45 protein-coding genes, 14 tRNA genes and 1 pseudogene (1 of these 60 cut by a window edge) are annotated in these 55,215 nt (G+C 72.1%); 16 read left to right on the top strand and 44 right to left on the bottom strand.

All coding sequences use genetic code 11. The features are described 5' to 3' along the window. Positions 1-863: 863 nt before the first annotated feature. Both ADL15_RS29630 and ADL15_RS29625 read right to left on the bottom strand, forming a co-directional pair. Entirely contained in the window at positions 864-2,435 is a 1,572-nt protein-coding gene (locus ADL15_RS29630; protein WP_067698017.1) for a DHA2 family efflux MFS transporter permease subunit, read from the bottom strand. 198 nt (positions 2,436-2,633) lie between these two features. Beyond that, positions 2,634-3,233, bottom strand: coding sequence for a CPBP family intramembrane glutamic endopeptidase (locus ADL15_RS29625; protein WP_067698015.1), 600 nt, complete (start codon positions 3,231-3,233; stop codon positions 2,634-2,636). Between the two features lie 209 nt (positions 3,234-3,442). On the opposite strand from ADL15_RS29625, the gene fusA reads away from it, so the two are divergent. After that, on the top strand, positions 3,443-5,413 hold the full coding sequence (fusA, locus tag ADL15_RS29620; protein ID WP_269748392.1) for an elongation factor G: 1,971 nt from the start codon (positions 3,443-3,445) through the stop codon (positions 5,411-5,413). Positions 5,414-5,450: 37 nt separating this feature from the next. Here fusA and ADL15_RS29615 read toward each other — a convergent pair whose 3' ends face one another. The 15 genes from ADL15_RS29615 to ADL15_RS29550 all read right to left on the bottom strand — a co-directional run bounded on the left by ADL15_RS29615 (position 5,451) and on the right by ADL15_RS29550 (position 7,374). Next, positions 5,451-5,873 carry a hypothetical protein gene (locus tag ADL15_RS29615; protein WP_067698011.1) on the bottom strand — a complete coding sequence of 141 codons (423 nt, stop codon included), beginning with the start codon at positions 5,871-5,873 and terminating at the stop codon, positions 5,451-5,453. Between the two features lie 151 nt (positions 5,874-6,024). Beyond that, positions 6,025-6,097, bottom strand: a tRNA-Arg gene (locus ADL15_RS29610). A gap of 22 nt (positions 6,098-6,119) precedes the next feature. Next, positions 6,120-6,204, bottom strand: a tRNA-OTHER gene (locus ADL15_RS53330). 18 nt (positions 6,205-6,222) lie between these two features. Beyond that, a tRNA-Glu gene (locus tag ADL15_RS29605) sits at positions 6,223-6,297 on the bottom strand. 11 nt (positions 6,298-6,308) lie between these two features. Continuing rightward, positions 6,309-6,381, bottom strand: a tRNA-Lys gene (locus tag ADL15_RS29600). 23 nt (positions 6,382-6,404) lie between these two features. Next, positions 6,405-6,479: transfer RNA gene (locus tag ADL15_RS29595), tRNA-Pro, on the bottom strand. Between the two features lie 5 nt (positions 6,480-6,484). Beyond that, positions 6,485-6,575: transfer RNA gene (locus ADL15_RS29590), tRNA-Ser, on the bottom strand. Between the two features lie 4 nt (positions 6,576-6,579). Then, positions 6,580-6,651: transfer RNA gene (locus ADL15_RS29585), tRNA-Asp, on the bottom strand. 15 nt (positions 6,652-6,666) lie between these two features. Next, positions 6,667-6,739: transfer RNA gene (locus tag ADL15_RS29580), tRNA-Ala, on the bottom strand. Between the two features lie 5 nt (positions 6,740-6,744). After that, positions 6,745-6,818, bottom strand: a tRNA-Leu gene (locus ADL15_RS29575). 11 nt (positions 6,819-6,829) lie between these two features. Next, positions 6,830-6,901: transfer RNA gene (locus ADL15_RS29570), tRNA-Gly, on the bottom strand. Positions 6,902-6,914: 13 nt separating this feature from the next. Next, positions 6,915-6,989, bottom strand: a tRNA-Glu gene (locus ADL15_RS29565). Positions 6,990-7,015: 26 nt separating this feature from the next. Further along, positions 7,016-7,088, bottom strand: a tRNA-Arg gene (locus ADL15_RS29560). A 23-nt stretch (positions 7,089-7,111) separates the two neighbouring features. Then, positions 7,112-7,185, bottom strand: a tRNA-Ala gene (locus tag ADL15_RS29555). A gap of 117 nt (positions 7,186-7,302) precedes the next feature. Then, a tRNA-Trp gene (locus ADL15_RS29550) sits at positions 7,303-7,374 on the bottom strand. A gap of 634 nt (positions 7,375-8,008) precedes the next feature. On the opposite strand from ADL15_RS29550, the gene ADL15_RS29545 reads away from it, so the two are divergent. Together ADL15_RS29545 and ADL15_RS29540 are read left to right on the top strand one after the other, a co-directional pair. Then, positions 8,009-8,797 (top strand): siderophore-interacting protein, encoded by a 789-nt coding sequence (locus tag ADL15_RS29545; protein WP_067698009.1) that lies wholly within the window; start codon positions 8,009-8,011, stop codon positions 8,795-8,797. Positions 8,798-8,916: 119 nt separating this feature from the next. Then, positions 8,917-9,153 carry a hypothetical protein gene (locus ADL15_RS29540; RefSeq protein ID WP_067698007.1) on the top strand — a complete coding sequence of 79 codons (237 nt, stop codon included), beginning with the start codon at positions 8,917-8,919 and terminating at the stop codon, positions 9,151-9,153. 205 nt (positions 9,154-9,358) lie between these two features. On the opposite strand, the gene ADL15_RS29535 is transcribed toward ADL15_RS29540, so the two are convergent. Beyond that, positions 9,359-10,792 (bottom strand): MFS transporter, encoded by a 1,434-nt coding sequence (locus tag ADL15_RS29535; RefSeq protein WP_067698005.1) that lies wholly within the window; start codon positions 10,790-10,792, stop codon positions 9,359-9,361. Between the two features lie 76 nt (positions 10,793-10,868). Between ADL15_RS29535 and ADL15_RS29530 the strand changes: the two genes are divergently transcribed. Continuing rightward, positions 10,869-11,432: a TetR/AcrR family transcriptional regulator gene (locus ADL15_RS29530; RefSeq protein WP_067698003.1), complete on the top strand. Its 564-nt coding sequence runs from the start codon at positions 10,869-10,871 to the stop codon at positions 11,430-11,432. A gap of 33 nt (positions 11,433-11,465) precedes the next feature. On the opposite strand, the gene ADL15_RS29525 is transcribed toward ADL15_RS29530, so the two are convergent. The 4 genes from ADL15_RS29525 to ADL15_RS29510 form a co-directional block, all read right to left on the bottom strand. Continuing rightward, entirely contained in the window at positions 11,466-12,989 is a 1,524-nt protein-coding gene (locus ADL15_RS29525; protein ID WP_067698001.1) for a catalase, read from the bottom strand. A gap of 200 nt (positions 12,990-13,189) precedes the next feature. Further along, positions 13,190-13,816 carry a lysoplasmalogenase gene (locus ADL15_RS29520; RefSeq protein WP_067697999.1) on the bottom strand — a complete coding sequence of 209 codons (627 nt, stop codon included), beginning with the start codon at positions 13,814-13,816 and terminating at the stop codon, positions 13,190-13,192. Then, positions 13,813-14,640, bottom strand: a complete 828-nt coding sequence (locus ADL15_RS29515; protein ID WP_067697997.1) for a sterol desaturase family protein — start codon at positions 14,638-14,640, stop codon at positions 13,813-13,815. Before ADL15_RS29515 ends, ADL15_RS29520 begins: the two co-directional genes overlap by 4 nt. Beyond that, complete coding sequence (locus tag ADL15_RS29510; RefSeq protein WP_067697996.1) at positions 14,637-15,359, bottom strand: FadR/GntR family transcriptional regulator; 723 nt, start codon at positions 15,357-15,359, stop codon at positions 14,637-14,639. Before ADL15_RS29510 ends, ADL15_RS29515 begins: the two co-directional genes overlap by 4 nt. 86 nt (positions 15,360-15,445) lie before the next feature. On the opposite strand from ADL15_RS29510, the gene ADL15_RS29505 reads away from it, so the two are divergent. Then, positions 15,446-16,450 carry an alpha/beta fold hydrolase gene (locus ADL15_RS29505; RefSeq protein WP_067697994.1) on the top strand — a complete coding sequence of 335 codons (1,005 nt, stop codon included), beginning with the start codon at positions 15,446-15,448 and terminating at the stop codon, positions 16,448-16,450. Between the two features lie 49 nt (positions 16,451-16,499). Further along, positions 16,500-17,150, top strand: coding sequence for a class I SAM-dependent methyltransferase (locus ADL15_RS29500; RefSeq protein WP_067697992.1), 651 nt, complete (start codon positions 16,500-16,502; stop codon positions 17,148-17,150). Here ADL15_RS29500 and ADL15_RS29495 read toward each other — a convergent pair. From ADL15_RS29495 to ADL15_RS29485, 3 genes are all read right to left on the bottom strand, one after another. After that, entirely contained in the window at positions 17,141-19,372 is a 2,232-nt protein-coding gene (locus tag ADL15_RS29495) for a putative bifunctional diguanylate cyclase/phosphodiesterase (RefSeq protein WP_067697990.1), read from the bottom strand. The genes ADL15_RS29500 and ADL15_RS29495 overlap by 10 nt on opposite strands. A gap of 63 nt (positions 19,373-19,435) precedes the next feature. Further along, positions 19,436-20,104, bottom strand: a complete 669-nt coding sequence (locus tag ADL15_RS29490) for a response regulator (RefSeq protein ID WP_067697988.1) — start codon at positions 20,102-20,104, stop codon at positions 19,436-19,438. Continuing rightward, positions 20,101-21,654 (bottom strand): sensor histidine kinase, encoded by a 1,554-nt coding sequence (locus tag ADL15_RS29485; protein ID WP_067697986.1) that lies wholly within the window; start codon positions 21,652-21,654, stop codon positions 20,101-20,103. The genes ADL15_RS29490 and ADL15_RS29485 overlap by 4 nt, the downstream gene beginning before the upstream one ends. A gap of 83 nt (positions 21,655-21,737) precedes the next feature. Between ADL15_RS29485 and ADL15_RS29480 the strand changes: the two genes are divergently transcribed. The 3 genes from ADL15_RS29480 (at position 21,738) to ADL15_RS29470 (ending at position 25,371) form a co-directional block, all read left to right on the top strand. Then, entirely contained in the window at positions 21,738-23,192 is a 1,455-nt protein-coding gene (locus ADL15_RS29480) for a cation:dicarboxylate symporter family transporter (RefSeq protein ID WP_083971889.1), read from the top strand. A gap of 368 nt (positions 23,193-23,560) precedes the next feature. Continuing rightward, positions 23,561-24,553, top strand: coding sequence for an ATP-binding cassette domain-containing protein (locus ADL15_RS29475; protein ID WP_067697984.1), 993 nt, complete (start codon positions 23,561-23,563; stop codon positions 24,551-24,553). After that, a complete protein-coding gene (locus tag ADL15_RS29470) occupies positions 24,550-25,371 on the top strand; it encodes an ABC transporter permease (protein WP_067697982.1) in 822 nt (273 codons plus the stop codon). Before ADL15_RS29475 ends, ADL15_RS29470 begins: the two co-directional genes overlap by 4 nt. A 5-nt stretch (positions 25,372-25,376) precedes the next feature. Here the strand turns inward: ADL15_RS29470 and ADL15_RS29465 are convergent, their stop codons facing one another. The 10 genes from ADL15_RS29465 to ADL15_RS29420 all read right to left on the bottom strand — a co-directional run bounded on the left by ADL15_RS29465 (position 25,377) and on the right by ADL15_RS29420 (position 39,316). Then, entirely contained in the window at positions 25,377-28,796 is a 3,420-nt protein-coding gene (locus ADL15_RS29465; protein WP_067697980.1) for an AfsR/SARP family transcriptional regulator, read from the bottom strand. Between the two features lie 225 nt (positions 28,797-29,021). Continuing rightward, the gene (locus ADL15_RS29460) at positions 29,022-29,678 is read right to left on the bottom strand and encodes a response regulator (RefSeq protein ID WP_067697978.1); all 657 of its coding nucleotides are present in this window, start codon (positions 29,676-29,678) and stop codon (positions 29,022-29,024) included. Next, entirely contained in the window at positions 29,675-30,796 is a 1,122-nt protein-coding gene (locus tag ADL15_RS29455) for a sensor histidine kinase (protein ID WP_067697976.1), read from the bottom strand. The genes ADL15_RS29460 and ADL15_RS29455 overlap by 4 nt, the downstream gene beginning before the upstream one ends. Positions 30,797-30,948: 152 nt before the next feature. Next, positions 30,949-32,451, bottom strand: coding sequence for a hypothetical protein (locus tag ADL15_RS29450; protein ID WP_157441680.1), 1,503 nt, complete (start codon positions 32,449-32,451; stop codon positions 30,949-30,951). A 373-nt stretch (positions 32,452-32,824) separates the two neighbouring features. Next, positions 32,825-34,549, bottom strand: coding sequence for an ABC transporter ATP-binding protein (locus ADL15_RS29445; protein WP_067697972.1), 1,725 nt, complete (start codon positions 34,547-34,549; stop codon positions 32,825-32,827). Continuing rightward, complete coding sequence (locus ADL15_RS29440; protein WP_198171069.1) at positions 34,546-36,144, bottom strand: ABC transporter transmembrane domain-containing protein; 1,599 nt, start codon at positions 36,142-36,144, stop codon at positions 34,546-34,548. Before ADL15_RS29440 ends, ADL15_RS29445 begins: the two co-directional genes overlap by 4 nt. A gap of 112 nt (positions 36,145-36,256) precedes the next feature. After that, on the bottom strand, positions 36,257-36,784 hold the full coding sequence (locus tag ADL15_RS29435; RefSeq protein ID WP_083971886.1) for a GNAT family N-acetyltransferase: 528 nt from the start codon (positions 36,782-36,784) through the stop codon (positions 36,257-36,259). A gap of 15 nt (positions 36,785-36,799) precedes the next feature. Continuing rightward, complete coding sequence (locus ADL15_RS29430; protein ID WP_067697966.1) at positions 36,800-37,447, bottom strand: DUF6882 domain-containing protein; 648 nt, start codon at positions 37,445-37,447, stop codon at positions 36,800-36,802. Positions 37,448-37,456: 9 nt separating this feature from the next. Continuing rightward, positions 37,457-38,818 (bottom strand): pyridoxal phosphate-dependent decarboxylase family protein, encoded by a 1,362-nt coding sequence (locus ADL15_RS29425; RefSeq protein ID WP_067698061.1) that lies wholly within the window; start codon positions 38,816-38,818, stop codon positions 37,457-37,459. A gap of 63 nt (positions 38,819-38,881) precedes the next feature. Continuing rightward, the gene (locus tag ADL15_RS29420; RefSeq protein WP_232344466.1) at positions 38,882-39,316 is read right to left on the bottom strand and encodes a hypothetical protein; all 435 of its coding nucleotides are present in this window, start codon (positions 39,314-39,316) and stop codon (positions 38,882-38,884) included. A gap of 101 nt (positions 39,317-39,417) precedes the next feature. Here ADL15_RS29420 and ADL15_RS29415 point away from each other — a divergent pair, with 101 nt between their 5' ends. Together ADL15_RS29415 and ADL15_RS29410 are read left to right on the top strand one after the other, a co-directional pair. After that, positions 39,418-40,101 carry a response regulator transcription factor gene (locus ADL15_RS29415; RefSeq protein ID WP_067697964.1) on the top strand — a complete coding sequence of 228 codons (684 nt, stop codon included), beginning with the start codon at positions 39,418-39,420 and terminating at the stop codon, positions 40,099-40,101. After that, the gene (locus tag ADL15_RS29410) at positions 40,098-41,348 is read left to right on the top strand and encodes a HAMP domain-containing sensor histidine kinase (RefSeq protein ID WP_067697962.1); all 1,251 of its coding nucleotides are present in this window, start codon (positions 40,098-40,100) and stop codon (positions 41,346-41,348) included. The genes ADL15_RS29415 and ADL15_RS29410 overlap by 4 nt, the downstream gene beginning before the upstream one ends. A 1,075-nt stretch (positions 41,349-42,423) precedes the next feature. On the opposite strand, the gene ADL15_RS56880 is transcribed toward ADL15_RS29410, so the two are convergent. Beyond that, positions 42,424-42,915, bottom strand: coding sequence for a sensor histidine kinase (locus ADL15_RS56880; RefSeq protein ID WP_198171065.1), 492 nt, complete (start codon positions 42,913-42,915; stop codon positions 42,424-42,426). 226 nt (positions 42,916-43,141) lie between these two features. Continuing rightward, positions 43,142-44,044 (bottom strand): hypothetical protein, encoded by a 903-nt coding sequence (locus tag ADL15_RS29405; protein WP_067697960.1) that lies wholly within the window; start codon positions 44,042-44,044, stop codon positions 43,142-43,144. A gap of 132 nt (positions 44,045-44,176) precedes the next feature. Between ADL15_RS29405 and ADL15_RS29400 the strand changes: the two genes are divergently transcribed. Together ADL15_RS29400 and ADL15_RS29395 are read left to right on the top strand one after the other, a co-directional pair. Then, positions 44,177-45,097: an esterase/lipase family protein gene (locus tag ADL15_RS29400; protein ID WP_067697958.1), complete on the top strand. Its 921-nt coding sequence runs from the start codon at positions 44,177-44,179 to the stop codon at positions 45,095-45,097. 44 nt (positions 45,098-45,141) lie between these two features. Next, entirely contained in the window at positions 45,142-47,019 is a 1,878-nt protein-coding gene (locus ADL15_RS29395; protein WP_067697955.1) for an ABC transporter ATP-binding protein, read from the top strand. Here ADL15_RS29395 and ADL15_RS29390 read toward each other — a convergent pair. The 4 genes and pseudogenes from ADL15_RS29390 to ADL15_RS29375 all read right to left on the bottom strand — a co-directional run bounded on the left by ADL15_RS29390 (position 46,995) and on the right by ADL15_RS29375 (position 48,908). Continuing rightward, positions 46,995-47,495 (bottom strand): FAD-dependent monooxygenase, encoded by a 501-nt coding sequence (locus ADL15_RS29390; RefSeq protein ID WP_232344470.1) that lies wholly within the window; start codon positions 47,493-47,495, stop codon positions 46,995-46,997. The two genes, ADL15_RS29395 and ADL15_RS29390, sit on opposite strands and share 25 nt — an antisense overlap. A 23-nt stretch (positions 47,496-47,518) precedes the next feature. After that, positions 47,519-47,671 (bottom strand): annotated as a pseudogene (locus ADL15_RS54500) (FAD-dependent monooxygenase); the annotation flags it as partial. Next, positions 47,668-48,315 (bottom strand): VC0807 family protein, encoded by a 648-nt coding sequence (locus ADL15_RS29380; protein ID WP_083971883.1) that lies wholly within the window; start codon positions 48,313-48,315, stop codon positions 47,668-47,670. The gene ADL15_RS29380 and the pseudogene ADL15_RS54500, both read right to left, overlap by 4 nt. Continuing rightward, positions 48,312-48,908: a TetR/AcrR family transcriptional regulator gene (locus ADL15_RS29375; RefSeq protein WP_067697949.1), complete on the bottom strand. Its 597-nt coding sequence runs from the start codon at positions 48,906-48,908 to the stop codon at positions 48,312-48,314. The genes ADL15_RS29380 and ADL15_RS29375 overlap by 4 nt, the downstream gene beginning before the upstream one ends. A 134-nt stretch (positions 48,909-49,042) precedes the next feature. Between ADL15_RS29375 and ADL15_RS29370 the strand changes: the two genes are divergently transcribed. Next, positions 49,043-49,480 (top strand): nitroreductase family deazaflavin-dependent oxidoreductase, encoded by a 438-nt coding sequence (locus tag ADL15_RS29370; RefSeq protein WP_067697947.1) that lies wholly within the window; start codon positions 49,043-49,045, stop codon positions 49,478-49,480. A 7-nt stretch (positions 49,481-49,487) separates the two neighbouring features. Here the strand turns inward: ADL15_RS29370 and ADL15_RS29365 are convergent, their stop codons facing one another. Then, entirely contained in the window at positions 49,488-49,943 is a 456-nt protein-coding gene (locus ADL15_RS29365; RefSeq protein WP_198171064.1) for an LGFP repeat-containing protein, read from the bottom strand. A 288-nt stretch (positions 49,944-50,231) separates the two neighbouring features. Between ADL15_RS29365 and ADL15_RS29360 the strand changes: the two genes are divergently transcribed. Both ADL15_RS29360 and ADL15_RS29355 read left to right on the top strand, forming a co-directional pair. Further along, positions 50,232-51,950, top strand: coding sequence for a serine/threonine-protein kinase (locus tag ADL15_RS29360; RefSeq protein ID WP_232344464.1), 1,719 nt, complete (start codon positions 50,232-50,234; stop codon positions 51,948-51,950). Between the two features lie 55 nt (positions 51,951-52,005). Beyond that, a complete protein-coding gene (locus ADL15_RS29355; protein ID WP_067697941.1) occupies positions 52,006-52,779 on the top strand; it encodes a GGDEF domain-containing protein in 774 nt (257 codons plus the stop codon). A gap of 166 nt (positions 52,780-52,945) precedes the next feature. Here the strand turns inward: ADL15_RS29355 and ADL15_RS29350 are convergent, their stop codons facing one another. Together ADL15_RS29350 and ADL15_RS29345 are read right to left on the bottom strand one after the other, a co-directional pair. Beyond that, entirely contained in the window at positions 52,946-54,973 is a 2,028-nt protein-coding gene (locus ADL15_RS29350) for a S9 family peptidase (protein ID WP_067697939.1), read from the bottom strand. 44 nt (positions 54,974-55,017) lie between these two features. Continuing rightward, positions 55,018-55,215: the final stretch of a hypothetical protein gene (locus ADL15_RS29345; RefSeq protein WP_157441678.1), read on the bottom strand. It continues 345 nt past the right edge of the window; only the last 198 of its 543 coding nucleotides appear in the window; its start codon lies off the right edge, out of view — the gene reads right to left on this strand; it ends in the stop codon at positions 55,018-55,020.

Here is a 55,215-nt window from a genome sequence, read left to right as displayed (position 1 = left end):
GTGCGGCGCGGTGCGGCGCGGCGCGGCCCGGCGGCGCGGCACGGCCCGGCGGCGCGGCACGGCCCGGCGGCGCGGCACGGCCCGGCGGCGCGGCACGGCCCGGCGGCGCGGCACGGCCCGGCGGCGCGGCGGCGGGACGGGACGGCGCAGCACGGCGAGGCGGCGGCGCGGCGCGGCGCGGCGGGATTCAACGAAGCTGGCGGCGTCAGCGGCCCCGCGATCAGGTTGTGCATGCGGCAGTCGCCCGCCGCAAGGGCGCCAGCAGGCCGCAATCCCGGCAGCGCGTGCACACACCGCCCACCCGGGGCTACAAACGCACGCAGTAGTTCATCGCGAACACACACCGCCCCACCGACACTTCCCGCCAGCCGCGGACAAGCCTCGCCACCGGCCCGGCTGGCCCCCAGAGGTGCCACAACCCACCCGAGACACCCCTCAGCACCAGCCAAGACACGACAGCTGGCGCCTAGAGGTGCCACAACCCACCCGAGACACCCCTGAGCACCAGCCGAGACACGACAGCTGGCGCTCACGGCCGCCTCAACCGCGCCGAAACAACCCTCAGCACCAGCCGGGATGCAGCGGCTGGCTCCCAGAAATGCCACAACCGGCCCGAGACACCCCTCAACACCAGCCAAGACGCGCGGCGGCTGGCGCTCACGGGTGCCTCAACGGCGCCGAGACGACCCTGAGCACCAGCCGCCACATCCCGGCTGGGGCTCCGGAGTGCCTCGACTGGGCTGGGACGGCCGTCAGTGCCAGCCGGGGCCGCTGCTTGGTGCTGGAACGCGGGAGGGGTGCGGTGGAGACGACGGAGGCGCTCCCGATGGTCACCGGGAGCGCCTCCGTGGCGGGACGCTGGGTCAGTGCATGATGATCGGGGCGGCGGGGGTCGCGTCCGGTTCCAGGAGGTTCGGGGCCTGGCGCTGGCGGGGCAGGAAGTAGGCCGGGATCAGCGTGGCCAGGGTCAGGGCGAACCCGACCCAGAACGTGGTGGCGAACGAGTCCGCGACGAACTCGAAGCCGCGCTGCAGGACGTCCGGCGGGAGCTGCTCGGCGATCTGCGGGACCTGGTGCGAGGCGATCGCGGCGCCGGCCTCGGTCATCGGCTCGCCGGTGGGCGTGGTGAAGCCGGGGATGACCGCGGAGTCGTTGAGCTGGTTGGTCAGGATCACCGACATCATCGCCGAGCCGACCGAGCCGGCGATCTGCTGCATGATGTTCAGCAGCGTGGAACCGCGGGCCACCTCGTGGTTGGTCAGCGTCTTCAGCGCCGACGTCATGATCGGCATCATCGTGCCGCCCATGCCCAGGCCCATCACGAACAGCGAACCGCACAGCAGTACGTACGACGTGTCCGTGCCCACCTGGGTGAACGTGAAGAAACCGGCCGCGAGCAGCAGCAGCGCGAACGGCACCGTCCGGCCGATCGGGATCTTGTCGGCCAGCACACCGGCGATCGGCATGGTGACCATCGCGCCGATGCCCTGCGGCGCCATCAGCAGACCGGCGTGCAGTGTGGACTCGCCGCGCACCTGCAGGAAATAGCTCGGGAAGAGCAGCCCGGCGCCCATGAACGCGATCGTGAAGACCGCCAGGGTGACCGTCGAGACGGTGAGGTTCCGGTTCTTGAACAGGCGCAGGTCGAGCAGCGGGTGCTTCGGCTTGAACGAGTAGAACACGAACCCGATCACCAGCAGGCCACCGAGCAGCATCGGCAGCCACACCTTGGTGGCCGAGAAGCTACCCGCCTCGGGCAGCGAGGAGACGCCGTACAGGAAGGAGGCCAGGCCCGGGGAGAGCATCAGCATGCCGAGGAAGTCGAACGACTCGGACGGTTCCGGGTTGTCCTTCTCCAGCGCGAACCACGCGTAGACCAGCGCGATCGCACCGATCGGCACGTTGATCAGGAAGATCCAGTGCCAGCTGGCCACGTCGATCAGCCAGCCGCCGAGGATCGGGCCGCCGATCGGGCCGAGCAGCATCGGGATGCCGAGCACGGCCATCAGCCGGCCGATCCGCTCCGGTCCGGCCGCCCGCGTCATGATCGTCATGCCGAGCGGCATCAGCATGCCGCCGCCCAGGCCCTGGAGCACCCGGTACCCGACCAGCTGGCCGATCGTGTCGGCGGTGGCGCACAGCACCGAGCCGACGGTGAACAGCACCAGCGCGGTCATGTAGAGCCGCTTGGTGCCGAACCGGTCGGCCGCCCACCCGGTCAGCGGGATGACCGTGGCCAGGGCCAGCGTGTAGCCGGTCATGGTCCAGGCGACCTCGGCATACGTGGCGCCGAACGTGGACTGGAAGGTGGGCAGCGCGACGCTGACCACGGTGACGTCGAGAATCGACATGATCGCGCCGAGGACCACGACCCCGGCGATTTTGAGAACGGCGGCGTCGAGTTTGGCCGGCGCAGCCTGGGCTTGGCTACTCAAAGGAAACTCCAAAGACCGCGTGGACCCACGCGGCGAGATCGTCGGGCGAATCTGACGGGCTCAGCCCCCTGGGCCCGCCGTGTCACGGCGTGAGCGTAACGAACCGAAAGCCCGGCTCACCTCCCCATTATCCGGCTCCGGACTGTGGCGCTCCCCACTGATCACCTGTTCCGGCGACCCCCGATCGCGGCGCCCGGATCACGGCGCGCAGGTGTCACTCGCGTCCCGGCGTGACCGCGCCACCCGGGCCGCGGCAAGCACGCCGATCCCGTCCGCGGCCCAGTGCGCCAGCACCGGTGTCAGCAGCCCGCCACTCAGGCCACGCAGGACGCCGAGCAGCACACCTGCCACACCGGTGGCCAGCGCGTCCGTCCACGGCCGGGCCGGGCCCAGGTGCCAGAGTCCGAACAGCACCGCGGTCACCCCGGTCGCCCAGGCCGTGCCGTGCTCCCGGCTGATCAGCGTCCAGAGCACACCACGGAACGCGACCTCCTCGAAGACGACGGTGGCCAGCGGTACCGCGACGAGCGCGGTGTAGCGGGGGCGGGGGTAGTCGGTGCGGAAGAATCGGCGCGCCACCGGGAGCCGCACCGCGATCGCGTACCCGAGGGTGATCACCGCGACCGCGCTCACGCCGTACCAAAAACCGGCGGTCGTCAGCCCGAGCTCACCGGGAGGGAAGCCGGAGACCGCGACCAGAAAGATCGCGGCCAGCGGCCCGGTGATCGGCTGAGTCCAGGCGGGGCCGCGGACGGTCCAGAGCCGGACCACGCCAATGATCATGAGGACCGGCAGCATGCCTTCACGGTAAATCGCTCGACCGCGATCCACGATCTCCGTATCTTTCGACGGAGGTCGCCCGAAAAAGGCGACAGCGACAGCGACGGAAAGGGGAGCCCGATCATGCGGACCCCCGTGTCGCGTTTCGACCTGATCCTCTTCAGTGGTGTGCCCGGTTCCGGCCGCGCCACCGGGACTGGCCGTACCTGATCGCCTGAGCAGCTCCGATGCCGGCGGTCAGACGGGCGCACGCCCTCGACCGATCGACATCGAAAGAACGAGCCATCATGCGTGTCCGCAATCTCGGCATCCTCGCGCACGTCGACGCCGGCAAGACCACGTTGACCGAGCGCATCCTCTACGTCACCGGCGCCACCCACAAGCGCGGCGAGGTGCACGACGGCACCACCATCACCGACTTCGACCAGCAGGAACGCGACCGCGGCATCACCATCTTCGCGGCCGCGGTGACCTGCGACTGGGCCGAGCACCGGTTGAACCTGATCGACACTCCCGGACACGTGGACTTCTCCGACGAGGTGGAGCGGTCGCTGCGGGTCCTCGACGGGGCGGTCGCGGTGTTCGACGGCGTGGCCGGGGTGGAGCCGCAGTCCGAAGCGGTGTGGCGGGCGGCCGATCGGTACGGGGTGCCGCGGATCGCGTTCGTGAACAAGCTGGACCGGGCCGGGGCTTCGCTGTCCGCGGCGGTCGCGTCCATTGCGGAGCGGCTGGAGGTCGTTCCGCTGGTCGTCCAGCTTCCGCTGGGTGAGGAGGGGTCGTTCCGTGGTGTGGTCGACCTGGTCAACCGCCGGACCTTGACGTGGGATGCGGGCGAGCTGTCCGAGAGTTCGGACATCTCATCCTCCGCGCTGACCGCGCGCCGTCACCTCGAGGAGCAGGTCGCCGCACTGCACCCCGCCGCCCTGGAGGAATTGGGGGATATCTCGGACACGACCCTCCGACGCGCACTCCGGGACCTGAGCCTTTCCGGTCAGGCGGTCGTCGTGCTCTGCGGCTCCGCCTATCGCAACAAGGGCATCGAGCCGCTGCTCGACGCCATCGTCGACTACCTGCCGGCCCCGACCGGCAACGCGGAGCAGGACCTGGCCGCGCTGGTCTTCAAGGTGCACACCGCGCGCACCGGCCGGCTCACCTACCTGCGTGTCTATGAAGGCACGCTCACGAAGGGAGACACCGTGTGGGACGCGGGCGCGGGCCGTACCGAACGCATCGCCCGCATCCTGCGGGTCCAGGCCGACCGGCACACCGAGATCGACCGGGCGACCGCCGGTGACATCGTCGCCGTCGCCGGGGTGAAGGCCGCCCAGGTCGGCGCGATGCTGGCCACCCGGCGCAACCCGGTGCTGCTGGAGGCCGCGCGGATCACCGATCCGCTGGTCTCGGTCGCGGTCGAGGCGCGATCGCGTCCCGACGCGCTGCGACTGCCGCGAGCCCTGGCCGCGCTGGCCGAGGAGGACCCCTCCTTGACCGTACGCATGGACGCCGAAACCGGTCAGACCCTGCTGTCCGGACTGGGCGAGCTGCACCTGGAGGTGGCCGTCGAGAAGCTCCGTCAGCGCACCGGCCTGGCGGTGACCATGGGCCGTCCCCAGGTGGCGTACCGGGAGACCGTTCGGCACGGCGTGACCGGCCTGCTCTACCGGCACGTCAAGCAGGACGGCGGCTCCGGCCAGTACGCGCACGTCGTGCTGGACGTGGCGCCCGGCGACGGCTTCACCTTCGGCTCGACGGTGACCGGTGGCCGGGTCCCGGCCGAGTACGTCCGCGCGGTCGAGGCCGGCTGCCGGGAGACCCTCGCCGAGGGCCCGCTCGGCGGTCACCCGGTGGTCGGGCTGCGGGTCACACTGACCGACGGGCAGACCCACCCGAAGGACTCGTCCGAGATGGCGTTCCGCGCGGCCGGCCGGTTCGGCCTGCGCACAGCGCTGCGCGCCTGCGTCATGGAGTTGCTCGAACCGGTCGCGGAGGTCACGGTCAGCGCTCCGGCGGAGACGCTGGGCGCGGTCCTCGGTGACCTCGCGGCCCGGCGCGGCCAGGTCACCGACTCCGGGGTACGGGCGGTGACGGCGGTCGTGCCGCTCGCCGAGCTGTTCGGCTACTCGACGCAGCTGCTCAGCCGCACCCACGGCCGCGGCACGTTCACCAGCCGCCCGGCGGGCTACCGTCCGGCGGCCTGACTAAACGGCGGGCCCGATGCTCATCATCGGGCCCGCCTCACGCCGCCCGGACGCCGCCCGTGGTGACGGGCGGTGACGTGGGTCCGAGATGCAGCTCGGTGCGGGACGGCTCGACCGGCAGCGCCGCGGCGCCGGCACCGGACTTCGGCAGCGGACGGCGGGGCTGGACCCGCCCGGAACTGCCACCCCGGCCCGGATAGATCAGCAGCCCGTTCACCGGGTCGGGCACCGCGTCGAGCGCGGCACGCACGCCGGCCAGGTCACGGAAGCCGGTGAACTGCTCGTCGGTGCGGAACCCGATCTCGAAGAGCACACCCCAGGTGTGCCGATGCCACGCCCAGTCGTAGGCCCCGTGCGTCACGGCGGCCTCGACCAGCGCGTTCCCATACGAATCCGGCCAGCGGGCGGCGGACTGCCGCGGCCCGTCGAATACTTCGATCGACCACCAGTGCAGCTCCATGCGGCCCAGCGTACGACTGTTCCGCACCCGTTCATGGGCCAACTTCATCGGTCGCAGGCCCCGGTGTCGAACCGGGCGGGCCACCCTTATGAGGGGCGGCTGAGAACCCGACGCTCGCCTGCGGTATCCCCACAGTGGATGGCCAACATCGTGCCCCCGGCTGGACTCGAACCAGCGACCCCGGCGCTCGGAACGCCGTGCTCTCTCCACTGAGCTACGAAGGCGGAACTGTCGTGCTGACCGACGCGGAGGAGGTGGGATTCGAACCCACGGGCCTCTCCCGAGGCCACGCCGATTCCAGCGGCGTTCCCGAAGCCAGGCCGGCTCCCCCATTTTGTACGACGTGCAGCAGCGCGGACGGGATTCGAACCCGCACATGCCCTGGGTGAAAACCAGGTGACTCTCCCTATTCGTCCACCGCGCCAAGCCTTTCCGTGCGCCGCCGGGGACTCGAACCCCGAACCCACTGATTAAGAGTCAGTAGCTCTACCCATTGAGCTAGCGGCGCTGGCTGTCGTCTCCATGTTCACGTCGGGATGGCGGGATTCGAACCCGCGGCCCCCGGTTCCCGAAACCGGTGCGCTGACCAAGCTGCGCCACATCCCGTGGAGCGGAGAGTGAGAGATTCGAACTCTCGGTACGGGTCGTGACCCGCACTACGGATTAGCAATCCGCCGCCTTAGGCCACTCGGCCAACTCTCCACCGCGCCCCGTACCGGGATCGAACCGGCGACCTCGCGCTCGACAGGCGCTTGCTCTCCCACTGAGCTAACAGGGCTGGCATAAAAAAACGTGGACCCGGCCGGATTCGAACCGGCCGCCTCCGCTGTGCGAGAGCGGCGCTCTACCAACTGAGCTACGAGCCCATACGTACCCGGAGCGCGACTCGAACGCGCACTGCCACCGTTCTGAGCGGTGTGCCTCCTGCCATTGGGCTACCCGGGCATGCTGTGTCGAGTGGCTACCGGGATTCGAACCCGGAACCTCCGCCATGGCGAGGCGGCGCTCTACCGTTGAGCTACAACCACGTGTTCTCCTGCGTCGCCCGTCCGGGGGTCGAACCCGGTCCTCCGGATTGAGAGTCCGGTGGTCTAACCTTCCGCAACCTCACGGGCGCATTCTTCGGGTGGCTGCCCGAAACGTGTCCCCGGAGAGATTCGAACTCCCGACCCCCGGATCCGTAATCCGGTGCTCTTTCCGCTGAGCTACGAAGACGTGATCCCCTGATCGGGATCGCGTGGACCTGGGCGGATTCGAACCGCCGACCCCCGGTCTGCCGAACCGGTGCGCTACCAGACTGCGCCACAAGCCCATCGTTTCCCCGGCCACCGGCGGCGATGCTGCCGGTGGCCGGGACGTACAAAGATATGTGCCATCCACTGTGGAGTTATCAAGGATCGTGACCGCCGGTTTCCACCGCGGTCGGACGCACGGGCGGCAGGATTCGAACCCGCACCTGACAGATTTGGAGGCTGCCGCTCTACCGTTGAGCTACACCCGTAGGAGAAACAGAAAACCGCCCGGTCCCGGATCGGGAGGGCGGCTGAACGTCGCTAGCTGGAAAGCTAGCGTCGCCACCGTCCCGTGTCGCGCTTCGGTTCGCCGAGAGCCAGAACGTCGCTGCTCAGGGCCCGCGGACTGGCGGCCAGGGATCGACCGGACCGTGCCATGACAGCCGCACCGCGCGGCTCAGGCCGCTGCGACATGATCGAAATCTGCCACTGCATGATCGGTTTCCCCTTCCCTGATCGGTGCTTTCCGTTCGCCCCGACTGCCTCGGTGGTGATGACTACGTTAGGCCCACTCCCCAAGACCGACAACGCATTTATTCGAGCAATTCTCGAGCCCATCACGCGCCGAGCTGGGCCCGATGCCGCTCAGCCCATCTTGATCTCGGTGGGGCCCTGCGGCCGGGGTCCGCGGTCGGGTGGTGGGTGCGCTCGCCGCCCCGGGTGGGCGGCAGACGCACGCGATCCGGCAGCGCGGATTCTCACCGCCCTACCCCGGAGCGAGAGGTGAGCGCTGGAGCGGGGGAAGTTAGGCTAGCCTAAGCAACTCGCGATGGTGATCGAGAGGGTTGCGCAGTGAGTGAGTCACGCCTTCGGCAGCGGAAGCCGGTCGATCCGCATGTTCTGATGCTGGAGGTCACCGGGCAGCGCCGGGTGTCGCCGACCGTCGTCCGGGTCACGCTGGGTGGTGACGGGCTCGAGAGGTTCACGCCGCTCGGTTTCGACCAGTGGTTCCGGCTGTTCCTGCCGCGGGAGGGGCAGGAGACGCTGCGGCTGCCGACCCGGACGTCGAGCCTGTGGTACGCGCAGTACCTGGCCACGCCGAAGGCGAAGCGGCCGTGGGTGCGCAACTACACGGTGCGGGCGTTCGCGGACGGGCGGCTCGACGTGGACTTCGTCATTCACACCGACGTGGACGGGCGGTGCGGGCCGGCGACCGCGTTCGCCCTGAACGCGAAGCCCGGCGACCAGGTCGGCCTGCTCGATCAGGGCACCAGCTACCACCCCCGAACCGGGAACCCCCGCACCGAACCCGACTGGATGCTGCTGGTCGCCGATGAGACCGGGCTGCCGGCGGTCGCCGGGATCTGCGGCTCGCTGCCGGCCGACGCCCGCGGTCTGGCCATCGTGGAGATCCCGGTGGCGGCCGACGCGCAGGAGTTCGCCGTGCCGGCCGGGGTCACGGTGCGCTGGGTGGCGCGGGACGAGGCGGGCGCGGAGCACGCGGTGCCGGGCGGGCTGGCGCTGAGCGCGCTGCGGGAGGCCACGCTGCCGGACGGCGCCGGCTATGCCCACCTGGTCGGCGAGTCCGCCCTGGCGACCGGTGCGCGGCGATTCTTGATCGAGGAGCGCGGTTTCACCAAGCACCAGGTGGACTTCGTCGGCTACTGGCGGCACGGCCACGGCTACGTGTGAGCCGATCAACGCGGCACGGGCACGGCCACGGGTGAGCCGATCAACGCGCCGCGGGCACGGCCGTTCACCACGCGCCGCGGGGACGGCTATTTGCCGGCGGAACGGGTATGTAGACGGGCATGAGTGATCTTGAGCCGGAGAGCTTCGCCGAGTTCGTGACCAGCGACGGCCCCGGGTCGGCGGATGTCGACGAGCAGCCGGTCGGCCCGCTGCCCGCCGACAAGGAGCCGCAGGGGCCACAGGACGTGCAGGAGCCGCCGGCCACCGACGACGAGCTGGAGGCCCGGCCCGGCTCGGAGAGCGACGTGGTCGAGCGCGGCACCGAGGACGAGCCGGACGAGGAGAACTACCGCTAGCCGACGCACGAGAGCTGGGCCCAGTCAGCTGACTGGGCCCAGCTCTGACCGCGACCACCCACGGACATCGCCCCGGAGGGTTTTGCGTCATGGACGCGCCAGCGGCCAGCGAAACCCGCAGGGGTCCCGGCGGGAGCGACGATCTGTACCCCGGCGGACGCACGACATCAAGAATTTGATCTTGTACTGAACCGCAGCAGCAACCTCAGACCTCGACCGGGCTGAGCTCCGGCAGGACCACCGGTGTCGATGCGACCTCGGGCTTGCGGCCGGCCGGGACCAGCAGCGCGACCGCGAACGCCGCGGCGCTGGCCACCGCGAGCAGCAGGAACGCCTCGGTGTAACCCGATTCCGCGGGCAGGCCGCCGGCGCCGGGGTGTCCGGTCACGACCGAGCTGACCACCGCCGTGCCGATCGACGCGCCGATGGTGCGGATGTTGGTGTTCATGCCGCTCGCCGCGCCGGTCTGGTGGCGCGGCACGCTCTGCACGATCAGGTTGATCATCGAGGAGTAGAGCAGGCCGAGTCCGATACCGAACAGCGCGCCGGTGAGCGCGACGATCGCCCGGTTGTCGTGGAGCAGCGCGAGGCTCAGGCAGGCGATCGTGCCGAGTCCGGCGCCCCAGAGCAGCTGGGCCTTGTTGCTGACCCAGCGGGTCAGCGGGCCGCTGAGCGAGCCGAACACCGCCATGGCCACCATCATCGGCAGCATCAGCAGGCCGGCGGTGGTCACCGAGGCGCCGAAGCCGTAGCCGGTGCTCGCCGGGACCTGCATGAGCTGCGGCAGGAACGCGAAGACGCCGAACATCGCGGCACCGAAGAGCAGCGACACCAGGTTGGTGGTCCAGACCGCGGGCAGGCGCATCATCCGCATGTCGATCAGGGGTTCGGTGGACCGGAGCTCGGCCACCATCCAGGCCGCGAACATCACGACCGCGAGGATCAACAACCCGATGGTACGACCGGAGCCCCAGCCCCAGGTCGCACCCTTGCTGAGCGGCAGCAGCAGCGCGACCAGCCAGCCGGCCAGCAACGTCGCCGAGAACCAGTTGATCCGGCCCGCAACACCGGCCGGGGAGGCCGGCACGACCCGCCAGGCGAGCACCGCGACGGCGGTCACCGCGATCATCGGGATCCAGAACAGCCAGCGCCAGTCGAGCACGCCGACGATCGGGCCGGCCAGCACGATGCCGAGGCCGGAGCCGCTGGCGATGACCGCGGCCAGGATGCCGATCGCGGAGCCGACCCGCTCGGGCGGGTAGACGTCGCGGATGATGCCGAAGGAGACCGGGAAGACGGCGGCGCCGAGGCCCTGCACGACGCGGGCGATGATCAGCACGGTCACGTTCGGGGCGACCGCGGCGAGCAGGCAGCCCAGCGCGATGGCGCCGAGCGCGACCAGCAGCGTCCGGTCCTTGCCGATCATGTCGGCGATCCGGCCCATCAGCGGGGTGGCGACCGAGGCGGAGAGCAGCCAGGCGGTGAGCACCCAGGTGACCGTGCCGGTGGTGGTGTGCAGGTCCTGCTGGATGGTGGGCAGCACCGGGGTCACCAGGGACTGCATGAGGGCGAACGCGGCGGCGGCCGCGGCCAGCACGGAGAAGGTGACGCGCGGGGTCGCCTGGTAAAGTCGAGGCATGCCTCCAGATTAGCGGAGGGGTGCCTCCGGTTAGCAAGCCGATTACCGCCGGGGGTGATGTGAGGAGGGTCTCCCCATGCAGGATGTGCCGGTCTCGGTGCGCCGCCCCCAACGGGCCGACGCGCGCCGCAACTTCGACGCGCTGCTCGCCGCCGCGCGCGAGATCTTCGCGGAGAGCAGCACCGACGCGTCGCTCGAGGAGATCGCCCGGCGGGCCGGGGTGGGCATCGGCACGCTGTACCGCAACTTCCCGACCCGGCGTGACCTGTTCGAGGCGGTCTACGTCGAGGAGATCAACCAGCTGAGCGTCGTCGCCGAGACGGTCGCCGACCTGCCGCCGTGGGAGGCGCTGCGGGCCTGGCTGGACCGTTTCGTGGGCTACGTGGTCACCAAACGCGCCGTGATGGACGCGCTGAACCGTGACTCCGAGCTGTTCACGTCGTGCCGGGTCGCGATGTACCGGGCCGGCGAGCCGCTGCTGGAGCGGGCCCGGGCGGCCGGCGAGGTGCGCTCGGACGCGAGCTTCGACGACGTACTGCGGATGATCTCCGGACTGGTCTCCGGCGCGTTCGTCGACGAGGCCCAGCGCGACCGGGTGCTAGCCTTCGCCCTGGACGGGATACGCAACCGCCCCCGGTGACTCCCGGGGGCGGCGCGGTGGTCGGACGAGAAATCAGGCCTTGTCCTGGGCGGCGGACCGCGCCGGGTTCGCCTGCTGGGCGGCCTTGGGGTCCTTCTCGTGCTGCTTGGCGCGCACGCCGGCCTCGATCCGGTCGCCGAGGCTCTTGTCGACGTTGTGCCAGTACTCGAACGCGCGCAGCAGGATCGGCTCGCTGACGCCGTTGAGCAGGTGCCCGACGATGTTGGTGACCAGCCGGTCGCGTTCCGCGTCGTTGAGCACGTCACGGACCAGGGTGCCGGCCTGCCCCCAGTCGTCGTCCTGGGCGTGCGGGGTGGCCGCGGACCGGACCATCTCGCCGTCGGCGTACCACTTGCCGCCGTCGTCGGTCAGCGCCGGGTTGGCCTGCGGGCCGCCGTACGAGTTCGGCGCGTACACCGGATCGGTCACGTTCCGGATCCGCATCGCGCCGTCCTTGGAGTACGAGTGCGTCTCCACCTTCGGCGAGTTCACCGGGATCTGCTTGAAGTTGACGCCGAGCCGGGCCCGGTGCGCGTCGGAGTAGCTGAACCCGCGCGCCAGCAGCATCTTGTCCGGTGACAGCCCGGTGCCGGGGACCACGTTGTTCGGTTCGAACGCGGCCTGTTCCATCTCGGTGTGGTAGTCGGTGACGTTGCGGTTCAGGGTCAGCTTGCCGACCTCACGCAGCGGGTAGTCGCCGTGCGGCCACACCTTGGTCAGGTCGAACGGGTTGAACCGGTACGTCTTCGCGTCCTCGAACGGCATCACCTGCACGTGCAGCGTCCAGCTCGGGAACTCCCCGCCGGCGATGTGGTCGAACAGGTCGCGCTGGTGGTAGTCGGTGTCCATCGACGCCATCTGGTCACCCTCGTCCTGGGTGAACGTCTCGACGCCCTGGTCGGTCTTGAAGTGGTACTTCACCCAGTGGCGCTCGCCCTGCGCGTTGATCCACAGGTAGGTGTGGCTGCCGTAGCCGTTCATGTGCCGCCAGGTGCGCGGAATGCCGCGGTCACCCATCAGCCAGGTGACCTGGTGCGCGGACTCCGGTGACAGCGTCCAGAAGTCCCACTGCATGTCGTGGTCACGCAGGTTGTTGTCGGCGCGGCGCTTCTGCGACCGGATGAAGTGCTGGAACTTCATCGGGTCCTTGATGAAGAAGACCGGCGTGTTGTTGCCGACCAGGTCCAAATTTCCTTCCGAGGTGTAGAACTTCACCGCGAAACCGCGCGGGTCCCGCCAGGTGTCCGGGCTGCCCCGCTCGCCGGCGACGGTGGAGAACCGGATCAGCGTCTCGGTCTCGGCGCCGGGCTGGAACACCGCGGCCCGGGTCAGGGCGCTCACGTCCTGGGTGACCTGGAAGGTGCCGAACGCGCCGCCACCCTTGGCGTGCGGCTGGCGCTCCGGGATCCGCTCCCGGTTGAAGTTGGCCATCTGCTCGATCAGGTAGTGGTCCTGCAGCAGCAGCGGGCCGTCCGGTCCGACGGTGAGCGAGTGTTCGTCGCTGGCGACCGGAATGCCGGCGTCCGTAGTGGTCGGCGGGCGTTCTGATGGGCTCACGAGAAGAACCTCCCTTTCCTGGGACAGGGAATACCCGGTCTCAGCACGCTAAACATTGATCTGGAACTGCTCCAGTTCAGTGCACGGGCGACGTCAGCCGACGACGAAGGACGGCAAGGTGACCTGCGGCGAGGCGTTCGCCGGCGGCGCTCGCGGCGTGGGCCGGTGCCGGGGCGGCCAGCGCCCCCGCAACCAGAACGCTACCGAGCAGGACTCGACATCTCATGACTGTCGAGTCGGTGCGCCGGGCCCGGAACTGAGCCGGTGACGATCAGGGCGAGCGCCGCCGCGTACGTGGTCATCACCAGCACCCCGGCGGCGGGCAGCTCGATCCCGGCCGCGCCCGCGCCGATCATCAGGTCGGAGAGCAGGAACAACGCGCCGCCGGCCGCGGTGCGCCGGGAGACCCCGGTGGCCGCGGCCGCCATCGCGGTCAGGGCCAGGCTGTAGACCAGCACCGGCACCCACAGGTCACCGAGGCGACTCCACAGCAGCGCGTTGACCCCGGCCCAGAGCACCGCGTAGCCCAGCACGGCGGCCAGCGGCGGCCGGGCGCGCTTGAGGAACGCGGTGAGCAGGCAGAGCTGGGTGCCGAGGAAGAAACCCATCCCGGCCAGGAAAGCCGGGGTGCCCGGGATCAGCAGCGCGATGTCGCCGAGCGTGGCGAAGACCAGCGCCGCGGCAAGACTCTTGTCAGCTTTTTTATAGATGTGAAGGAGCAAAAGGGGCGCCAGGAGCGGCTTCGTGAGCCATTGCAGGGCGGTCCAGTCCAGCGCGACCGCGGCCACCTCGATGATCGCGACGGCGGCAAAGAGCTTGAGCTTCACGCGGCCGGCTGCCAGCCCGGGCGGCCGAACACGTAGCCGAGGCGGGCCCGCCAGCTCGTCGCGGTGCGCAGGTCCCGCCAGATCGCGTGGTACTCGTGCGTCGCCACCCGCAGCGGGTTGTAGGTGCTGATGTTGCTGGTCAGGCCGTACCTGACCTTCTCGCCCTCGGGTTCGAAGGAGCGGAACAGCCGGTCCCAGACGATCAGGATGCCGCCGTAGTTGCGGTCCAGGTAGGGGTCGTTCGAGCCGTGGTGCACCCGGTGGTGCGACGGGGTGTTGAAGAACCACTCGACCGGCCTGGGCAGCCGGTCGATCCGCTCGGTGTGCAGGAAGAACTGGTACGCCAGGCTGATCGACTGCTGCAGGAAGATCATCCACGGCGGCATCCCGAGCAGCGCCAGGGGCAGCCAGAACGGCAGCGAGGTCATCGGGGTCCAGCTCTGCCGCAGCGCGGTGGACAGGTTGTAGAACTGGCTGGAGTGGTGCACCACGTGACTGGCCCAGAGCACCCGGACCTCGTGGTGCAGCCGGTGGAACCAGTAGTAGGCCAGGTCGTCGGCGAAGAACAGCAGCACCCAGACCCACCAGTGGCTCGGGTCCAGCTTGAGCGGGCTGAGCACGTACAGCCCGGCGTACAGCACCGCGGTGAACAGCTTCCACGGCACGCCGATCACCTGGCTGCCGGCGCCCATCGACAGGCTGGTGGCGGTGTCGCGGGCCTCGTACCCGCGCTCCTCGTCGTCCGGCAGGAACCGGTAGGACAGCACCTCCATCACGATCAGCAGCAGGAACGCCGGGACGGCGTAGAGCACGGCGGGGATCATCGCTGCTCCTTCTCGATCAGGGCGGTGTCGCTGCCCAGGGGCGCGGTGAGCAGACCGCGCGCGGCCTGCTCGGCCTCGGCGGCCGCGCCGGCCGAGATCAGGGCGGCCAGCCTGCGGTGGGCGGTGACGTTCAAGAGCTCTTCGGTACGACGGTGAGCCGGCACGTGACCGACCGCGAGCGTCCCGGCGGTGAGGCTGTTGAACGCCAGCAGGTACGCGATGTTGCCGGAGCCCTCGACGATCCGCCGCCACAGGGCGAGGTCGGCCACCGCCATCGCGGCCAGGTCCGGTGCCGCGTCCGCGTACGCCTCGGCCGCCTCGAGGATCGCGTCCCGGGCCGGGCGGCCGGCCCGCTCGGCGGCGAGCCGGGCGGCGTCCGCGCCGATGCAGGCCCGCATCTCGAGCACGTCGCGCGCCAGGGTCTCGACCGGCAGCACGTCCTCGGCGGTGGTCAGGGTCATGGCCAGGTCCAGCCCGGCGGTGGCCCGCCAGTCCAGCACCCGGGTGGCGCCGCCCTGACTGACCCGGACCAGGCCGAGCTGCTGCAGCCGGCGCAGCGCCTCGCGGATCGCGTGCCGGTTCACCGCGAAGCCGGCGGCCAGCTCCCGTTCGCTGGGCAGCGGGTCACCGGCCGGGTAGGCGCCGCCGACGATGGCGTCGCGGAGCCGGCCGAACACGTAGTCGGAGACGGAGAGTCGGGGAGCGGGATCGAAATCCATGCGCGGCAGTGTGCCCCGTCACACATCAACCCGTCAACTGGTTGGACCAGTTTCCCGCGTCGGCGGACGGCAGCGATAATCGGCTCGTGCAGCAGCGGCTCGATCGGGTGGTGACGGCCGGCGGCGCCACCGTGGCCTATTCGTCGGCGGGCGCGGGCCGGCCGCTGGTCTACGTGATGGGCTGGCTCACCCACCTCGAGCTGGGCTGGGAGCTGCCGGCCGAGCGGGCCCTCTACGAGGCGCTCGGCGCGGGCTGCCGGCTGGTCCGCTACGACCGGGCCGGCTGCGGGTTGTCGCCGGCCGCGGACCGGCCGGCGTCGCTGGATTTCGAACTCGAGCAGCTGGCCGCGGTCACGGCCGCGCTGCGCGAGCCGTTCGACCTGATGGGTACGTCGATGGGCGCGCCGGTCGCGGCGGCCTGGGCCGCACAACACCCCGAGACGGTACGCCGGCTGGTCCTCTACGGCGGCTGGGCGCGCGGCGACGAGCTGTCCCCGCCGAGCGTGCGCGAGCACGTCCTGGGGCTGGTCGAGGCGCACTGGGGGCTGGGCTCGGACGTCCTCGCCGACATCTTCGCCCCGGACGCCGACGGCCCGACCCGCGCCGCGATGGCCCGCTACCAGCGCGCCTGCTCGACCGCGGCGACCGCCCGGGAGCTGCTGGAGCTCAGTTACCGCCTCGACGTCCGCGACCAGCTGGCCCGGGTGCGGGCGCCGACGCTCGTGGTGCACCGCACCGGCGACCGCGCCGCGCCGGTCGCGCAGGCCGAGGCCCTGGCCGCCGGGATCAGCGGCGCCGGCCTGGTGCTGCTGCCCGGCCGCTCGCACCTGCCGTACGCCGGTGACCGGGACGAGCTGGTGCGGGTGGTCCGCCGGTTCCTCGGCCTGCCCGCCGCCCGGCGTCGCACCGGCACGCTGACCGCCCGCCAGCGCGAGGTGGCCGCCCTGGTCAGCCAGGGCTGCACGAACCGGGAGATCGCGGCGCGGCTGGGCATCGACGAGCGCTCGGCCGAGGGGCACGTGGAACGGATCCGGCTGCGCCTGGGATTCCGGTCCCGGGCCCAGATCGCCGCCTGGTTCGCCGCACAGTGAGGTATTTCCCCGCCTGACCGGCCGGCCGGATCGGCGCAGAGTCGACGCCATGACTGAACTGTCCGCACCACCCTTCCCGGTGCACCCGATGCGCGGCCCGTTCAACGCCGCGTTCTTCAGCGTGCTGGGCCCGTACATCGAGTGGCACGTACGCCGGCACAAGCGGCGGGTGTTCGCCGACCTGCCCGAGAACGTCGTCGAGCTCGGCTCCGGCGTGGGCGCGAACCTGCGCTACCTCCGCCCGGGCTCGACGCTCGTCGCCGTCGAACCGAACCGGCCGATGCACGCCCGGCTGCGGGCCGCCGCCGGACGCCGCGGCGTGCACCTGGACCTGCGCGAGCGGGTCGCCGAGCACACCGGGCTGCCCGACCGCAGCGCCGACGCGGTGATCTCCTCGCTCGTGCTGTGCACGGTGACCGATCCGGCCCAGGTGCTGGCCGAGGTGCGGCGGGTGCTGCGCCCGGGCGGCACGTACCGGTTCGTGGAGCACGTCGCGGCACCGGCCGGCACGCCGACCCGCTACCTGCAACGGGCGCTGCGCCGGCCGTGGGCCTGGACGTTCGAGGGCTGCTCGTGCGAACGGGACCTGGCCGCGCTGGTGCGCGCGGCCGGGTTCGCCCGGGTCGACATCGAGCCGTACCGGCTGCACAGCCCGTTCGTCTCGTTCAACACCCAGATCGCCGGGATCGCCTACGCCTGATCGACGACGAGGGCGCGCGGGGTGAAGTCCGGCTCCGGGACCGGCTTGCCGAAGAAGTAGCCCTGCGCGTACTCGTAGCCGAGCTCGCGCAGGTACGCCGCCTGCTCCGCGGTCTCCACGCCCTCGGCGACCGCGCGCAGCCCCAGGCCCTTGCTGACGTGGATCAGCGCGTCCACGATCACCGCCCGGCCGCCGCCCTCGGTGATCTCGTCGACGAACGACTTGTCCACCTTCAGCACGTCCACCGGCACGGTGCGCAGCAGGCCCAGCGACGAGTGGCCGGTGCCGAAGTCGTCCAGGGCGATCCGCACCCCGGTCCGGTGCAGGGTCTCCACCGCGTGCACCGCGGTGCCGCCGCCGAACAGCGCGGTCTCGGTCACCTCGACCAGCAGCGCGGCCGGTTCCAGCCCGCACTCGGCGAGGATCGCGGCCACCACGTCCGGGAACTCCGGCTCGCGCAGCTGCCGGGCCGAGACGTTGACGCTGATGTAGCTCGGCGCGGCGGCGCCCAGGTCACGGCGCCACCCGGCGAACTTGTGGCACGACGTGCGCATCACGAACTCGCCGAGCTCGACGATCAGCCCGTTGTCCTCGGCGACCGGGATGAAATCGACCGGGCTGACGAACCCGCGGACCGGATGGTGCCAGCGCACCAGCGCCTCGACCGCCTCGAACCGGGTCGTGGTCAGCTCCACGATCGGCTGGTAGACCACCCGGAAGTCGCCGTCGTCGAGGCTGTGCCGCAGGTCCGCGCCGAGCTGCGCGGCCGCGTCGGCGCTCTCGTCCAGCTCGGCCGTGTAGATCATCAGCTGGCTGCCGGCCGCCTTCGCGGCGTACCGGGCGGTGTCCGCGCGGCGCACCAGCTCCGGCACCGGTACCGCGCCGCAGTGCTCGCTGTCGGCCACCCCGAGCCGGGCGTTGAGCAGCAGCTCGTGCTCGCCGGAGACGACCGGCCGGCGCAGCAGGTCGACCAGCCGGGCCACCACCGTCTCGCCCTCGCCCGCCCGGGTGTCCAGGACCAGCACGGCGAACTCGTCGGCACCCATCCGGGCCACCGCGTCACCCTCGCGCAGCGAACCGCGCAGCAGCCCGGCCACCGCGGCCAGCGCCTGGTCCCCGGCGGCCCGGCCGAGCCGGTCGTTGACGTGCTTGAACCCGGCCAGGTCGATCATCACGAGCCGGCACGGGCCGGCCGCCACGCCCCGGATCGCCTCCTCCTCGAACGCGCGCCGGTTCGGCAGCCCGGTCAGGTCGTCGCGCATGGCCAGGTCGTGCAGCCGGCGGGCCTGGCTGTGCACCCGCTTGATGTACCCGGACATCCGGGTCACCACCAGGACGAACAGCGCCATCGAGCCGATGCCGACGGCGAGCCAGCTCATCTGCTCGCCGCCGCGCTCGCCCTGCACCAGCAGGATCGCCGGCACCAGCAGCATCGAGGCGGTCAGCACCAGCAGCCGGCTCCAGCCCAGGCTCTCCTCCTCCTCGGCGATCGCGGTGGCCTGCGCCGGGTGGGCGGCGGCGGCCGACCAGCAGACGTACGCGAACAGGTAGCCGGCGTAGACGTACGAGCCGTAGGCGTACATCGCGTCGGGCAGCAGCGTGTAGACCACGTTGCCGGCCAGGATCACCACGCCGCCGACGGTGAGCAGCCACATCCCGGCGGTCCGCGGCCCGCGGCGCAGCAGCATCGGCACCAGCAGCGCGCAGAGCAGCACCCCCATCGTGGGGTAGCCGGCCGTGGTCGCCCGGGTCAGCGGCGACACCCCGGTGTCGACCACGATCGGCTCGATCACGAACGTCCAGTACGCGATCCCGACGCTGATCGCCACGATCGCCGAGTCGATCAGGTTGCCCGACCAGATCGGGCCGCGCCGCCGGGTCAGCAGGAACAACGCGATCATCAACAGCGGGTAGGCGCCCAGGTAGAACCCGTCCGCCCAGGACGGGAACGGCACGACCCGGCCGGACAGCTGCTGGGTCGCGTAGACCAGGTCACCGGCGAACCAGGTGCCGACACCGGCCACGAAGATCAGCCACGCGCCGCGTTGCGCCCGGTGCCGCCGGTGGGCGCCGACCACCATCACCGCGCAGGAGCCGACCGTGACCAGCGAGGAGATCAGCACGGCCGGCCAGGCGTACGGCAGCAGCGAATAGCCGGCCGCGGCAGCCGTGCCGCCCAGCAGCCAGGCGAGCCACCACGGGGGACGCCGGAGACCCGTCACATCCGGTCAGTTCGGCACGAGTGCCGCGGAGTTGAGCCCCAGGCCGAACCCGGTCCGGCGAGTTCAGGCCGGGCGGTACTCCACCTCCGGGCGCCCCGGTCCGCCGTACCGCGGGCTGCGGACCGCCCGCCCGGCCTCGGCCAGGTGCTCCAGGTAGCGCCGCGCCGTCACCCGCGACGTGCCGGTGCGGGCCGCCACCTCGGTCGCCGACAGCCCGCCGGCCGCCTGCAACGCCGCGCGGATCAGGTCGAAGGTGGCCGGGTCCAGGCCCTTCGGCAGGCTGTCCGGCGGGCCGCCGCGCAGCGTGGCGAAGACCCGGTCGATCTCGTGCTGGGCGGCCACCTCGGACACCTCGCGGACCTGCGCGCGGTACAGCGCGTACCGGTCCATCCGGTCCCGGAACGCCGCGAACGTGAACGGCTTCAGCAGGTAGTGGGTCACGCCCAGCGCCACCGCCTGCCGGACCACGCCCAGGTCCCGGCTCGACGTCACCGCCAGCACGTCGGCGCCACTGCCCGCGGCGCGCAGGGCCCGCACCAGGTCCAGACCGTGCCGATCCGGGAGGTGGAGATCCAACAAGATCAGATCAACCTCTTGGGTACGCAGGACCGCCATCGCGTCGCGCGCCGTGTGCGCCACGCCGACCACCTCGAAGCCCGCGATCCGCTCGGTGTATGCCCGGTGGGCCTGCGCGATCAGCGGCTCGTCGTCGACCACCAGCACGCGGATCACGCCGGCACCGGCAGCCGTACGGTGAGCACCGCGCCGTGCCCGGTCGCCTGGTCGATGCGGTAGCTCCCGCCGTACCTCTCGGCGACCTGCCGGACCAGCGACAACCCGACGCCGCGCCCCGGACCCGGTTTGGTCGACCAGCCGCGCCGGAAGGCGGCGGCGGCCTGATCCGCGGTCAGACCCGGACCGGTGTCGCTCACCTGGACCAGCACCTCGTCGCCGTCCTGGCGCACCAGCACCCGCACCCGGCGCGGCGCCGGCCCCGCGGTGACCGCCTCCAGCGCGTTGTCGATCAGGTTGCCGGCCACCGTGAGCAGGTCCCGGCTGGGCAGCGCCGAACCGTCCAGATGCGACGCCGGGTCCACGGTCAGCTCGATGCCGCGCTCACCGGCCTGCGCCGACTTGCCGAGCAGCAGCGCGGCCAGGGCCGGTTCCCGCACCGCGCCGACCACCTGGTCGGTCAGCTGCTGGGCCAGCGCCAGCTCCTCGGTGCCGAGCCGGACCGCCTCCTCCGGCTGTCCGAGTTCGACCAGGGTGAGCACGGTGTGCAGCCGGTTCGCCGCCTCGTGCGCCTGCGCCCGCAACGCCTCGGTCAGCCCGCGCACCGAGTCCAGCTCCCCGGTCAGCTGGCGCAGCTCGGTGTGGTCGCGCAGGGTGAGCACGGTGCCCAGGGTGCGGCCCTCGAACCGGGTCTCGCGGCGGCTGACCACCAGGATCCGCTCTCCGGCGAGGACCGGCTCGTCGACCATCGGGTGCCGCTCCGCGATCAGCCCGGCCACCTCGGCGGGCAGGTCGGCCGGGCCGGCGGCGGGCGCACCGAGCAGCCGGCGCGCCTCGTCGTTGATCAGCTCGACCCGGCCGTCCCGGCCGACCACCACGAGACCCTCGCGGACCGCGTGCAGGACGGCGTCGTAGTACTCGTACATCCGGGTCATCTCGGCCGGGCCGAGACCGTGCGTCTGGCGGCGCAACCGGCGGCTGAGCAGCCCCGACCCGGCCGCGGCCAGCAGCAGCGCCGCCCCGGTCCCGGCCGCCACCGCCGGGAACTGCGCCATCAGCGCCCGGTTGATCGCCGCGGTGGTGATCCCGACCGCCACCAGCCCGACGATCGTCCCGGTCTGCGCGCGGATCGGCACCACGGCGCGCCACGAGTCGCCCAGGCTGCCGTGGTACTCCTCGACCACCGTCCCGCCGGCCAGCGCCCCGGCCACCGTCCCGGCGAACGGCCGGCCGATCAGATCCGGGCTCGGGTGGGTGTACCGGGTCCGGTCCGGCGCCATCACCACGATGAAGTCGGTGCCGGTGGCCAGCCGGGTGGTCTCCGCGTAGGGCTGCAGCACCCGGGTCGGGTCGGCGGCGCCCAGCGCGCCGATCACGGCCGGCGTGTGCGCGATCGTCTCGGCCACCGCGGTGACCTCCCCGATCGCCGCGTTCCGGGCGTCACGCCGGGCGAGCAGCACCGCACCGATGGTGCAGACCGCCACCAGCAGCGTCACGACCAGTGCCTGCAGTGCGAACAACTGCCGCGCGATACTCCAGCGTCGGGTCATGGGGGGCCGATCTGCGTTTCGGGACGGTGAACAGAATGACCGTAATCGTGATCCCGCTTGAGACCTAGACCACAGTCACGGCCATGAAGGATCGCACCCGCTACCTGTATCCGGCCGTGATCGTGGCCGTACTCCTCGGCATCGCCGTAGGCCTGCTCGCACCGGACGTCGCGGTGGAGCTGAAGCCGATCGGCACCGGATTCGTCAACCTGATCAAGATGATGATCAGCCCGGTCATCTTCTGCACCCTGGTGCTGGGCGTCGGCTCGGTACGGCAGGCCGCCAAGGTCGGCAAGGTCGGCGGCCTCACCCTCGGCTATTTCCTGACCATGTCCACCGTGGCCCTGGCCGTCGGCCTGCTGGTCGGCAACCTGATCCACCCCGGCTCCGGCCTGCACTTGGACGCGTCGCTCGCCGCGGCCGGGCAGAAACAGGTCGGCGAGACCGCGAACGAGACCACCGCGGACTTCCTGCTCGGCATCATCCCGACCACGCTGATCTCCCCGCTGGTCGGCAGCGAGGTGCTGCAGACCCTGCTGGTCGCGCTGCTCGTCGGCTTCGCGCTGCAGTCGATGGGCGCCCGGGCCGAACCGGCGCTGCGCGCCATCGGCGTCTTCCAGCGCCTGGTCTTCCGGGTCCTGGCGATGCTGATGTGGCTGGCCCCGATCGGCGCGTTCGGCGCGATCGCCGCGGTGGTCGGCTCGGCCGGCGTTGACGCCCTGATCAGCCTCGGTCAGATCATGCTCGGCTTCTACCTGACCTGCGCGATCTTCGTGTTCGGGGTGCTCGGCCCGCTGCTCTGGCTGGTCGCCCGGATCAACATCCTGCGGCTGTTCAAGTACCTGGCCAAGGAGTTCCTGCTGATCCTGTCCACCTCGTCGTCCGAGTCGGCGCTGCCCCGGCTGATCGCGAAGATGGAGCACGTCGGGGTCAGCAAGCCGGTCGTCGGCATCGCCGTGCCGACCGGGTACTCGTTCAACCTGGACGGCACCGCCATCTACCTGACCATGGCGTCACTGTTCATCGCCCAGGCGATGGGCAACCCGCTCTCGGTCGCCGAGCAGATCTCGCTGCTCCTCTTCATGATCATCGCGTCGAAGGGCGCCGCCGGTGTCACCGGTGCCGGCCTGGCCACCCTGGCCGGCGGCCTGCAGACGCACCGGCCGGAGCTCGTCGACGGGGTCGGCCTGATCGTCGGCATCGACCGGTTCATGTCCGAGGCCCGGGCGCTGACCAACTTCGCCGGCAACGCCATCGCGACCGTGCTGATCGGGGTCTGGACCAAGGAGTTCGACCGGGTGAAGGCCGAGGCGGTGCTCAGCGGCAACGACCCGTTCGACGAGACCACCATGCTCGACGACGACCACGGCCCGTCCGGCACTCCCGCGCCGCCGTCGGCTTCCACCTCTCCCGCCCTGTCCGCTCCCGCCTCCCCCGCGGCGTCCGCGCCCGCCTCTCCCGCGCTGTCCGCGCCCGCCGCGCCCGCGCCCGCCTCTCCCGCCGCGCCCGCCGCGCCGGGCAGCACGCCGGCCGTCTGATCCCGGTCGGCCGCGCTCCGCGCCCTCCTCCCCGGGGCGCGGCGCCGGGCGTCTGATCCTGGCTGCTTGTCAGGGGTGCCTCCCGGGCCGGGAGGCACCCCTGACGGCCAGCCACCACCGTGACCGACAGGCCTCGCCGCGCCTACCCCCAGGGGCGCTGCGGGGCCTGTCCCTGTGCCCGCGGGGCCTGTCCCTGTGCCCGCGGGGCCTGTCCGGGTGTCCGCGGGGTCTGTTCCCTGTCGCCGGGACTGTTCTCGCGCTGGCACGGCCGTGCCAGCGCGATGTGCGGATCATGCCAGCGCTGACCCGCACGCTTCCCCTGTCGACGAGAGAGCTCGACGACGACGGGATGAGGGGGAGCGAGAATCGTGGACGATCTCGTAGTGCGCGCCGAAGGGTTGCGCAAACGCTTCGGGAACACCCAGGCACTCGACGGGGTGGACCTGGCCATGCGCCGCGGCACGGTGCTCGGCGTGCTCGGGCCGAACGGGGCCGGCAAGACGACCGCGGTGCGGGTGCTGGCGACACTGCTGCGCCCGGACGAGGGCACCGCGTTCGTGGCCAGCATCGACGTGCTGCGCGAGCCGCAGAAGGTCCGCCGCCGGATCGGCCTGACCGGCCAGTACGCCTCGGTCGACGAGGACCTGACCGGCACCCAGAACCTGGTGCTGATCGGCCAGCTGCTCGACCTGACCACCCGGGACGCTCGCAAGCGCGCCGTCGAGCTGCTCGCCTGGTTCGACCTCACCGAGGCGGCCGGACGACCGGCCAAGACGTACTCCGGTGGCATGCGCCGCCGCCTCGACCTGGCCGCCAGCCTCGTCGGCCACCCCGAGGTGATCTTCCTGGACGAGCCGACCACCGGCCTCGACCCGGCCAAGCGCGAGGACATGTGGGGCGTCGTGCGCAACCAGGTCGCGCAGGGCTCCAGCGTGCTGCTGACCACGCAGTACCTCGAGGAGGCCGACGCCCTGGCCGACGAGATCGTGGTGATCAACCACGGCAAGGTGATCGCCCAGGACACCCCGGACGGGCTCAAGCGCCGCGTCGGCGGACAGACCCTGCGGGTGCGCCCCGCCGACCCAGGCCGGCTGCCGGACGTGCTCCGGATCCTCGACGCGGTCGCCGCGCCCGGCATGAACGCCGCCCCGGACGGCTCCGCCGGATCCCGTCCCGGCGCCGCCTCGGTCCCGGTCACCGGTGACCTGGCCCTCGACGAGGTCGTCCCCGCGCTGCGCCACGCCGGCATCGCGGTCAACGAGCTCGGCCTGCACCTGCCCAGCCTGGACGAGGTGTTCCACACCCTGACCGGCGACCACGACGACGACAGCACCATCAAGCGCTCGGAGGCCCTGGTATGACCACCGCCGTATTCACCGGGCCGGACCGGCTCGACCACCCGCGCGGTGGCTCGTTCGCCGCACTGCTGCGGCACAGTGGCGCGCTCGCCAAGCGCAGCCTGATCAAGACCACCCGTACGCCGGAAGCCCTGATCGACGTGACGATCCAGCCGGTGATCTTCCTGCTGATGTTCACGTACCTGTTCGGCGGCGCCATCGCCGGCGCCGGCGGCCGGTCCGGCTACCTGCAGCTCCTGCTGCCCGGCATGCTCGCCCAGTCCCTCGCCATGGGCAGCATCGCACTCGGCCAGAACCTCAACGCCGACATCGAGAAGGGCGTCTTCGACCGGTTCCGATCACTGCCGGTCTCCCGATCGGCGCCCCTGGTCGGCGCGGTGCTGGCCGACATCGTCCGCTACTTCACCGTCTGCGCGGTGACCCTGGGCGTCGGCACCGTGATGGGCTTCCGGATCGAGACCGGCGCGTCGGCCACCGTGGCGGCGGTCGCGCTCGCCATCGGGTTCGGTCTGTGCTTCGGCTGGGTCTCGGTCTGGGTCGGCATGCTGGTGCGCACCCCGGGCGCCGTGCAGGGCGTGATGTTCCTGCTGGTCTTCCCGCTCTCGTTCGGCAGCGACGTGTTCGTCCCGGCCAATACCCTGCCCGGCTGGCTGCAGGCCTTCGTGCACGTCAACCCGATCACCCACCTGGTCGGCGCGGAACGCGGCCTGCTGATCGGCGGCCCGGTCGCCCACCACCTGATCATCACGCTGGGCTGGATGGCCGGGCTGCTGGTGGTCTTCGTCCCGCTGGCGCTGCGCGCCTACAACAAACGCGCCTGAAGCTCTCAAGCCTCGAGCGCACGGTGCAACTGGCCCGGGTCCGCCCGGGCCAGTGCCGTGCCCGCGTCCAGACTCCAGCCCGCCGCGTACGCCTCGGCGAACCCGTCCTCCCCCAGCGCCGCCCGGCTCTTCGCGGTCAGCGCCGCCACCTGCAGATCGGTCGGATCGTGCGCGCCACGCAGCCGGGCCGCCGCGCCGAGCAGCTGCGCCGTGTCCCGCGGCCGGCCCAGCAGGTCGGCCAGCCCGGACGCGCCGACCGCGACCAGCGACAGGATCGGCATGTCCCGGGTCTCCTGCGCCGCCGCATACGCCTTGGTCAGCGCCCGCTCGGCCAGCACCGGATCACCACGGCGGATCGCCACCGCGGCCCGGACCCCCTCGATGATCGCCGTGCCGTGGTCGCCGCTCATGAACTCGAACGGGTCGGCACCCGCTCGCGCCTCGGCCTGCCCGATCAGCTCCTCGGCCCCGTCCAGGTCACCGAGCGCGACGAGCATCCCGGCCTCCAGCGCGTCCAGCAGCATGTTCATCTCCGGCGACATCGACCGGTCGGCCCGCACCCGGGCGCCCTGCAACGCGGCCCGTGCCTCGTTGGCCTCACCGCGCCGCAGGTGCAGATCGGACCGGCGCAGATCGATGAAGATCTCGTCACCCAGGTCCAGCGACCCGAACTCGCCGGCCAGCGCCTTCGCCGTGGTCAGGTCGGCGAGCGCGCCGTCCAGGTCACCCTCGTACTGCCGCAGCAGCGCTCGCAACGGCAGCACTGTCGCCTGGCCCCAGCGGTCACCGGCCGCCCGGAACCCGGCCAGCGCCGCGGTCACGTCCAGCCGGACCTGCGCCACGTCACCGTTGTTCTCCGAGACCTGCGCCCGGAACAGCTGGGCCAGCGCGGTCACCCAGCGGTCCGGACCGGCGATCAACTCGTCCATCCGGGCCCGGGCCGCCTCCGGCTCCTCGGCCATGTAGAGCACCACGGCGGACAGCGCGCCGATCATCCCGGGCAGCCCCGGCCGTGCGATCAGCCGTGCGGCCAGGTCCCGTAGGCGCTGCCGGCGCTGCTCCGCGCTCTCCAGCACCATGGTGTGCTCCGAACCGAACCGGTTGAGCATCAGCACCGCCTCGGCGCAGTCGGTGGTCAGCTGGTCCCGCTCCCCCGGCACCGACAACGCCTCGTGCAGCCAGAACGCGGCGTCGGCGTGCCGGCCGAACATCTGCCAGTACCAGCACAGACCCATCGCCAGCCGCAGCGCGCCCTCGGCGTCACCCTCGTCGCACAGGTGCCGGATCGCGGCCAGGGCGTTGTCGTACTCGGCGCGCAGCACCCGCAGCGCGTCCAGCTGCTCGGCGGTGCGCAGCCGCGGATCGTGCTCGGCGACCAGCTCCGCCAGGTGGCGCGCGGCCAGCCCACGGACCACGGACAGCGTGCCCTGCTCGGCGAGCCGGTCGATGCCGTACTCCCGCAACGTCTCCAACATCCGGTACCGCCCGTCCGGCGACCGCTGCAGCAGCGACTTGTCGACGAGCGCGGCCAGCAGATCGGTGACCCGCGCCCGGCCCGCTGCCGCCGCCACGCCGGCCGGCACCACGGTCGCCTCCGCGGCCGACACCGCGGTCGCCGAACTCACGGTCACTCCGCCGGGCAGCACCGACACCCGCTCGGCCAGTGCCCGCTCGTCGTCGTCGAGCAGTTCCCAGCTCCAGGCGATCACCGCGCGCAGCGTCCGGTGCCGGGGCAGCGCCGTGCGGCTCCCGGTGGTCAGCAGCCGGAACCGGTCGTCGAGACCGTCGGCCAGCTCGCGCAGCTCGAGCGTGCGCAGCCGGGCCGCAGCCAGCTCCAGAGCCAGCGGCAAACCGTCCAGCCGGCGCACGATCTGCACCACGTCGGTCACCGTCGCGGCGTCCACCACGAACCCGGGCAGCACCGCGGCGGCCCGCTCGGCGAACAACCGCACCGCCGGAGCCACCCGCGCCTCGTCCACCTCGGAGCGTTCCGGCACACCGAGCGGACCGAGCGGCACCAGCGCCTCGCCGTCCACCGCCAGCGGCTCCCGGCTGGTCGCCAGGATCCGCAACCCCGGGCAGCGCACCAGCAACGCCGTGGTCAGGTGCGCCACCGCGTCGATCAGGTGCTCGCAGTTGTCCACCAGGAACAGGCACTCCCGCCCGGCGAACTGATCCACCAGCACGTCGATGTCGGTGCGCCCCTCCAGCCGCAACCCGGACTTCTCGAACAGCGCCGCGGCCCGCAACCCGGTCGCGGTCAGCACTGCCGCCGGCAGCTCGGCCGGCGCGGTCACCGACGCCAGATCGATCAGCCAGACCCCGTCGCGGTAGTCCCCCCGCCGCCGCCGCGCCGCCTGGGTCGCCAGCCGCGTCTTCCCGGCCCCACCCGGCCCGAGCACCGTGATCAATCGCCCGGCGACCAGCAGATCGTCGATCCGCGCGAGGTCGGCCTCCCGGCCGATGAAACTCGTCAGTGGTTCCGGCAGATTGCTGGCTCCAGGCCGCGCGTCCTTGCCGGGCACGTCGTGCAGCCCCACCTCCGCTTCATCCGCGGTGCCGTCTTCGGTTCCACTACCTCTATCGCTCTCGTCGTCCCGGCCGGTTCTGTCCGCACGGCCGTTTCTGTCCTCGCGGCCGGTTCCGTCGTCGCCCGCGGTCGCCGGCAGGTCGGAGCCGCGCAGCAGCCGCAGGTGCCGGTCCCGCAGCGCCGCACCCGGATCCGCGCCGAGCCGGTCCGCGACCTCCTCGCGCACCCGCTCGTAGAGGGCCAGCGCGTCGGCCTGCCGCCCCTGCACCGCGAGCGCGTCCATCAGCAGCGCGGTCACCCGCTCGTCGAGCGGGTGTTCCTCGAGCAGCCGGGTCAGCCGTCCCTCGGCCGCGTCATACCGCCCGAGCAGCAGATCCGCCTCCGCGACATCGGCCAGCGCCACCGCCACGGCCCGCCGCAGCCGCACCCCGACCGCCTCGGCCACCGCGCCCACCTCGGCAGCCAGGGGCCCGCGCGCCAGCCGGGCCGCCTCGCCGAGCAGCTCGGCGGCGCCCTGCGCGTCACCGGCCCGCAGCTTCTGCCGCCCGGCGGCGGCCACCCGCTCGAACCGGATCACGTCCACGTCGTCCCCGGCCACCACGAGCCGGTACCCGCCCTCGTCCTGGGTGACCGTCTCCGCCTCGCCGAGCACCCGGCGCAACCGGGACACCAGCGACTGCAGCGCGTTCGCCGGATCGGCCGGCCGGTCCTGCGGCCACAGCGCGTCGACCAGCGTCGCGGCACCGACCGGTCGTCCGGCAGCCAGCGCCAGCCGCACGAGCAGTCCCCGCAGCCGCGCGCCCGGCACCGTCAGATCGGCGTCCCCGCGGCAGACCCGCAGCGCACCGAACAGCTCCACCCGCAACCGCCCGGCACGCACCCCGTGCTCGCTCACGGTGCGATCCTCTCGCGCCCTGTCGAGGAACCCCAAATCTCCCGTCCCCAGCTCACAGGTCCCGAGTCATCCTAGGAGGCTAGTTCGCATCCCTGCGACCGCTGCGGCACGCGTCCGGGGACCAGGCCACCGCGGCGCGCGCGAGGAAACCCGGCCACTACAGCGCGCCTCGGGAGACCAGGCCACCGCGGCACCCGCCACGAATCCAGGCAACCGCGGCGCCCGTCAGGAGACCAGGCCGCTCCGATGCGCCAGGATCACGGCCTGGACCCGGTCCCGGAGCGCCAGCTTCGTCAAGATCCGCGACACATACGTCTTCACCGTCTCCTGGCTGATCACCAGCCGCCCGGCGATCTCCGCGTTCGACAAACCCTCCGCGATCAGCCGGAACACCTCCACCTCCCGCGCGGTCAGCACGCCGAGCCGCTCGTCCGGCGCCGCCCGGGCCGGTTTGACCCGGTCACCGAACCGGCCGACCAGCCCGCGGGTCACCGCCGGCGCCAGCAGCGCCTCACCGCGCGCCACCGTCCGGATCCCGTCGATCAGCTCGACCGGCTGCGCGTCCTTGAGCAGGAAGCCGCTCGCACCGGCCTGCAGCGCCTCGAAAACGTAGTGGTCCAGGTTGAACGTGGTCACCACCAGCACCTTGATCGGGTCGAGGACGTCCGGGCCGGCCAGCCGCCGGGTCGCCTCGATGCCGTCGAGCAGCGGCATCCGGATGTCCATCACCACCACGTCCGGGCGCAACCGCAGCGCCTCCCGCACCGCCGCCTCGCCGTCGGAGGCCTCGCCCACCACGTCCAGGTCCGGCTGCAGTCCGAAAACGGTCACGAACCCGGCCCGGATCAGCGCCTGGTCGTCACAGACCAGCACCCGGATCACGAAGGGCTCCCGATCGGCAGGAACGCCCGTACCGTGAAATCTCCGTCCGGACCACCGCCCGCGTCGAACGTTCCGCCGAAAACCTTGACCCGCTCCCGCATCCCGGTCAGGCCGCGCCCGGGCCGGACCTCGCCGCGCAGCGATCCTGCGGTGATCACCTCGACCTCGGTACCGTCGCTGCCGTGCCGCACCCGCACCCGGGTCGGCCGCCCGCGCGCGTGTTTCACCGCGTTGGTCAGGCCCTCCTGCACCACCCGGTGGATCGCCAGGCCCAGTCCACCGTCCGGCCCCGGCCCGCCCTCCTCGGCGAAGTCCACCGGCTGGCCCGCGCGACGCATCCGGTCGGCGAGGTCCGCGAGGCGGCCCGAGGCAGGTTCCAGGTCGGCTTCGCCGCTTTCCAGTACGCCGAGCAGCCGCCGCAACTCGGTGAGCGCCTCCCGCCCGCTGCGGCTGACCGCCGTGACCGACGCGCCGGCCCGCTCCGGATCCGGCCCGATCAGGAACCCGGCCGTGTCGGACTGCACCACCATCGCGGTCACGTGATGGGTGACGACGTCGTGCAGTTCCCGCGCGATCCGCCCACGCTCCGCCGTGATCGCCTCGCCGACGCTCTCCCGGCGCCTGCGAGCCTCCTCGGCCTGCCGCGCCCGCACCCACGCCCCGGCGCCCCAGCACCCGGCGAGCACCGCGCCGAACGTCAGGTAGTCGATCACCCGCTCGTCCGCCCCGCGCAGGTGCACCAGCACCGCGAGCAGCGCGTACCCGCCCACCGCGGCGCCGCCGACGACCTGCCGGAACCGGTCCTGGTGCGCGCCCGCGCTGTAGAGCGCGACCAGCAGCGCGAGCCCCGCCACCGTCGTCGGGTACCCCAGCGTCTGATGCACCACGAACGCGATCCCGACGACCGCCAGGCAGACCGCCGGCCAGCGGCGCCGCAGCACCAGCGCGGACGCCTGAACCAGCAGCAGCACGAGCCCGAGCGCGTCGGTGCCGCGCAGGTTCAGCTCACCGATCGCGAGGCCGAGCTCCGCGATCCCGGGCACGAACGCCGCCCCGATCAGCAGGGCCGCACCGACCGCGTCCCGGATCATCGGGTCCAGAGATCTCCACCAACGCACGCGGGGAGCCTAGTCGGGTCCGCGAACCGGCCGGAAAACCCTTCCTATTCATCGACACCTATGTTTTTCTGGCCTCGGGACCGTCCTCCCACTGATGTTCCGCCCCCAGGCCGGCGCCCTCCCCACCCCGAGGGGAGGGCGCCGGCGTCTGATCAGATCTGGTCGCTGATCCACGCCAGGCACGTCTTGTCCACGTCGGCGAACGGCTTCTCGAACACGTTCCGCGACGCCACGTCGGCGGTGTTGCCGGCGCGGGCCATGGCGCTCACGAACGCCACCATCCGCGGCTCGCCGAACGTGCGGGAGAGACAGTCGACGGCCAGATGCCCGTACCCGTAAAAGGCGTTGATCTTCTTGGGGTCGTCCCAGTCGAGCGCACTCACCTGGAGACTTCGCGGCCGGCCCGCCCCGCCGAGCAGCTGACGGACGGCGGGCAGCCGCGGCGACTGCGCGGAGCGGCTCGGGTAGCGGCCGATGTACTCGGCGATGCCCTCGGTCAGCCACTCCTCGTGCAGGTCGAGCGCCACCTGCTGACCCGTCGTGTTGATGTTGCCGAGCGAGACCACGTGGCCCATCTCGTGCTGGACGGTGGCGGCCAGCCCGGCTCGGCTGCCGTTCCCGCTCATTTTGATCATGATTTCGCTCTGCACGCCGTTGATCGGGATCGTCAGTCCGATCACCGCCTTGTTCCGCGCCATCGGGCTGCGGAACCAGCGCTGCCACTGCTTGTCGTCGGCCAGGTAGACCCGGTAGCGCTGCTGCGGGTTGCCGAACAGCCCCGCGAACCGATCCGCGACGACCGCGGACTTCTCGGCCACCGCGAGCGCTTCCGCCAACCGGCCGGCGACCGCCGGGGCCGCGGCCACCGTGACCCGCTTCCCCTCGGCGAAGACCAGGTCACCGGTCTGCCACGGCATCGGCTCCCGGGACGCCTCCGGCGGGTCGGCGACGACGCTGCCGATCAGGTACCGGTCGGCGGCCCGGGTGAAGGCGAACGTCTCCCGGATCCGCGGCGCGCCGAGTTCCACTCCGTCCACCGGCATGATGGCCGGGCAACTCGTCAGGCTGAAACAGAACCCGGAGTAGATCGTGTCGCGGAACCCCTGGTCACCGTCCTCGACGGCGGGCGTGTTGCCCCGGGAATAGCTGAAGTGACTGACGTGCAGCGCCCGCAGCACCCGGAACCGTTTGCGGAAATACGCCACGGTGTCGACCTGGGCCGGATCGACCGGCGCCATCCAGCCGGCCTCGTCCCCGCGGATCAGCGCGGCGGCCTGCTCCTGCAACATCCCCATCACCGCGCCGACCGCTTCCCCGGCTTGCCCGGCATTAACGCCGTTCCCGGCGTTCCCGGCTTTTTCTGCGCCGCCCGCGCCCGCCGGACCTGGCGCGCCACCCGCCGGTCCCGCGCCCGCGCCCGTTCCCGCAGCTCCCGCCGCCCCCGCGGCTCCCGCGGCATTCCCCGCCGAGGTCGCCGCCGCCGGTCCCCCGCTGCCCCGGCCGGCCACCGCGACGACCACCCCGGCCATCGCCACGACCGCGACCACCCCGAGCACGACCAGCCGCCGGTTCACCCCGCTCGCGGCCCCGGCAGCCGGCGGCGGCGTGACCGATTCCGGCTCCGGCCGAGCCGCCCTGATCCCATGCTCGGTCATCGCTCTCCCCATCGCCGGACATCACCGTCAGCCATCGATCTAACCCGATGCGTAGCGGTTCCGATAGCTCCCGTCCACCCCCATCCCGCATCCTTCCGGTACGTATACGGAGAGCGCCCGCCCGCAGGCCACGAGCCGAGTCCCGCCCATGAGGCCACCGCAAGACCGCAGCCACTCCCGACCGCAGCGCGCCCACGGGCCTCGGCTGGCTCTCAGGGGTGCCTCACCACCCTCGAGACACCCCTGGGAGCCAGCCGAGGCCGCGCCGGGGCGCGCGGCGGTCCGGGGTGGGCAGTCACGTCGCGGTGGCCTCATGGGCGGGACTCGGCTGGTAGCCTGCGGGCGGCCACTCGGTATGCGTACCGGAAAGGTCTTAACGCAGTTGATCGGCTCGGTGCCAGGAGCGCCACAGGGCCGCATAGGAACCGCCGGCCGCGAGCAGCTCGTCGTGCGTGCCCAGTTCGATGATGCGGCCGTCGTCCATCACGGCGACCCGGTCGGCGTCGTGGGCGGTCTGCAGGCGGTGCGCGATCGCGATCACCGTGCGGCCGTGCAGCACCGCCGCGAGGGCGCGTTCGGCGTCGCGGGCCGCGGTCGGGTCGAGCAGCGCGGTCGCCTCGTCCAGGATGACCGTGTGCGGGCCGGCCAGCAGCACCCGGGCCAGCGCGAGCTGCTGGGCCTGCGCGCCGTCGAGCGGGTGCGCGCCGAGGTCGCGGTCCAGATCCGACGCCCAGTCCGCGCCGACCGTGGCCAGGGCGCGCCGCAGCTCGTCGTCGGGGGCGGGCACCATCAGGTTGTCCCGGACCGTCTCGCGGAACACGTGGTGCTCCTGGGTGACCAGGACGACCTGGCGGCGCAGCAACTCCGGTGGCAGGTCGGCGATCGGCGCCCCGCCCGCGGTGACCGTGCCGGCCGTGGGCCGGTCGACGCCGGCGAGCAACCGGCCCAGGGTGGACTTGCCGGCGCCGGAGAGACCGACGATGGCCAGGCGCTCCCCTGGTCGTACCGTCAAGAAGACGTCGTGCAGCACGTCGCGGCCGCCGTCGTAGGCGAAGCGGACCCCGCGGACCTCGATCCGGTCGTCGGCCGGCGTGGCCGCGGACGGTGCCGGCGAGTCGGCCAGGGCCGCGCCGAGCCCCTCGACCCGGGCGAACGACGCGCTCGCCGACTGCAGCTGCTCGATCCGGATCAGCAGCGTGTCCAGCGGGTTCACCAGCTGCCGCAGGTAGAGCACGGCCGCGCCGACGGTGCCGAGGCTGACCCGGTGATCGATGTAGAGCATCCCGCCGAGCAGCAGGATCAACACCACGGGTACCGCGTACGACGTCTCCGCCAGCGGAAAGAACACACTCCGCAGCCCGAGAGTGATCAGCCGGGTACGACGGGTGTCGGCAATCGCCGCGTGCCCCGCCGCCAGCCGCCGGTCGGCCAGCCCGAACGCCTCCACGGTCCGCGCCCCGGACGTGGTCGCGGAGAGCTCCTCGGCCAGCCACGAGTTCGCGTCACCCTCGCGCAGGTACGCGTCCCGCGCCCGCCGCAGGTACCACCGGGTGACGAACCAGATGCCGGACAGGCCGAGCACCCCGACCACGCCGAGCAGCGGGTCGAGCACCACCACGGCGATCATGATGAACACCATCTCGACCAGGCCGATCAGGATCCGCGGCAGCACGTCGCGCAGCGTGGTGGCGACCGCGTCCACGTCGGTGGTGCCGCGCGCGGCGATGTCACCGTCCGGCACCCGTTCCACCACGGCGGCGGGCAGGGCCAGCGCGCGGCGCAGGAACGTCTCGCGGATCCGGGCCGAGGTGCGTTCCCCGAACCGGTACGCGAGCGCGAGCGCATAGCGGGACAGCAACGTCTGTGCGAGCGCGAAACCCAGCACGGCCAGCGCCAGCCGGTCGACCGCGGCCACCCCACCGCCGGTGGACACCGTGTCGATCACCCGGCCGAGCAGCCACGGCCCGCCCAGCCCGGCGATCGCGGCGAGCGAGTTCAGCAGGATCATCGCGGCCACCGAGCGCCGGTCCGCGGCGAGCAGCCGCAGCGCGGCCCGGATGACCAGGCGCTGGTCGGCGGCCGGCAGTCGGTTGCTCATGCGTCGTCTCCGAACACTCGGGTGACCAGGGCGCGGTAGCCGGGCTCGGCGGTGAGCAGCTCGCGGTGCGTGCCGGTGGCGGCGACCCGCCCGCCGACCAGGAAGTGCACCGTGTCGGCGCGGTCCAGCAGCACCGGCGAGGTGGTCGCCACCACGGTGCCGCGGCCGGTCCGCGCCCGGGACAGTCGTTCGGCGATGGCCGACTCGGTGTGCGCGTCGACCGCCGAGGTGGGTTCGGCGAGCAGCAGCATCTCCGGGTCGGCGTGCACGGCGCGGGCCAGCCGGAGCCGCTGCCGCTGGCCGCCGGAGAGGTTGCGCCCGCCCCACTCGACCGGTCGTGCCAGGTCGTGGGCCACGTCGTGGGCCACCGCGGTGTCGATCGCGGCGCGGACCAGGTCGTCGTCCGGGTCGTGCCGGCCGGCCACCACCTCGCGCAGCGGGCCGGCGAACAGGTCGGCGTCGTTCTCGGCGACCAGGATGCGCTCCCGGACCACGTCGCGGGCCAGCTCGGACAGCCGGTGGTCGCCCCAGGTGGCCGGGGCGGGGGTGTATCGCCCGAGGCGGTCGAGCACCTCGGCGGCGTCGGCCGGGCGGGCGCCGGCCAGCGCGGTCAGCCGGCCGGGCTCGGCGGTCACCCCGGACTCCGGGTCGTGCAGCGGGGCCGGTCCGGGTGGTCCGGCCGCGCCGGTGGGGTCGTCGGCGGGGAGGTTCAGGAAGCCGATCACGCGCCGGGCGGCGACCAGGCCGTACGTCAGATCGAACCCGCAGAAGATCAGCACGCTGACCGGGATGACCAGCATCGCGGTGTAGCCGTAGACCGCGACCAGCTCACCCACGGTGATCTCGCCGGCTGCCGCCATCCGCGCGGCCACCCAGATGACCACGGCCAGGAACACCATCGGCAGGCCGTCGCCGAGCGCGCCGATCCAGCTGGACGGGCGGCCCACCCGGTAGCCCAGGTCACGCAGCCGGCCGGACTCGCGCACGTAGCGGTCCAGGTGGGTGTCGCTGCCGCCGAGCCCGCTGAGCACCCGCAGCCCACCGACCACGTCGACCAGCCGGGCGTTGAGTTCACCCTGCCGTTCCCGGTAGTGCGAGCCGGACCGCTGGGTGCGCCGCAGCAGCGGCCCGACGACCAGGCCGAGCGCCGGCACGCCGATCACCACGACCAGCGCGAGCGACGGCGCGGTGCGGTAGAGCAGGGTGGCGATCACCGAGCAGGCCAGGATCGAGGCCACCCCGACGCCGCCGACGTTCATGGCCCGGCCGATCAGCCACACGTCGGAGATGCCGATGGTGACCACCTCGCCCGCGGTGACCCGGCGGGGCAGGGCCGCGCCGAGCTCGGTGGCGTGGGTCAGCACCTGGTCGGCGGTGCGCAGCGCGGCGGCGATCCGCAGTTTGGTCATGCTGCGGTGGCGCATGATGCCGAGCCCGGCGCCGGTCAGGCCCATCCCGAGCACGGCCAGCGACCAGGCGATCAGCGGGCCGGTACGGCGCGGGGTCAGGCCGTGGTCGATGGCCTGCGAGATCAGGTACGGCATCGCGGCCAGGCTGACGAACCACAGGGATCCGAACAGCGCGCCGAGCGCCACCCGGCCCTTGATCTGTCGTGCCAGCCACCACAGGTAACGCCCGGGTCCGCTCTCCACACCCGACATCCTGCCGAGTTTGGGTATGGCGCCGATACCGATTTATCCGGCTTGTTTAGTTCAGCAGGCGTCGCATCCGGAGGCTGCGGATGTGGTCGTCGGTGCGTGACAGGGGTGCCTGGACCGTCTCCATCGGCTGGAAGCCGCGCGAGCGGTAGAACCCGATCCCGGCCGCGTCACCGAGGAACACCGAGACCCACATCTGGGTGCCGCCGGACGACCGGATCATCTCGGTCACCCGGTCCAGCAGCAGGGTGCCCAGGCCGCGGCCGCGCTCCCGCGGGTCCAGATAGATCAGGTGCAGCTCGCCGACTCCCGGCGCGGTCAGGCCGCCACCGGAGACGCCGACCAGCCGGCCGCCCTCCTCGGCGACCTGGTACCCGAACCAGCCCGGCAGCGCTGCCCGCACCTGCCGGGTGACCCGCGCCTCGCCGAAATACTTCGCGACGGTCCGCTCGATGTAGCCGGGCGGCAGCAGCTCCTGGTAGGCGGCCTGATAGGAGGAGACGCAGATCTCGGCGATCCGGGTCGCCTCCTCGCCGGTCGCGGAACGGGCTTCAGCGGTCAACGATGTTTCGGGCACGCGGCCAAGGGTAGATCAGGGCCTGATCTGACCACTCAGCTTGATCAGCCGTCCCAGTTCGTCGAAGTCCACCCGCATCTCGGTGCCACCCGGGTGCAGGCCGATGACCAGGTCGTCCCGGCTCTCCACCCGCCAGCCCTGCTGCTCGAGGAACGCGGTGGTCATCGCGTGATGAGCGACCGGGTACGCCTGGATCACCTCGCCCAGCACGGTGAACGCGCGCTCCGGGGCGACCGGCTGCTCGGGCACTCCCTCCAGGTGGAAGAAGACCGCGCCGCCGTCGTACGGGCCGCGGTAGTAGCAGCGGCCGGTCAGTCCGGAAGTGATCAGGGCGAGCTGGTGCCCGTCGGCCTGGTCGAGCGGGAACGACGGCTCGGTCAGCTCGGCGATCCCGTGCTCGGCGCCGAACGCGCGCACCCCGTCGGCCAGCGTGACCAACTCCCGGGGCAGGCCGCTCTGCGGGTTGGCCCAGGCCCACAGCCAGCTGCCGTCGGTGTGACTCTCGGTGCCGAGCAGCTGGACCGGGAAGCGCAGGTCCTCACCGAACGTCACCAGGCCGGTGCTCAGGTCGAGCTCCCAGTCGCGCTCGCCGATCAGGTCGGCGAGTGCGAGCTGGCGGGCGTGTGCGGTGGCGACGTGCTGCGTCAGCAGATCGGAGAACATCGCGGCAGTCTAAGTGAGCAGATCGCGGAGCACCGTGATGACGCGGTCCGCGTCGGACTCCTGCGTCCGCCAGTTCGAGAACGCCGCACGCAGGGCCGGGACTCCCTGATAGACGGTCGGCGTCAGGAACGCCTCGCCGGAGGAGGCGACGGCCGCCAGGAGGGCGGGCACGTCACGGTCAACCCCGAAACACACCACGTTCAGACGTACGGGGGAAAGCAGCCGTGCCCCGGGAATCTCCGCGAGCCGGCCGCCCAGCCGGCGTGCCGCGGCGATGTTCCGGGTGACGATCTCGCGGTGACCCTCCGCGCCGTACGCGGCGAGCGAGAACCAGGCGGCCAGCGCGCGCAGCCGGCGGGAGTTCTCCGGGGTCAGATGGAACAGGTCCGGGTCACCGCTCGGCAGGGTGAGGTAGGCGGCCGTGTTCTGGAAGACGCTGACCTGCAGGTCCCGGCGCCGGGTGAACTGCACCGCGGCGTCGTAGGGGACGTTGAGCCACTTGTGCAGGTCCACGCAGATCGAGTCGGCGAGGTCCAGCCCGGCGAGCAGCTCCGCGTGCTCCGGCGAGAGTGCCGCGAACGCCCCGAACGCGGCGTCGACGTGCAGCCAGAACGCGTACTTGCTCTTGAGCGCCGCGATCGCCCGCAGGTCGTCGAAGTCGACGGTGTTGACCGTGCCGGCGTTGGCCACCACGATCGCCGGCCCCTTCCTCAGCTCCTCCTCCAGCGCCGCGACGTCGACGGCTTCCCGATCGGCCAGCAACTGGACTGTCCGAAGCTGATCACGGCCGACGCCGAGCATGGCGAGCGCCTTGTAGATGCTGGAGTGCGGCGCTCCGGACAGCACCGCGATGTCGCCGAGCGCGCCGACGCCCTGCCGGGACACGCTGACACCGCGCTGCTCGCCCAGCCACTCCCGGCCGATCGCCAGGCCGACCGTGTTCGACATGGTCGCGCCGGTCACGAACGTGCCGGTGTGCGCGTCGCTCAGGCCGAACAGCTCGCGCAGCCAGGCGACCGTCTCCCGTTCCAGGTCGACCGCGGACGAGTCCTGCCGGGTCACCGCGTTCTGGTCGAACGTGCCGGTCAGCCAGTCGCCGATCAGCGCGGCCGGGGTCGCCCCGCCGGTGACGAAGCCCAGGTAGCGGGGGCCGGCGCTGCCGGAGAAGCCGGGCGCCCAGCGGTCCCGGAACTCCGCGAGGGCTCCGGACGCGCCGGCGCCGGTCACCGGCAGCGGAGCCGGTGCGACATCCGGCGCCGGGACCGCGACGGGGCGGTCCGGCAGGCCGTCCAGCACGGTGGCGGCGTAGTCGCGGGCGGCGGTCAGCAGATCCGGCAGACCGGTCAGGTCAGCGGCGAGGCGAGAGTCCACCAGGGCACGGTAGGCAGGGTGCGGCGGGGGTGTCGCGGTCCAGTTCACCAGGCCTGGCCTGCTTCAACTCTCCCCGCGCTCACGGATCTGCGGGGTTCCGGCCGCACAGGTCAACTGCACCTTTATCCGTACGTGGTTGTCACGCAGACCGCGGAACTCGCCTTCGCGGGCCGACTGCTCGTGCACCTCGTAGCCCTGTGCCGGCGCCATCGAGGTGATCTTGTCGCAGTCGGCGACGACCGTCCCGCCCCGGGTCGGGAACGACTGCGCCGTGGTCCCTTTTCCTGGCGCGGCCGTCGGGCTCTCCGCGGCGGTCGTCGGTGCGGTGGACACGCTCCCCAGCTCCTGCTCGACCTGGGCCTCACTCACCGACTCACCGGCCCGGGTCGTCAGCCCGGTCCCCACCAGTCCGATACCGACCACGCCGACGAGCACGGCGAGCACCGCCGCGACCAACCATCCCGCGACGATCACCACGCGCTGCCCGTTCCTGCTCACCGGCCCACTATGCGCCCGGCCAGGACAAGGCCGGCCCAGGACATGGCTAAGGGACGGTTAAGAACGCCCGTCACCGCCGGTCCAGCCGTTACCGTGCAGCCGTGGCACGACTGTTGTTGATCGAGGACGATCCGGCTATCCGGAACACTCTGCTGCGCGCCCTGCGGGAGCGTGGACACGCGGTGGCCGCGTCGCCGGCCGCGATGGACGGCTTGCAGACCGCGCTCGCCGAACGCCCCGACCTGATCGTCCTGGACCTGGGACTTCCCGACCTCGACGGGCGGGAACTGCTCCGGATGCTGCGCGCGGTGAGCCGGATCCCGGTCATCATCGCGACCGCGCGGGACGAGGAGACCGAGATGGTACGACTGCTCGACGCCGGCGCCGACGACTACGTGGTGAAGCCGTTCACCGCCGCGCAGCTGGACGCGCGGATCCGTGCGGTGCTGCGCCGCGGCGGTGCCGTCGAGACGGCCGACCCGGTGCTGACGGTCGGCGGGCTGCGGATCGACCCGGGCGGCCGGGCGGTCACCCTGGACGGCGCGACGGTCGAGCTCACCCCGCGCGAGTTCGACCTGCTGCACCACCTGGCGACCCGGGCCGGGCAGGTGGTCACCAAACGGGAGCTGCTCAGCGAGGTCTGGCAGGTGCCGTACGGCGGGGCGGACAAGACCGTCGACGTGCACCTGTCCTGGCTGCGCCGCAAGCTCGGCGAGACCGCGCAGGAGCCGCGGTACCTGCACACCGTCCGCGGGGTCGGGGTCAAGCTGAGCGAGCCGGCGTGAGGGCCCGGCTGACCCTGCTGGTCGCGGCGACGACGGTCCTGGTGCTGCTGGCGTTCCTGGTGCCGATCGCGCTGCTGCTGCGCCAGGTCGCCGAGAACCAGGCCCTGAGCCGCGCCGACGACGTGATCCGGACCATCGTGCCGCTGGCCGGCGGGGACGAGGCGACGCTGCGCCTGGTGGTGACCGCGCAGGAGGTTCCGGTCACGGTCTTCCTCCCGAACGGCGCCGTGATCGGCGCCCCGGCCGCGCCCACCCCCGCCGTCCGGCTGGCCGCCGCCCGCGGGCGTGCCCTGACCGTGGCCACCGCAGCCGGCCGCGAGCTGGTGGTGCCGGTGGTCGGCGCGTCCGGCCGCAGCGTGGTCCGCACGGTTGTCACCTCGGCCGAGCTGACCCGCGGCGTCAGCCGCTCGTGGCTCACTCTGGCCGCCCTGGGCATCGCGCTGCTGTTGCTCGGGCTGCTGGTCGCCGACCGTCTGGCCCGCACCATCACCGCCCCGATCACCCAGCTCAGCGACGTCTCCCACCGCCTGGCCGGCGCCGAACTGACCGCCCGCGCACAGCCCTCCGGCCCCCCGGAACTCCGTGAGGTCGCCGGCGCCCTCAACCACCTGGCCACCCGCATCCAGGACCTCCTCGCCGCCGAACGCGAACGTGTCGCCGACCTCTCCCACCGCCTGCGCACCCCCCTCACCGCGCTCCGCCTGGAAGCCGAGTCGTTGCGCGACCCGGACGAGTCCACCCGCATCGCCGCCGCCGCCGACGGCGTGGCCCGCGCCGTCACCGCGGTGATCCAGCAAACCCGCCGCGCCTCGGCCGCCTCCGCCTCCGCCACCCCACCCGTCTGCGACGCGACCGCGGTGGTCACCGACCGGGTCGCCTTCTGGCGCGTGCTGGCCGAGGACACCGGTCGCCCGGTGACCCAGTCCCTCCCGGACACCCCCGTCCCGGTAGCGGTAGCAGCCGACGACCTGGCCGCAGCCTTGGACGCCCTGCTGGGAAACGTCTTCGCCCACACCCCGGACGAAACCCCGTTCACCGTCACCCTGACCCCGCGCCCATCCGGAGGCGCCCTGCTCACCGTCGCCGACGAGGGCCCCGGCTTCCCCCCGGCCGCCTCCCGGCGCGGCACGTCAGGCGCCAACTCGACAGGCCTGGGCCTGGACATCGCCCGCCAGATAGCCACCTCCACCACGACCGGCGGCGGCCCCGACGGCGCAGTGGTCACCCTGGAAATCCCCGGCCCATAACCGCCTGGACAAAGCATCCCCGAACCGGCCCGCTTCATGCGCGGCTCTCGCTCTGACATAAGAGCGGAGCCCTCATCCATCCACAAAACCCACAGAAGAGCGCTTACCGAAGTTTCCGACCTCACTCCAAAATGCGTATCTCCCCTAATCCAGAAACCTCACCTCTCCTCATTTCCCAAATATCCAGCAGCATCAGACCCGAGAAGGCCGACCCCGAAAGATCGCCCTGACCCCCCACCACAGTTACCAAGGATTTCCATGGCAAGCCGACCCGCACCACAGGCACGCTCACGCGCCGAGGAGCGGAAGCGGCGCGGCAGCCCCTTCCCGAAACCCCTACCGGCTGCGGTGTCGAGGTGAGCTGGACCCTGACAAACCCACCCAACGGAGGCGAACGGGCACCCCCTCCGACCCTCAGCCCTCAAAACCAATCCACCCGCGCCAGATGTCGATCCACAAATCCAAGACGCCGAAACACGGGCCGTCCCCGGCACCCGGATCGCCACCGAAACACGGGCCGTCCCGGCACCTGGGCCGTTGCCGAAACCCGGCTCGTTGCCGATACCCAGCCCGCGGCCAGCATCGCGCCGTTGCAGACACCCGGGTGTCTGCCGAAAGCTGGATCCGGATCAACGGGAAGCCTTGGACTCGGTCGAGGGCTTCCACCCCGCCGACGCCGACGGCACCACCTCGGAACGGATCCGATGCCCAGCCCAAGGCTCCTGCCCGAGCTCGGGCCGCCACTCGGTTCCGGATCAAAACCCGACTCGAGATCGGCACCTGCTCTGAGACCGCCGCCTGGCCTCGGACGCCCGCCGGATGGCCGGCTTCACCTGAGACCGACACCTGTCCTGAGACCGGCACCCGGCTCGAAACTGACGGCTGCGGCTGCGGCTGCGGCTGCGGCTGCGGCTGATCATCCCGGGTGGGCGGCACCGCGCGGGGCCGGGAACTGTCACCGTAGATTTGGCGTAGCCGTTCAGCGTGTCGGCGCCGCAGGCCCCACGCACGATGACGTTCATGCTCGCGACGGAATTCATCACGAGCAGCCGAATAATTCCGCGACGCGGTCCGGTCACGTATTCCTGCGATCTGGGTCCGCCCAAACAATGACAGCTGCCGCATGCACGTATTCTTTCGAACCCGCAAGCCCCGCTGTAAGCATTCGATCATGCCAAAACAAAATGTCCGCAAAAAACCATAAACCTCGATGCAGCGGAAGCCCATAACGTCGGTGCCGCAACCAGAAAATCACGGAAACCACACCTGCTTCACGCCGCTTTTGCCGGCGACTGAGGTCGCCTTCAGCGCATTGACCACTCGCCGAGGCCGAGCTGCGGGTGAGCCGATTCCGATACACGCGGCCGGCGTAACCGAGGTGGAACGTGACCCGGGTGGCGGGCGCGTGTCTGGCGACGTCGGCCAGCAGCTCGGCGACCGCGAAATACAGCGCCGACTCCAGCGGACGCTCCAGCCGCGACGGGACCACGCTGTGCACCTCGGCCTCCGCCGGAAGGTCCAGCGCCAGGGCCCGCACCGCGTCGACCAGGCCGCGCTCGAGGAGCACCGGCGGGTTGATCCCGCGGACCAGCAGGCGCAGCTCCTCGAGCGCGGCTCGCGACGAGGCCCGCGTCGCGCACCGGCCGGCCGAGGCGGGCGCGCATGTCCGGGCCGAGGAAACGGACCGCGATCGGCCGGAAGATCCGCCGGGCGACCCCAGCCATCGGCGGGCCCGGAGTCGCGCCGCCTGCGCCAGCCACAGGCTTCGGGTGGGGCCGTCCCCACCCCCGGGGTCAGCCGTGCATCTTCCGGGCGTGTGCCGCGACGTCGATCGGCGCGGCGTCCGGCCCCAGCAGCAGATCGACGAGCCGTTGCAGGTCCGCGACGGTGAGGCGGGCGTCCCGCGTGCCGCAATACCTGTCGTAGCCCTCGTCCGCCGCCGGCCACTGGTCGCGGAACATCTCCGTGCTGGGCAGCCAGTGGTCCAGCACCCGCAGGGCCAGCCGGCGCACGTCCGCGGCCGGTTCCACGAAGCGGAACGCGCCGCAGCGGGCTTCCTGCTCCTGGTACCGGTCGTCCCAGAATTCGAGCGTCCAGCCGGGCCAGCGCGCGGAGAACCGCTCGGCCAGCCCGTCCACCGGATCGATCGACCACACGCCGGCGGACCGGGTGGCCGGGTCCAGATGCAGGCCTCCGCCCGGAACGTCGGGCAGCTCGGCGACCTGGGCCAGCTCGGACAGCTGGCCGAGGAGCGCCGGCCCGATCTCCCAGGGCTTGTACGGCGCCGGCCAATACGTCACCGCACCCATGGTGACCAGGTAATGCCAGCGCGGCGGATCGTCCGCGCCGGGGCGCGCCCAGTGGAACAGGTCGTCGTTCGTCCACGGTTCCCGCCGCACGACGGCACGGTCCAGGCCCAGCGTGTCGGTGACGTCCGAGATCCCGTTGTACGCCCAGCGCACCGCCCAGCCCGGCCAGACCCGCCGGCACGCCTCGATCAGGGTCCGCCGCGGCGCGTAGTCGGCGGACACGAAGAACAGAAGCTCCCGCGCGTCCAGGTCGATCAGCGCGCCCGCCTCGCACCACGACTCGTGCTGCCAGTCCTCGGGCTTCCAGACCGGCCACGACCCGCTGCGGAACATCGCCACCGCGGGTCCGGGGCCGAGCGCCAGCCACGCGTCGAGGCTGTATCCCATGCCGTTCGATCCACAGTGGGTCCAGAGACCGTCCTGTCTGATGGCGACGTTCGCGCGTGATCCCACGCCGGGCATCCTAGGTCGTGGCCCGGAACCCGCACCGCCCGTCGCGGGTGGATCGTTTCCGACCACGTGAGTCTTGCGATCTTGTTATCCGCCGCCCTCCTGGCCCTTCCGGTCACTCCGGCGACCCCGGCGACGACCGGAACTGATCTGCACTGCACCGGGGACCCGGCGGCCAGTGCCCGCGCCGGCCGTACCCCGGTCCTGCTGATCCACGGCACCACCTCCACCGCCCGGGCGAACTTCTCCTGGAACTGGGCCCGGGCCTTCGACGCGGAGGGCCGCGCGCACTGCGAGATCGACCTGCCGGACAGCGGCAACGGCGACGTCCAGGTCGCCGCCGAGCGGGTCACCCACGCCATCCGCGAGCTGCACCAGGCCACCGGCGCCAGGATCGACCTGCTCGGGCACAGCCAGGGCGGGATGCTCGGCCGCTGGGCGTTCCAGCACCACCCGGACACCCGGGCGATGGTCGACGACTACGTGTCCCTGGCCGCCTCGAACCACGGCACGCAGGAGTTCGTGGTGCAGTGCGCGGCGCGGACGGTGTGCTCGGCGGCGTACTGGCAGCAGCGGGCCGGGTCGGCGTTCCTGACCGCGTTGAATAAGGGGCCGCAGACCTGGCCGGGTGTCGACTACACGCAGCTCTACACGCGCTACGACGAGATCATCCTGCCGTACCGGCTCTCCGCGCTGCCGCCGGCGCGCAACGTCAGCAACATCGCGGTGCAGGAGCTCTGCCCGCTGGAGACGGTCGAGCACTTCGGGATGGCCTACGACAACGCGGCCTGGCTGCTCGGCATCGACGCGTTCCGGCACCCCGGACCGGCCCGGCTGTCCCGGGTGAGCCGGGCGACGTGCGGGTGGCCGTTCATGCCGGCGGTCGACCCGATCAGGTTCCCGGGCAACGCCGCGGCGGCGCTGGCCCAGAGCGCCCGCTCCATGCTGTCCACCCCGCAACTGACCGCGGAGCCACCCCTGCGGAGTTAAAACGACTTGACCTCAACCTTGGGTCAGGTGTGACGGTAGCCGTCATGAGCATGGAGATGGCGGCCTGGAACTCGATGTACCACGCGATGCACCAGCGGAACGACAAACGACCGTTCTCCCTGGCGACGCTGAGACGGATAGCCGGTTTCGCCCGGCCGCACCGGCGGCAGATCATCGGATTCCTGCTGCTCAGCGTCGTCACCGCGGTCCTGTCGGTGGCCACGCCGGTGCTGGCCGGGCGGGTGGTCAACGCGATCGTCGACCGCGCCGCCGCGGCCGTCGTGATCGGCCTGGCGGTGGCGATCGCGGTCGCCGCGCTCAGCGAGTCGGGGCTCGGACTGGTCCAGCGGTGGTTCTCCGCGCGGATCGGTGAGGGGCTGATCCTGGACCTGCGGACCACGGTCTTCGACCACGTGCAGCGGATGCCTGTCGCGTTCTTCACCCGGACCCGGACCGGCGCGCTGGTGAGCCGGCTGAACAACGACGTGATCGGCGCGCAGCGGGCGTTCAGCGACACCCTGTCCGGGGTGGTCGGCAACGTCGTCACGCTGATCCTGACGCTGATCGTGATGATCGGCATCTCCTGGCAGATCACCCTGCTGGCGCTGGTGCTGTTGCCGATCTTCGTCTGGCCGGCCCGCCGGATGGGCGGCCGGCTGGCCCAGCTGGAACGGGAGGCCGCCGAGCACAACGCGGCGATGGGCACCCAGATGACCGAGCGGTTCTCGGCGCCGGGCGCGACGCTGGTCAAGCTGTACGGTCGTCCCGACGCCGAGTCCGCCGAGTTCGCCGCCCGGGCCCGGCGCGTCCGCGACATCGGGGTACGCACCGCGATGACCCAGACGGTCTTCATGACCGCCCTGCTCTCGGTCTCCGGGGTCGCCATCGCCCTGGTCTACGGCCTCGGCGGCTTCTACGCGCTGCGCGGCACCCTCGAGCCGGGTGCCGTGGTCGCGATGGCCATCCTGCTCACCCGGCTCTACGCCCCGCTGACCGCGCTGGCCAGCGCCCGGGTCGAGGTGATGAGCGCGCTGGTCAGTTTCGAGCGGGTGTTCGAGGTGCTCGACCTGAAACCGTTGATCGAGGAGAAGCCGGACGCGCGGACGGTGCCGGACGGGCCGGTGTCGGTGGAGTTCGACGCGGTGCGGTTCGCCTACCCGTCGGCGGACAAGGTGTCGCTGGCCTCGCTGGAGGAGGTGGCGACGCTGGACACCCGGGGTGGCGTGGAGGTGCTGCACGAGGTGTCGTTCACCGCCGAGCCCGGGCAGATGGTGGCCCTGGTCGGCTCGTCCGGGGCCGGCAAGTCGACGATGGCGAGCCTGCTGCCCCGGCTCTACGACGCGGAGTCCGGCGCGGTCCGGCTGTCCGGGGTGGACGTGCGTGACCTCAGCGCCGCGTCGCTGCGGGCCACGCTCGGCATGGTCACCCAGGACGGGCACCTGTTCCACGACTCGGTCCGGGCGAACCTGCTGCTGGCCCGCCCGGAGGCGACCGAGGAGGAGATCTGGGAGGTGCTGCGCCGGGCGCACGTCGCCGACCTGATCGAGGCGCTGCCGGACGGCTTGGACACGGTGGTCGGCGAGCGCGGCTACCGGCTCTCCGGCGGGGAACGGCAGCGGCTGACCATCGCCCGGCTGCTGCTGGCCCGCCCGCGGGTGGTGGTGCTGGACGAGGCGACCGCCCACCTCGACTCCACCTCGGAGCAGGCGGTGCAGGCGGCACTCGGCGAGGCCCTGGCCGGCCGGACCGCCGTGGTGATCGCGCACCGGCTGTCCACGGTCCGGGCCGCCGACCAGATCCTGGTGATCGAGGAGGGCCGGGTGCTGGAACGCGGCACCCACCAGGCCCTGCTCGCCGCCGGCGGCCGCTACCAGGAGCTCTACCGCACCCAGTTCGATCAGGGTGACAAGGTGCCCGCCTGATCGCGGAACCCGTCCGGGCGGACCGGCACGCCGTCGACGACGTGCCGGCGCCCGTCCCGCAGCAGCCCGAGGTCCAGGCCGGGGATCCGGTCGCCGTGATCGAGTCCGGCCACCCGCTCGGCCAGCGCCAGCGACTCGGCCGCCAGGGCCGCGGCGATCTCGGCGTCCGGGATCGGATCGTCGCGCCCGGCCGCCGACTGCACCGGACCGGCCGCCAGCATGCGGAAGATCCCGTCACCCAGCGGCAGCACGGTCAGCATCCCGTCACCCTTCGGCGCCGGCAACTCCCACCCGTGCGGGCCACCCCCGGCCAGCGAGACGTCCGCGACCAGGGCACAGACCCGGCCGTCCCGGCCTTCAAAATCAACACCAGACCGCTTTCGTACGATACTCCGCGCGCCGTCGCAGCCCACCAGATACCCGGCCCGTTCGCCGTGCACCGTCACCCCGGTCTCGTCCTGACCGAAAGAGTCCAGCGCCGCGCCGTAGCGGATCTCGGCGCCGAGCGCGGCTGCAGGTTGAGCGCCTTGGACTGCCCGGTCCGCTCGGCCAGCCGCTCCAGCACCAGGACCCGCGCCCCGCCGAGCGCCAGCTCCCCGGCCAGCATCAACCCGGTCGGCCCGGCCCCCGCCACGATCACGTCGTAGTTCATGCGCGCAGGTCCCGTTTCTTCGTGTAGTAGAGGTGGAACACGAAGGTCGGGGCCACCAGGATCGGCCAGCTGACGTTGAGCACGGCGGTGGCGAGGTCGATCGGCAGCAGGTAGGCCGCGCCCAGCGTGACGATCACGTTGAGCAGCCCGACGACGCCCCAGACGAAGGTGATCACCCGTAGGCCGTGCCGGAAGGCCCGGTCGGTGTCCCACTTGCTCTCCCAGGCCGCGAATCCGGTCGGGCCGACCTTGGCCAGCACGAACGCCCGGATGAGGTACATCGTGGCGGGGCGGCCGACGAAGACCGACGCGAGCAGCCAGACCGCGATCAGGCCGCCGAACAGGCCGCCCCAGGCGTCCCGGATCAGCATCGTCCGGGCGTCGCCGGTCATCGCCGAGACGCCAAGGCTGAGCGCGACCACCGAGAGCACGAAGATCGCCAGGAAGTCGACGGTCCGGGACCGGGCGAACCGGACGATCACCATGACCACCGGCACGACGCCGGAGAGCAGCAGCGACCACCACTGGTCGACGCCGGCGGCGCGCAGACCGTAGAAGACCACGAGCGGCAGACCGAAGTCGATCAGCAGCGGGAGGAGCAGGGACATCCGGTTCGGGGTGCGCGGCGGAGCGGTCGTCGTCATGCCGGGTCCTTCCGGGTCGCGAGGGTGAAGAGCGCGACCAGCTCGGCCGCGTAGGCGTGCGGGTCGAGGTCGGGCCGGTTCGCCGCGGCGTCGATCGCGGCGCGCAGCGTCACCGCCATGACCTCGGGGTCGAACGGGCGGAACTCGCCGGCCCGCTGGCCCTCCCGGAACAGCGTGGCGAGGCGGGCCAGCGGGTCGTCGGCGTCCTCGGGGCGCACCAGCGGGGTGCCGTTCTCGGTGCGGGCGGCCGCCGCGATCTCGATGACCGCCTGGATCGCGGTCGGGTGCTCGGCGATGAACTCGAGGTTCGACTCGATGTACGCCGTCAGCAGCTCGGCGCGGCCGGTGGCGGCCCGCAGGCGCTTGCCCATGTGTTCGGCGGCCTCGGTGAGCACCGCGCCCACCACGGCCCGGACCAGGTCGGCCTTGTCGTCGAAGTGGTACGAGATCAACCGGGTGCTGCTGATCCCGGCCCGCTTGGCGATGCGGGCGAAGGAGGCGTTGCCGTAGCCCAGCTCGGCGATCGTGTCGATCGCCGCGGTGACGATCTGCGCCCGCCGGGCGGCCGCCGCGACCGTGCCGTTTACTCGCATGAGTAAATTTTTACTCGTCCGAGTAATCTCGTCAACCCCCGTCAAGAGCGAGAGCACTGCTCTTGACATGGATCGGCGCTCAGTGTTCACTGTTTACAGGCGAGAGCAGTGCTCTCTCGAACGAGGAGGACGCCATGCGATACCTGGCCCCGAAGCGCGCGACGAACGCCTTCAACGACTTTGCGCGGTGGCTCACCGCGCGCGGGATCAGCCTGATGGGCAGCCGGGTCCTCGAGGTGCGCGGGCGTAAGAGCGGCGAGGTGCGCGCCACCGTGGTCAACGTCTTCACCCACGAGGGCGAGCGCTACCTGCTCGCGCCGCGCGGGCACACCCAGTGGGTGCGCAACCTGCGGGTCGCCGGCGAGGGTGAGCTGCGCCTGGGCCGGCGCCGCCAGCACTTCACCCCGGTCGAGATCGCCGACGCCGACAAGCCCGAGCTGATCCGGCTCTACCTGCGCAAGTGGGCGTGGGAGACCGGGGCGTTCTTCGACGGGCTGAAGGCCGACTCGCCGGCCGCGGACATCGCGGACGCGGCGCCCGGCTTCCCGGTCTTCCGCATCGTCCCGAGCTGAGACGCGCTCAGCAGACCGCGCTGACCTTGCCGTCGTTCCAGCGCCAGATGGTGCCGTGCTGGAAGTGCTGGTAGTGGCCCCGGCGGTCCGGGGTGGCCGACTCGTCGTCGGTCGGGTAGCCGATGCACCCGGCCTCACCACGGCTGCCCTGCCACAGGTCGAGGATGCGCCCGGAGACCGCGTGCGCGCCGGTCGCCTGCGACCAGTAGATCGAGCCACCGTCGAACTGCTGCATCCGGCCGCCGCCGGCCGCACGCTGCTCGATCCCGAGCGGGCAGCCGAGCTTGCCCTTGTCCGAGCCGACCCGTACGTACTTCGCCAGGATCCCGCCGTGCACCCGGAGCCGGCAGTAGGTCGCGCTCTTGTCCGTGGATTCGCTCTGCTCGGCCCGGGCCGCCACGGTTCCGCACATCGCCGCGGCGGTGAAGCCGAGCGCGACCGCCGCCATTGCTCGCAGTTTCATAACCATCCATAGGTGTCGGCGGTTTCTGACTTCACATTCGTACCATTTCCGGCATACCGGAGTGCGACATTCGCCCCTAGATCAGCCCGTGGCGGAGCCTCGTCCCGAATGTCCGGTTACCCGCCGGACGGCCGGACGCCGCGACGCCTCACGGGCGGGACGTGGCGCGTCGCCTGCGGACGGGAAGGCCCAGGTCGTACCGGAAAATCAGCGGCCGGAAGTGAGGACCGCGTCTCGTGGATCGACCACGGTGACCACGTTTTTGGTTTCGGCGATTAGCATGGCCCGGTGCTTGCCCCGGGAATCGTGCTCAACGGTCGTTACCAGCTGACCCAACGGATCGCCGCGGGCGGGATGGGCGAGGTCTGGCGTGGCGCCGACCGGCTGCTGAACCGCGAGGTCGCGGTCAAGGTGGTGCTGCCCGGCCTGATGGCCGACCGGGAGTTCATCACCCGGTTCCGCTCCGAGGCGCGGATGATGGCCCAGCTGCGCCACCCCGGGATCGTCCAGGTCTACGACTACGGCGAGAACGCGGTCGTCGGCAACGACCGGTTCGACTACATGGTGATGGAGTACATCGACGGCATCTCGCTGTCGAAGAAGGTCCAGGATGCCGGGCGGCTCAGTCCGGCCGAGACCATGGCCATCACCGCGGGGGTCGCCGACGCGCTGCACGCCGCGCACCAGTCCGGCATCATCCACCGCGACGTGAAACCGGCGAACCTGCTGGTCCGGCCGGGCGGCGCGATCGTGCTGGTCGACTTCGGCGTGGCCCGGTCGGTCGGGGTCACCGGGATCACCAGCACCAACGTGGTGATGGGCTCGGTGCACTACATGGCGCCGGAACAGGCCGAGGGCAAGCCGGTCACGGCCGCCACCGACGTGTACGCGCTGGGCGCGGTCGCCTTCCACTGCCTGACCGGCCGGCCGCCCTACGTCGGCGACAACCCCCTCGCGATCCTCGGGCAGCTGGTGCACGGCCAGCCGCCGGTGCTGCCGCCGGACGTGCCGCGCGCGGTGGCGGCGGTGGTGATGCGGGCGCTGGCGAAGGACCCGGCGCAGCGGTTCCCGAGCGGAGCGGCGCTGGCCGACGCGGCGCGGAATGCGGGGCGGGCGCCGAACGGGGGCCCTCCCGGCGCGCCGTCCGGACCTCAGACCCGGACCTTTGCCGGGCCGCCGCCGTCCGGCGCGTACCCGGCTTCCCGCCCGTCCGGCGCCTACCAGCCCATGCGGCCCTCCGGCGCCCACCCGGCCCCCCGGCCCTCGGGCGCCTACGCGGCCGGCGCGGCCTCCATCCCCTCCGCCTACCCGGCCGGCACGGGCTCCTTCGCCGCCGCGCCCTCCTACCCCGGTGACGTGCCGTCCGACGGCTACCGGGCGGCCGCCGAGCCGCCGGCCAAGCGCCGCAACGTCGCCGCGCTCGCCGCGCTGGCCCTGGTGCTCGTCGGCGGCGGGGTGCTGGCCGCGTTCTGGCCCGACTCCAGCAACGCGAACAACGCCGGCAACCCGACCACCACGCAGGACGCCGGCAACCCGCAGCAGCCGGCGGCCGACAACGACGACGACGACGACGACGCGCAGCCGACCCCGTCGAAGACCCGCAAACGCAGCCCCAAGCCGAGCCCGTCGTCGGCCAGCCCCGAGCCGTCGGAGTCCTCCGCGCCGGCGGTGCCCGCGACCGACCCGCGCGACGTGTGCGACGGCGACTTCCAGGTGCTCGACCAGGCGCCGCTGAAGAACGCCTCGGGCGTCCTGAGGGGCACGGTCTACCTGCTCGTGCGTGCCGCCGACAACACCACCTGCGTGGTCACCGTGAAGGATCCCGCCGACGGCAAGAAGGCGGTGGCCTCGGCCTTCCTCGAGCTGCAGGGCAGCCCCCGGAAGACCGCCGGCGGCACGATCAAGGACTTCGCCGGGCCGGTCATCGAAGTCGCCCAGGACGTCTGCGTGAAGTGGGGCGGCTCGATCGGGGCGGCGGCGTTCGAGAGTGAGTTCGACCGCTGCTGACGCCCGGCCCCGCCTGATTCCTCAACGTCGCCGCCCGGCGGCCGATCAGGGCGGCATGACGGGCGATGGTGTGCGGCAGAAGATGCGAGCGCGGGCCGCGCTGGTCGGCCTCGCGCTCGGCGTGGTGGCGCTGGCCGGCTGCGCGATGGCCGGGGTCTCCGACCCGTGGGCGATCGGCGTGCTCACCGCGTTCGACCTGCTGCTGCTCGCGGCGTGCGTCCGGCCCCTGTTCGGCGACGCCACCGACCAGCCCGGCGAGCCGGAGCCACGGCTCGACAGCCTGACCGGGTTGCCGGACCGGCGGGCGCTGACCGCGGTGGTGGAGCGGACCCTGCCGGTCGCCGACAGCGACCAGGAGCCGGCCGGGCTGCTGGTGTTCGGCGTGCACGAGCTCGCGGACGTCACCGACACCCTCGGCCCGGCGATCGGCGACCTGCTGCTGAAGGAGGTCGCGGCCCGGCTGGCGGCCGCGGTCCGGGACACCGACACGGTCGGCCGGCTCGGCGACGACGAGTTCGCCGTGCTGCTCCCCCAGGTCGGCTCGGCGCCGGCCTGCCTGGACACCGCGCGCCGGCTGCTGGACCTGGTGCGGGGCCCGGCCGACCTGGACGGATACCAGGTCCGGATCAGCGCCGCCGTCGGCGCCGCGGTCTATCCGGTGCACGCCGCGACGACAACCGAGCTTTTCGTACGGGCCGAGACCGCGCTGCGGGCCGCGAGCCGGTCCCGGGACGGTGCCGCGCTCTACGAGGTCGGCGTGGAAGGCGACCTGCGGCCCCGGAAAGAGATCGACAGCCGGGAGCACCGGCCGGCCCTGCCCTCCCGCTGACCGGTCAGATCCGGTCGATCTCGGTGAGGTCGATGTCGATGTCGATGTCGATGTCGATGTCGATGTCGATGTCGATGTCGATGTCGATGTCGATGGGGAACGGCATTCAACCCCTCACGACAGCCTTGCCCATGCTGAGGCCTACCTGCGCAGGTCCGTCGCGAACTCAGCCGAGAAGCTCCGGGCGCTGCCACTTCTCGCCGCGGACGTGGTGGTCCAGGAACGCCAGCACGGTGGCGTACCAGACCTTGGTGTGCTCCGGGGTGAGCACCCAGTGGTTCTCGTCCGGGAAGAACAGGAACTTGTGCGGGGTCGCGCCATCCTGGTCCGTCGACCGGGACAGCAGGTCCCACCACAGCCGCAGCGCCTCGCCGATCGGCACGCGGTAGTCCTTGTCGCCGTGGATGACCAGTATCGGCGTGGTGATCTCGTCGGCGAACCGGTGCGGCGAGTTGACCTCCATCACCTCCCGGGTCATCTCCCGGGCCCAGTAGAACGCGGTGTCGGTGGTCCCCCACATCTGGTCGAGCGACCACAGCGAGGCGTGCGTGACGATCGCCGCGAACCGGTCGGTGTGCCCGGCGATCCAGTTGGCCATGTAGCCGCCGAAGCTGCCGCCCATCGCCGCGGTCCGGGTGGCGTCGACGTCGGTGCGCTGCTCGGCGGCGTCGGTCAGCGCGAGCAGGTCGGTGTACGGTGCGGCGCCCCACGCGCCCCAGCCCCGCCGGATGAACTCGTGGCCGTAGCCGGTGGAGAGCGCCGGGTCGGGCAGCAGCACGGCGTACCCCCGGGCCACCGCGATCCACGGGTTCCAGCGCCACGACCAGGAGTTCCAGGAGCCCAGCGGGCCACCGTGGATCCACAGCAGCAGCGGGGCGGGCCGCTCCGGGCCGGCCTCGGCGGGCAGGGCGAGCCAGGCGCGCAGCGGGGTGCCGTCCGCGGCCGTGGTGGTCACCTCGGTCACCCGGCCCGGAACCGGCGTCTCCGCCACCGGCCCCGGCAGGCGGTCCACCGTGCCGGCCCCGTCGAGCGCGACCCGGACCGGTGTGGGCGCGCTGCCGATCGCCGAGCGCAGCGCGTAGACCCAGCGCCCGTCCGGTGACACCTCCGCGTCGGTGTAGCTCCCGTCGTCCGGGGTCAGCCGGGACACCGCGCCGCTGGTGGCGTCCACCCGCCACAGCGGTGCGCGCCCGCCGTCGTCGGCGGCCACCACCAGCGCGGCGCCGTCCGGTGTCCAGCGGATGGCGTCCGGCCAGCGGTCCCACGCCGCGGTCAGGTCCCGGACCGGGCCACCGGCCAGCGGGAGCACGGCCAGCCAGCGGTCGCCGGGGTCCGACGCGGTGGACCGCCGGTAGACGACCACCGCGACCGACGTCCCGTCCGGCGAGATCCGCGGCGAGGTGTACTCGTGGCCCGGGTCGCCGGCCAGGGTGCGGCGCTCACCGGTCGCCACGTCGATCGCGACGATGGTCTCGCGCTGCGACCCGGCCGCCTCGGCCACCGTCCACACCGCGACGACGGTGCGCCCGTCCGGTGCGACGTCCCAGGTCGCCTCGTCGAAGAGCGCGCGGCCGACGTGCCCGGTGAGGTCACGCAGTTCCAGAGGCGCTTCCCCGGCCGGCGCCGGCTCGGCGGTCAGCAGGCGGAGGCGGTCCGGGCCGAAGGCGTGGTCCCAGTACCGGATCGGCAGTTCCTCGTACAGGACAGCGTTGACGCCGGTGTCCTTGCGCTTGGCCCGGGCCTCCTTGTCCGCGGCCGGGTCGGCGGCGGACGGCATCAGCGACGACCCGAACACCAGCGTCCCGGACCGGCTGACCACCACTCCCCGGACGCCGCCGGGCGGCGCGGCCACCACCCGGGCGTCGCCGCCGGCGGCCGGCTGCAGCCACAGCGCTGTCCCCGGCTCGCCGTCCGGCTCGCCCACGGGGTCCGGGCGGGCCGAGGTGAACAGCAGATCCCCGCCGGGGGTGAAGGCCGCCACCGACTCACCCCTGGTGCTGCGGGTCAGCCGCCGGGCCGGCTGCTCACCGGCCGGGTCGACCTCCCACAGCGCCGTGGCGTACCGGTTCTTCTTCGGCTCCGGGGTGGCCACGCCGACGACCAGCCGGCGGCCGTCCGGGGACAGCCGCAGACCGGTGACCCGGGGCAGGGCCGCGTAGGCGTCCAGGTCGGAGAAGGCATCGATGATCACCATGCCTTTCTACCACCGCGCGGGCGCCCCGGGGCGCGCTCGGCGAATCAGTCGTCCGAGCCGCGGCCGCGCCCACCCTTGTCGTCGGAGCCGTGCTCGCTCTTGTGATCCGAGCCGTGGCCCCGGCCGCGGTGGTCGTCACCCTTCTCCGAGCTGCGGCTCCGCGAGCCGCCCTTGTCATCACCGGGCTCGGCGTGGCGGGTGCGGGAGCCGCCCTTATCATCGCCAGGCTCGGCGTGGCGGGT

Source organism: Actinoplanes awajinensis subsp. mycoplanecinus (assembly GCF_001509495.1).
GTDB classification, from domain to species: domain Bacteria; phylum Actinomycetota; class Actinomycetes; order Mycobacteriales; family Micromonosporaceae; genus Actinoplanes; species Actinoplanes palleronii.
Note: the sequence above shows the minus strand (reverse complement) of the source record. Positions and strands in the feature narration are given on the sequence as shown.

Coding starts and splice junctions, on each gene's coding strand:
- ADL15_RS29395 (WP_067697955.1), top strand. CDS start 45,142: ATGAGCATGGAGATGGCGGCCTGGAACTCGATGTACCACGCGATGCAC.
- ADL15_RS29350 (WP_067697939.1), bottom strand. CDS start 54,973: ATGGTGATCATCGATGCCTTCTCCGACCTGGACGCCTACGCGGCCCTG.
- ADL15_RS29540 (WP_067698007.1), top strand. CDS start 8,917: ATGAGTGATCTTGAGCCGGAGAGCTTCGCCGAGTTCGTGACCAGCGAC.
- ADL15_RS29430 (WP_067697966.1), bottom strand. CDS start 37,447: ATGTTCTCCGATCTGCTGACGCAGCACGTCGCCACCGCACACGCCCGC.
- ADL15_RS29510 (WP_067697996.1), bottom strand. CDS start 15,359: ATGGATTTCGATCCCGCTCCCCGACTCTCCGTCTCCGACTACGTGTTC.
- ADL15_RS29380 (WP_083971883.1), bottom strand. CDS start 48,315: ATGACGACGACCGCTCCGCCGCGCACCCCGAACCGGATGTCCCTGCTC.
- ADL15_RS29485 (WP_067697986.1), bottom strand. CDS start 21,654: ATGACCCGACGCTGGAGTATCGCGCGGCAGTTGTTCGCACTGCAGGCA.
- ADL15_RS29470 (WP_067697982.1), top strand. CDS start 24,550: ATGACCACCGCCGTATTCACCGGGCCGGACCGGCTCGACCACCCGCGC.
- ADL15_RS29615 (WP_067698011.1), bottom strand. CDS start 5,873: ATGGAGCTGCACTGGTGGTCGATCGAAGTATTCGACGGGCCGCGGCAG.
- ADL15_RS29500 (WP_067697992.1), top strand. CDS start 16,500: ATGACTGAACTGTCCGCACCACCCTTCCCGGTGCACCCGATGCGCGGC.
- ADL15_RS29365 (WP_198171064.1), bottom strand. CDS start 49,943: ATGAAACTGCGAGCAATGGCGGCGGTCGCGCTCGGCTTCACCGCCGCG.
- ADL15_RS29375 (WP_067697949.1), bottom strand. CDS start 48,908: ATGCGAGTAAACGGCACGGTCGCGGCGGCCGCCCGGCGGGCGCAGATC.
- ADL15_RS29535 (WP_067698005.1), bottom strand. CDS start 10,792: ATGCCTCGACTTTACCAGGCGACCCCGCGCGTCACCTTCTCCGTGCTG.
- ADL15_RS29515 (WP_067697997.1), bottom strand. CDS start 14,640: ATGATCCCCGCCGTGCTCTACGCCGTCCCGGCGTTCCTGCTGCTGATC.
- ADL15_RS29370 (WP_067697947.1), top strand. CDS start 49,043: ATGCGATACCTGGCCCCGAAGCGCGCGACGAACGCCTTCAACGACTTT.
- ADL15_RS29355 (WP_067697941.1), top strand. CDS start 52,006: ATGACGGGCGATGGTGTGCGGCAGAAGATGCGAGCGCGGGCCGCGCTG.
- ADL15_RS29545 (WP_067698009.1), top strand. CDS start 8,009: ATGCTGGAGGTCACCGGGCAGCGCCGGGTGTCGCCGACCGTCGTCCGG.
- ADL15_RS29405 (WP_067697960.1), bottom strand. CDS start 44,044: ATGGGATACAGCCTCGACGCGTGGCTGGCGCTCGGCCCCGGACCCGCG.
- ADL15_RS29530 (WP_067698003.1), top strand. CDS start 10,869: ATGCAGGATGTGCCGGTCTCGGTGCGCCGCCCCCAACGGGCCGACGCG.
- ADL15_RS29450 (WP_157441680.1), bottom strand. CDS start 32,451: ATGACCGAGCATGGGATCAGGGCGGCTCGGCCGGAGCCGGAATCGGTC.
- ADL15_RS29480 (WP_083971889.1), top strand. CDS start 21,738: ATGAAGGATCGCACCCGCTACCTGTATCCGGCCGTGATCGTGGCCGTA.
- ADL15_RS29625 (WP_067698015.1), bottom strand. CDS start 3,233: ATGCTGCCGGTCCTCATGATCATTGGCGTGGTCCGGCTCTGGACCGTC.
- ADL15_RS29445 (WP_067697972.1), bottom strand. CDS start 34,549: ATGAGCAACCGACTGCCGGCCGCCGACCAGCGCCTGGTCATCCGGGCC.
- fusA (WP_269748392.1), top strand. CDS start 3,443: ATGCCGGCGGTCAGACGGGCGCACGCCCTCGACCGATCGACATCGAAA.